Origin of the sequence: Bifidobacterium phasiani (assembly GCF_019331775.1) — a bacterium.
Classification (GTDB): Bacteria; Actinomycetota; Actinomycetes; order Actinomycetales; family Bifidobacteriaceae; genus Bifidobacterium; species Bifidobacterium phasiani.
The window spans coordinates 1-57,671 of the sequence record NZ_JAHBBD010000001.1; the positions used below are offsets into that span (position 1 = coordinate 1).

43 protein-coding genes and 2 pseudogenes are annotated in these 57,671 nt (G+C 68.6%); 13 read left to right on the plus strand and 32 right to left on the minus strand.

The annotated features are described in order from the left end of the window. Positions 1–96: 96 nt before the first annotated feature. On the minus strand, positions 97–606 hold the full coding sequence (locus KIH73_RS00005) for a GNAT family N-acetyltransferase (RefSeq protein ID WP_219079471.1): 510 nt from the start codon (positions 604–606) through the stop codon (positions 97–99). 555 nt (positions 607–1,161) lie between these two features. On the opposite strand from KIH73_RS00005, the gene KIH73_RS00010 reads away from it, so the two are divergent. Both KIH73_RS00010 and glgC read left to right on the plus strand, forming a co-directional pair. Continuing rightward, positions 1,162–2,028 carry a TrmH family RNA methyltransferase gene (locus KIH73_RS00010; RefSeq protein ID WP_219079472.1) on the plus strand — a complete coding sequence of 289 codons (867 nt, stop codon included), beginning with the start codon at positions 1,162–1,164 and terminating at the stop codon, positions 2,026–2,028. Between the two features lie 139 nt (positions 2,029–2,167). Next, on the plus strand, positions 2,168–3,415 hold the full coding sequence (gene glgC, locus KIH73_RS00015) for a glucose-1-phosphate adenylyltransferase (RefSeq protein WP_219079473.1): 1,248 nt from the start codon (positions 2,168–2,170) through the stop codon (positions 3,413–3,415). A gap of 206 nt (positions 3,416–3,621) precedes the next feature. Here the strand turns inward: glgC and KIH73_RS11140 are convergent. The 7 genes and pseudogenes from KIH73_RS11140 to sufB form a co-directional block, all read right to left on the minus strand. Continuing rightward, a pseudogene (locus KIH73_RS11140) lies at positions 3,622–3,981 on the minus strand (metal-sulfur cluster assembly factor); the annotation flags it as partial. Between the two features lie 140 nt (positions 3,982–4,121). Then, positions 4,122–4,242, minus strand: a pseudogene (locus tag KIH73_RS11145) (metal-sulfur cluster assembly factor); the annotation flags it as partial. A gap of 95 nt (positions 4,243–4,337) precedes the next feature. Then, on the minus strand, positions 4,338–4,892 hold the full coding sequence (gene sufU, locus KIH73_RS00025) for a Fe-S cluster assembly sulfur transfer protein SufU (protein WP_219079475.1): 555 nt from the start codon (positions 4,890–4,892) through the stop codon (positions 4,338–4,340). A gap of 87 nt (positions 4,893–4,979) precedes the next feature. Beyond that, positions 4,980–6,278 carry a SufS family cysteine desulfurase gene (locus KIH73_RS00030; RefSeq protein ID WP_219079476.1) on the minus strand — a complete coding sequence of 433 codons (1,299 nt, stop codon included), beginning with the start codon at positions 6,276–6,278 and terminating at the stop codon, positions 4,980–4,982. After that, on the minus strand, positions 6,275–7,054 hold the full coding sequence (gene sufC, locus KIH73_RS00035; protein ID WP_219079477.1) for a Fe-S cluster assembly ATPase SufC: 780 nt from the start codon (positions 7,052–7,054) through the stop codon (positions 6,275–6,277). The genes KIH73_RS00030 and sufC overlap by 4 nt, the downstream gene beginning before the upstream one ends. Before the next feature lies 1 nt (position 7,055). After that, the gene (gene sufD / locus KIH73_RS00040) at positions 7,056–8,282 is read right to left on the minus strand and encodes a Fe-S cluster assembly protein SufD (protein ID WP_219079478.1); all 1,227 of its coding nucleotides are present in this window, start codon (positions 8,280–8,282) and stop codon (positions 7,056–7,058) included. Positions 8,283–8,287: 5 nt separating this feature from the next. After that, complete coding sequence (gene sufB, locus KIH73_RS00045) at positions 8,288–9,793, minus strand: Fe-S cluster assembly protein SufB (RefSeq protein WP_274608132.1); 1,506 nt, start codon at positions 9,791–9,793, stop codon at positions 8,288–8,290. 274 nt (positions 9,794–10,067) lie between these two features. Here sufB and KIH73_RS00050 point away from each other — a divergent pair, with 274 nt between their 5' ends. The 4 genes from KIH73_RS00050 (at position 10,068) to KIH73_RS00065 (ending at position 13,962) form a co-directional block, all read left to right on the plus strand. Further along, a complete protein-coding gene (locus KIH73_RS00050) occupies positions 10,068–10,712 on the plus strand; it encodes a response regulator transcription factor (protein WP_219079479.1) in 645 nt (214 codons plus the stop codon). Continuing rightward, positions 10,685–11,890, plus strand: coding sequence for a sensor histidine kinase (locus KIH73_RS00055; RefSeq protein WP_219079480.1), 1,206 nt, complete (start codon positions 10,685–10,687; stop codon positions 11,888–11,890). Before KIH73_RS00050 ends, KIH73_RS00055 begins: the two co-directional genes overlap by 28 nt. A 246-nt stretch (positions 11,891–12,136) precedes the next feature. Continuing rightward, the gene (locus KIH73_RS00060; protein WP_219079481.1) at positions 12,137–13,147 is read left to right on the plus strand and encodes a TraX family protein; all 1,011 of its coding nucleotides are present in this window, start codon (positions 12,137–12,139) and stop codon (positions 13,145–13,147) included. Beyond that, entirely contained in the window at positions 13,144–13,962 is an 819-nt protein-coding gene (locus tag KIH73_RS00065; RefSeq protein WP_219079482.1) for a TraX family protein, read from the plus strand. Before KIH73_RS00060 ends, KIH73_RS00065 begins: the two co-directional genes overlap by 4 nt. A 264-nt stretch (positions 13,963–14,226) precedes the next feature. On the opposite strand, the gene KIH73_RS00070 is transcribed toward KIH73_RS00065, so the two are convergent. The 4 genes from KIH73_RS00070 to KIH73_RS00085 all read right to left on the minus strand — a co-directional run bounded on the left by KIH73_RS00070 (position 14,227) and on the right by KIH73_RS00085 (position 22,534). Further along, complete coding sequence (locus KIH73_RS00070; protein ID WP_219079483.1) at positions 14,227–15,888, minus strand: CTP synthase; 1,662 nt, start codon at positions 15,886–15,888, stop codon at positions 14,227–14,229. A gap of 491 nt (positions 15,889–16,379) precedes the next feature. Further along, the gene (locus KIH73_RS00075; RefSeq protein ID WP_219079484.1) at positions 16,380–17,813 is read right to left on the minus strand and encodes a DUF2142 domain-containing protein; all 1,434 of its coding nucleotides are present in this window, start codon (positions 17,811–17,813) and stop codon (positions 16,380–16,382) included. 328 nt (positions 17,814–18,141) lie between these two features. Next, positions 18,142–21,468 carry a type I pullulanase gene (pulA, locus tag KIH73_RS00080; RefSeq protein WP_219079485.1) on the minus strand — a complete coding sequence of 1,109 codons (3,327 nt, stop codon included), beginning with the start codon at positions 21,466–21,468 and terminating at the stop codon, positions 18,142–18,144. Between the two features lie 376 nt (positions 21,469–21,844). After that, the gene (locus KIH73_RS00085; RefSeq protein ID WP_219079709.1) at positions 21,845–22,534 is read right to left on the minus strand and encodes a DUF3800 domain-containing protein; all 690 of its coding nucleotides are present in this window, start codon (positions 22,532–22,534) and stop codon (positions 21,845–21,847) included. Between the two features lie 321 nt (positions 22,535–22,855). Here KIH73_RS00085 and KIH73_RS00090 point away from each other — a divergent pair, with 321 nt between their 5' ends. Beyond that, the gene (locus tag KIH73_RS00090; protein WP_219079486.1) at positions 22,856–23,842 is read left to right on the plus strand and encodes a hypothetical protein; all 987 of its coding nucleotides are present in this window, start codon (positions 22,856–22,858) and stop codon (positions 23,840–23,842) included. 1,083 nt (positions 23,843–24,925) lie between these two features. Here the strand turns inward: KIH73_RS00090 and KIH73_RS00095 are convergent. The 3 genes from KIH73_RS00095 to aroC all read right to left on the minus strand — a co-directional run bounded on the left by KIH73_RS00095 (position 24,926) and on the right by aroC (position 28,326). Then, a complete protein-coding gene (locus KIH73_RS00095) occupies positions 24,926–25,372 on the minus strand; it encodes a type II 3-dehydroquinate dehydratase (protein ID WP_219079487.1) in 447 nt (148 codons plus the stop codon). Positions 25,373–25,461: 89 nt separating this feature from the next. Then, a complete protein-coding gene (locus KIH73_RS00100) occupies positions 25,462–27,087 on the minus strand; it encodes a bifunctional shikimate kinase/3-dehydroquinate synthase (protein ID WP_219079488.1) in 1,626 nt (541 codons plus the stop codon). Between the two features lie 45 nt (positions 27,088–27,132). Then, positions 27,133–28,326 (minus strand): chorismate synthase, encoded by a 1,194-nt coding sequence (aroC, locus tag KIH73_RS00105; protein ID WP_219079489.1) that lies wholly within the window; start codon positions 28,324–28,326, stop codon positions 27,133–27,135. A 52-nt stretch (positions 28,327–28,378) separates the two neighbouring features. Here aroC and KIH73_RS00110 point away from each other — a divergent pair, with 52 nt between their 5' ends. Next, positions 28,379–28,834 carry a prepilin peptidase gene (locus KIH73_RS00110; RefSeq protein WP_219079490.1) on the plus strand — a complete coding sequence of 152 codons (456 nt, stop codon included), beginning with the start codon at positions 28,379–28,381 and terminating at the stop codon, positions 28,832–28,834. A gap of 43 nt (positions 28,835–28,877) precedes the next feature. On the opposite strand, the gene mltG is transcribed toward KIH73_RS00110, so the two are convergent. From mltG to KIH73_RS00140, 6 genes are all read right to left on the minus strand, one after another. After that, a complete protein-coding gene (gene mltG / locus KIH73_RS00115; RefSeq protein WP_219079491.1) occupies positions 28,878–30,050 on the minus strand; it encodes an endolytic transglycosylase MltG in 1,173 nt (390 codons plus the stop codon). Between the two features lie 13 nt (positions 30,051–30,063). Then, entirely contained in the window at positions 30,064–30,528 is a 465-nt protein-coding gene (gene ruvX / locus KIH73_RS00120; RefSeq protein WP_219079492.1) for a Holliday junction resolvase RuvX, read from the minus strand. A 9-nt stretch (positions 30,529–30,537) separates the two neighbouring features. Further along, entirely contained in the window at positions 30,538–33,216 is a 2,679-nt protein-coding gene (gene alaS / locus KIH73_RS00125) for an alanine--tRNA ligase (RefSeq protein ID WP_219079493.1), read from the minus strand. Between the two features lie 105 nt (positions 33,217–33,321). Then, entirely contained in the window at positions 33,322–33,561 is a 240-nt protein-coding gene (locus KIH73_RS00130) for a hypothetical protein (protein ID WP_219079494.1), read from the minus strand. Then, entirely contained in the window at positions 33,561–33,950 is a 390-nt protein-coding gene (locus KIH73_RS00135; RefSeq protein WP_219079711.1) for a DUF948 domain-containing protein, read from the minus strand. The genes KIH73_RS00130 and KIH73_RS00135 overlap by 1 nt, the downstream gene beginning before the upstream one ends. A gap of 120 nt (positions 33,951–34,070) precedes the next feature. Next, positions 34,071–34,745 (minus strand): histidine phosphatase family protein, encoded by a 675-nt coding sequence (locus KIH73_RS00140; RefSeq protein ID WP_219079495.1) that lies wholly within the window; start codon positions 34,743–34,745, stop codon positions 34,071–34,073. A 763-nt stretch (positions 34,746–35,508) separates the two neighbouring features. On the opposite strand from KIH73_RS00140, the gene KIH73_RS00145 reads away from it, so the two are divergent. Next, positions 35,509–35,874, plus strand: a complete 366-nt coding sequence (locus tag KIH73_RS00145; protein ID WP_219079496.1) for a phage holin family protein — start codon at positions 35,509–35,511, stop codon at positions 35,872–35,874. Between the two features lie 180 nt (positions 35,875–36,054). Here the strand turns inward: KIH73_RS00145 and rpsD are convergent, their stop codons facing one another. The 3 genes from rpsD to KIH73_RS00160 form a co-directional block, all read right to left on the minus strand. Further along, the gene (gene rpsD, locus KIH73_RS00150; RefSeq protein WP_219079497.1) at positions 36,055–36,681 is read right to left on the minus strand and encodes a 30S ribosomal protein S4; all 627 of its coding nucleotides are present in this window, start codon (positions 36,679–36,681) and stop codon (positions 36,055–36,057) included. Between the two features lie 251 nt (positions 36,682–36,932). Then, positions 36,933–39,587: an ATP-dependent helicase gene (locus tag KIH73_RS00155; RefSeq protein WP_219079498.1), complete on the minus strand. Its 2,655-nt coding sequence runs from the start codon at positions 39,585–39,587 to the stop codon at positions 36,933–36,935. A gap of 175 nt (positions 39,588–39,762) precedes the next feature. Then, complete coding sequence (locus KIH73_RS00160; RefSeq protein ID WP_219079499.1) at positions 39,763–41,643, minus strand: acyltransferase family protein; 1,881 nt, start codon at positions 41,641–41,643, stop codon at positions 39,763–39,765. A gap of 246 nt (positions 41,644–41,889) precedes the next feature. On the opposite strand from KIH73_RS00160, the gene KIH73_RS00165 reads away from it, so the two are divergent. Continuing rightward, positions 41,890–42,471 carry a xanthine phosphoribosyltransferase gene (locus tag KIH73_RS00165; protein WP_219079500.1) on the plus strand — a complete coding sequence of 194 codons (582 nt, stop codon included), beginning with the start codon at positions 41,890–41,892 and terminating at the stop codon, positions 42,469–42,471. 27 nt (positions 42,472–42,498) lie between these two features. Continuing rightward, the gene (locus KIH73_RS00170) at positions 42,499–43,860 is read left to right on the plus strand and encodes a nucleobase:cation symporter-2 family protein (protein ID WP_219079501.1); all 1,362 of its coding nucleotides are present in this window, start codon (positions 42,499–42,501) and stop codon (positions 43,858–43,860) included. A 102-nt stretch (positions 43,861–43,962) separates the two neighbouring features. Here the strand turns inward: KIH73_RS00170 and KIH73_RS00175 are convergent, their stop codons facing one another. The 3 genes from KIH73_RS00175 to KIH73_RS00185 are packed head-to-tail and all read right to left on the minus strand — an operon-like array spanning position 43,963 to position 47,384. After that, positions 43,963–45,210: an ABC transporter permease gene (locus KIH73_RS00175; RefSeq protein WP_219079502.1), complete on the minus strand. Its 1,248-nt coding sequence runs from the start codon at positions 45,208–45,210 to the stop codon at positions 43,963–43,965. Next, positions 45,197–46,381 (minus strand): ABC transporter permease, encoded by a 1,185-nt coding sequence (locus KIH73_RS00180; RefSeq protein ID WP_219079503.1) that lies wholly within the window; start codon positions 46,379–46,381, stop codon positions 45,197–45,199. Before KIH73_RS00180 ends, KIH73_RS00175 begins: the two co-directional genes overlap by 14 nt. A gap of 28 nt (positions 46,382–46,409) precedes the next feature. Next, positions 46,410–47,384 carry an ABC transporter ATP-binding protein gene (locus tag KIH73_RS00185; protein ID WP_219079504.1) on the minus strand — a complete coding sequence of 325 codons (975 nt, stop codon included), beginning with the start codon at positions 47,382–47,384 and terminating at the stop codon, positions 46,410–46,412. Between the two features lie 172 nt (positions 47,385–47,556). Here KIH73_RS00185 and KIH73_RS00190 point away from each other — a divergent pair, with 172 nt between their 5' ends. Both KIH73_RS00190 and KIH73_RS00195 read left to right on the plus strand, forming a co-directional pair. Next, entirely contained in the window at positions 47,557–48,771 is a 1,215-nt protein-coding gene (locus tag KIH73_RS00190) for a sensor histidine kinase (protein WP_219079505.1), read from the plus strand. Next, a complete protein-coding gene (locus KIH73_RS00195) occupies positions 48,768–49,424 on the plus strand; it encodes a response regulator (protein WP_219079506.1) in 657 nt (218 codons plus the stop codon). Before KIH73_RS00190 ends, KIH73_RS00195 begins: the two co-directional genes overlap by 4 nt. Before the next feature lie 66 nt (positions 49,425–49,490). Here KIH73_RS00195 and KIH73_RS00200 read toward each other — a convergent pair whose 3' ends face one another. The 5 genes from KIH73_RS00200 to KIH73_RS00220 form a co-directional block, all read right to left on the minus strand. After that, entirely contained in the window at positions 49,491–50,114 is a 624-nt protein-coding gene (locus KIH73_RS00200) for a DUF47 domain-containing protein (RefSeq protein ID WP_219079507.1), read from the minus strand. Positions 50,115–50,131: 17 nt separating this feature from the next. Continuing rightward, positions 50,132–51,184 carry an inorganic phosphate transporter gene (locus KIH73_RS00205; protein WP_219079508.1) on the minus strand — a complete coding sequence of 351 codons (1,053 nt, stop codon included), beginning with the start codon at positions 51,182–51,184 and terminating at the stop codon, positions 50,132–50,134. Between the two features lie 229 nt (positions 51,185–51,413). Continuing rightward, positions 51,414–55,544 carry a M60 family metallopeptidase gene (locus KIH73_RS11065; RefSeq protein ID WP_219079509.1) on the minus strand — a complete coding sequence of 1,377 codons (4,131 nt, stop codon included), beginning with the start codon at positions 55,542–55,544 and terminating at the stop codon, positions 51,414–51,416. Positions 55,545–55,684: 140 nt separating this feature from the next. Next, positions 55,685–56,686 (minus strand): DUF362 domain-containing protein, encoded by a 1,002-nt coding sequence (locus KIH73_RS00215; RefSeq protein WP_219079510.1) that lies wholly within the window; start codon positions 56,684–56,686, stop codon positions 55,685–55,687. Positions 56,687–56,861: 175 nt separating this feature from the next. Next, entirely contained in the window at positions 56,862–57,500 is a 639-nt protein-coding gene (locus KIH73_RS00220) for an NAD(P)H-binding protein (RefSeq protein WP_219079511.1), read from the minus strand. Between the last annotated feature and the right edge of the window lie 171 nt (positions 57,501–57,671).

The following is a 57,671-nucleotide window of genomic DNA, read 5'->3' on the forward strand; positions in this document are numbered from 1 at the left end:
CGCATCCCCGTCGAACCTGTTAAACTCGCGTACAGGCCGTGAGACATCTTCGGTTATCTTCTTCACAACCAACCATGATGCCCCACGGCTCTCCCATCACACACACGAAAACCGGAAGAGCCCGTATCCCGGGTCCTCCGGGTCCTCGCCCTCGTCGGCGAACCCGAACCTGCGGAACAGCGCGGCGCTCGGCTTGTTGCGCGGGTCTATCTGCGTGACGACGAACGGGGTGCGACCGGTTCTGAACGCGTCGTCGCAAAGCCTGTCGAGGACCGCCGCGCGCAGAAGGTCGCCCATGTGCTTCCCTCTGGTCTCGAGTGCGGTGGCGATGTACGAAATCTGGTAGAAGCCCGGTTCGTCGTCGGTGGTCTCAGCCGCGACGCCGTATTCGCAGAAGCCGAGCACCCTGTCCGTGTATTCGCTGGCGCCGGCGACGACGAGCAGCATGATCTCGCTGTCGTCCGCATGCCTACGGATGTTGATGTCGCGGATGTACCGCTGCGCGTCCATGGCCCATTCGGGCCCGCCGTCGCAGCATACGAATCGTCTGAGCGCCGTCTGGTGCGCCTCAGAACAGAGACGTTCCCTTACGATGCTGAGTCCCATGCGCGAGAAGCTCCTTTGCGTGGCACGCCACGACGAAACGCGCGCCCCTGGTCATCCTCGCCCACTGTTCATCGTGGAGATCACGGGCGCCGTCGGCCGGCGGCGTGTATACGGGCACGGGCTTCACGTCGATGCGAGTCGAAGTCGCCATGTCTGCATCCCCTTTCTGCGTCGCCTCGTGTTCGCTCGATGCCTTAATCGTACAACAGCCCGGGCGGGCCGAATCCAATCCCAGAGCGTAATCGAGGGAGTACGGATGCCGATATCCATCTGCCGGATCGGCGACGGCGAGTTGCCCCGCCGTGTCGGCCACAGGCGGCCGGGCGGCGTGTTGCGGACGTATGGGATATTCGCGGGTACACGGAACACGGCCATGATCCCGGGCGCCCGCGCGGACCCGTCGACGACGACCTGAACGCGGTATCGAACGCACGGGCAGTGCGCTCTTTGGCGCGAATGTGGGCACGGGATGATACCCTGACCGCGTAGATTTCGGCTCCCAAGGGGTTTCTTTGTATCCGCCGCCGGACGGCGGCCGTGGCGAAAGGCGTATCCATGAGGTTCATCCATCTTGACTCCGTCGACGACGAGCGCGTGTCCGCCTACACGAACCTCACCGAGCTGCAGTTGCGCAACCGCCTCGAGCCCGAGCGCGGCATCTTCATCGCCGAATCGCCCAAGGTCATCGAGCGTGCGCTGGCCGCCGGCCGCGAGCCGCTGTCGCTGCTGGTCGAGGAGCCGTGGATCGAGGGCATGGCCGGCACCTTCGAGGCCATCGACCGGCGCTGGGGCGCCGAAGTGCCGGTGTACGTCGCCTCCCCCGAGCAGCTGAGGCGGCTGACCGGCTACCGGCTGCACCGCGGCGCGCTGGCGGCGATGCGACGCTGGCCGCTGCCCGGCGTCGAGGAGGTGTGCCGTGGCGCGCGCCGCGTCGCGGTGATGGAGAACATCGTCGACCACACCAACGTCGGCGCGCTGATGCGCTCGGCCGCCGCGCTCGGCGTGGACGCCGTGCTGGTCACGCCCTCGTGCGGCGACCCGCTGTACCGGCGCGCCGCGCGCGTGTCGATGGGCACGGTGTTCCAGGTGCCGTGGACCCGGATCGGCGGCGACGACACCCGCTACTGGCCGTTCGAGGGCATGGACGAGCTGCGTTCGCTCGGCTTCGTCACCGCGGCGATGGCGCTGGAGGACGACTCGATCCCGCTGGACGAGCTGGTGCGCCGGCTCGAGGCCGATCCCGGCGACCCGCAGTACATCGACAGGCTCGCGCTGATCTTCGGCACCGAGGGCGACGGCCTGTCGCCGCACACCATTGCGCGCGCCGACCTGACGGTGCGCATCCCGATGTGCAACGGCGTCGACAGCCTGAACGTCGCCGCGTCCAGCGCGGTGGCTTTCTATTCGACTCGAATTCACTGAAAAGTCAATGACATGCGGGGCGTCTTGCCTTGCGGTTTGAGATTTTTATGCAATTATTGTCAATGTAAGTGATTTGCAAGGAAGCGAATCAAAACAACGCAGTGCGGTGTCGAAAGACGCTCTAAGAGAGGAGTATCGGATGTCCAAAAAGAATCCGAAGATTCTATCCATCGTGCTGGCGGGAGGCGAAGGAACTCGTCTGATGCCGCTGACCCGGGACCGCGCGAAGCCGGCCGTCCCCTTCGGCGGCGTGTTCCGCCTCGTGGACTTCCCGCTGAGCAACCTCGTGAACTCCGGCTACCAGCAGATCATCGTGCTGACCCAGTACAAGTCGCACTCCCTCGACCGCCACATCTCGATGACGTGGCGCTTCTCCCAGCTGCTGGGCAACTACGTCTCCCCGGTGCCGGCGCAGCAGCGCCTCGGCAAGCACTGGTACCTCGGCTCCGCGGACGCCATCTACCAGACCATCAACATCATCGAGGACGTGCGCCCGGACATCGTCGTCATCGTCGGCGCCGACCACGTCTACCGCATGGACTTCAGCCAGATGGTGCAGCAGCACATCGAGTCGGGCGCCGAGTTCACCGTCGCCGGCATCCGCCAGCCGCTGAGCCAGTCCAACCAGTTCGGCGTCATCGAGGTCGACCCCGAGCACCCGAACATGATCAAGAGCTTCCAGGAGAAGCCGGAGACCACCACCGGCCTGCCGGACGACCCGAATTCCTTCCTCGCCTCGATGGGCAACTACGTGGCCAACACGGACGCCCTGTTCGACGCGCTGGCCAAGGACGAGAAGGCCGAGAACACCAAGCACGACATGGGCGGCGACATCGCCCCGTACTTCGCGGGCCGTAACGAGGCCGGCGTGTACGACTTCAACACCAACGACATCCCGGGCGCGACCCCGACCGACCACGCCTATTGGCGCGACGTGGGCACGCTCAAGCAGTTCTACGACGCGCACATGGACCTGATCTCCTACGTGCCGGAGTTCAACCTGTACAACTCGGAGTGGCCGATCTACACGATGTCGGGCAACCTGCCGCCGGCGAAGTTCGTGCACGCCGGCCGCGACCGCCTCGGCCACGCGACCGACTCGCTGGTCTCCCCCGGCGTCATCGTCTCGGGCGGCGAGGTCCACCACTCGGTGCTCTCCCCGAACGTGCGCATCCATTCGTGGTCGCAGGTCGTGGACTCGATCCTGTTCGACGGCGTCGTGATCAACCGCCGCGCCCGCGTGTACAAGGCGATCCTCGATAAGAACGTCGTGCTCACCGAGAACTCCACGGTCGGCATCGACACCGAGCACGATCTGGCCCGCGGCTTCACAGTGACCCCGGACGGCATCACCGTCGTGCCGAAGAACACCGTCGTCGACGACTGACCGTCACCGCACAGCAATGGCGAAGGGGCCGTGCATCCCGGAAGAATCGGGATGCACGGCCCCTTCGCCATGCATATCGTTCATGCGTGCGTTGCATGCCGGCATGCCGTGGCCCGTCCGTCGGAACGCACGCAACCGCCCGCCCGGCGGCGACCCGCGGCGCGGCGTACCCGCCCGGCCCGGCCCGACCGCATGCGTCGGCACGCTCAGTACTGCGGCATCGAATCGAAGTTGAAGCCGAGCGCCGCCAGCTGCTCGCGCCCCTCGGGGGTGATCTTGTCCATCGTCCAGCGCGGCTGCCACGTCCAGTCGATGCGGAACTCCTCGACCAGGCCGGCGAGCATGCTCGCGCATTCGTCCTCGATCAGGTCGGTCAGCGGGCAGGCCGGGGTCGTCAGCGTCATCGTGATGATGGCGCGGCCCAGCGCGTCGATCTCGATGCCGTACACCAACCCCAGATCGATGACGTCGATGCCGAGTTCGGGGTCGATGACCTGGTGCAGCGCCTCGCGCACGTCGGCCGCGGTGGCCCGTCCGATCTCGTCGACGGCCTTGAGCGGGATGCCGCCCTCCTCCCCGCAGGCGCAGGAGCCGCCGCACGAGCAGTCGTGCGCGCCGTCATGCGCCGCGCTGCCCGCCGCCTCATCGCCGCCGGCGGATCCGGCCGTGCCGTCCGCCCCGGTCCCGCCCTGCGCGGCGCCGCCGGACAGCCCCCGGGCCAGCGAGGGGTTGAGCATCACGCGACGCGCCGTCTCCTTGTCGCCAAGAGCCTTTTCGACGGAATCGAGCACGGTGCTCTGCGGCTCGGGAACCAGGTTATCGTTCATGATGCGCTCCAATACAACGTTCTTGCGGATAGTCCATTCTACGGTTCCGGCATCGTCCGCCGCAATGCCCGGAGACGATTCAGCCCTGGCCGAAATCACCCGGCCCGGTCGACGCGGGCCAGCGCCTGCGCGACCGAGGCCTTCATGCCCTCCCAACCCAGCAGCGCGCATTTGATGCGCATCGGGTACTTGGACACGCCCTGGAACACCACGGCGTCGCCCAGCTCCTCCTCGGCGGCGTCGTCCTGCAGGCCGGCGCCGCGCGAGTCCATGAGCCGGTGGAACTCGTTCGCCAGGTGCATGGCCTCGTCCACGGTCCGGCCGTCGACCAGGTCGACCATGATCGACAGGCTGGCCTGGGAGATCGAGCAGCCGTGGCCATCCCACACGATGCGCTCGATGCGGTGCGGGCCGCCGTCAGAGCCGTCGGAGACCTCGACGTGCACGGTCGCCTCGTCGCCGCAGGTCGGGTTGAACTGGTGCGACTCCCCCGCCGCGCAGTATTCGTGGCTGGCGCGGACCACGGCGTCGCCGGCCCGCGCCGACGACTCGTCCGCCAGGTCGGGCGCGAAGCGTTCGCGGCCGTGCGGGTCGCGGGACGCCTCCAGGATCACCTCCTGGTACATCTGCTCCAGATCGTCGCCGCTCATGCCGAAATCCATGCCTCTCGCTCCTCCGACGCCGTCATCGTGGCCGCGCTCGGCGCGGCCACGCCATTGCCGTTCAACAGGATAGCGTCACACCCTGAAGAACGGGCGCACCTTGGCGACCGCCTCGACCAGCGCCGCCGCGTCGTCCACGGTGTTGTAGACCCCGCTGGACGCGCGGTTGGACGCGTACAGCCCGAAGTGGCGGTGCACCGGCTGCGCGCAGTGGTGCCCGACGCGGATGGCGATGCCCTGCGCGTCGAGGAACTGGCCGACGTCGTGCGGGTGCACGCCCTGTACGTCGAAGGCGACCGTGCCGATCCGGCCGGCGTTGTCGCGCGGCCCGAGGACGCGCACGCCCTCGATGTCGCCCAGGCGCAGCAGCTCGGCCGCGATCAGGCGCTCATGCGCCTCGATGGCGGCCATGCCGATGTCCATCATCCATGCGGCGGCCCGGCCGGCGGCCACCACCTGGGCGACCGGCTGGGTGCCGGCCTCGAACCGCGCCGGCGGCGCCATGTAGCGCGCCTCGCGGTCCATCCAGGCCAGCTCGACCATCGACCCGCCGAACGAGGCCGGCGGCAGCGCCTCCAGCAGCTCGCGCCGGCCGTACAGGAAGCCGACGCCGGTCGGTCCGTACATCTTGTGCGCGCTCCACACCGCGAAGTCCACGTCCATCGCGTGGAAGTCGACGGCGAGGTGCGGCACCGACTGGCAGGCGTCGAGGACGACCAGCGCCCCCACCGCGTGGGCCCGGCGGATGATCGGCGCGATGTCGGTGATCGCGCCGGTGACGTTGGCCACGTGGGTGACGGCCACGATGCGCGTACGCTCGGTGATCACCTCGTCGGCCATGTCGGCGCGGATGCGGCCCTCGTCGTCCAGGTCGAACCATTTCAGCGTCGCGCCGGTGCGGGCAGCGAGCTCCTGGAACGGCAGGAGCACCGAGTGGTGCTCGGCCTTCGAGACGACGATCTCGTCGCCCGGGCGCAGCGCGAAGCGCGCGGCCGCGGCCCCGCCGCGGCCCAGCGAGGCGTTGCCGAACGCGGTGGCCAGCAGGTTCAGTCCGGCGGTCGCGCCCGAGGTCACGACGATCTCCTCGCCGCCCTCGTCCGCGCACGCGCCGACCAGCCGGGCCACCGCGGCGCGGGCGTGCTCGAACGCGACGGTGCTGCGCGCCGCCAGCTCGTGCGCGCCGCGGTGCACGGCCGCGTTGTCGCGTTCGTAGAACTCGGCCTCCGCGTCGATCACGCATTGGGGTTTCTGCGCGGTCGCCGCGGAGTCGAGGTAGATCAGCGGATGCCCGTGGACCCGCTGGTCCAGGATCGGGAACTGCCCGCGGATCGCGCCGAAGTCGATGCCGGCCACGCCGGCTCCCGGGCCCGTCATGCCAGCGCCGATTCCGAGCCGGCGCCCTCGGGCAGGAACTGGTCGTAGCCCTGCTCCTCGAGCTCGTCGGCCAGCTCGGGGCCGCCGGTCTTGACGAAGTGGCCGTCGGCGAACACGTGGACGATGTCCGGCTTGATGTACTTGAGGATGCGCGTGTAGTGCGTGACCATTAGGATGCCCAGGCCTGTGCTCTCCTTGGCGCGGTTCACGCCCTCGGAGACGATGCGCAGCGCGTCGACGTCCAGGCCGGAGTCGGTCTCGTCGAGCACGGCGAACTTCGGTCTGAGCAGCTCGAGCTGCAGCACCTCGGCGCGCTTCTTCTCGCCGCCGGAGAAGCCCTCGTTGACCGAGCGCGTGGCGAACTTCGGGTCCATCTTCAGGCGCTTCATCGCATCGGTGAGCTCCCTGGTCCACGTGCGGATCGCCGGGGCCTTGCCGTCGATCTCGGTCTTCGCGGTGCGCAGGAAGTTGGTCATCGACACGCCCGGCACCTCGACCGGGTACTGCATCGCCAGGAACAGGCCGGCCTTGGCGCGCTCGTCCGGGGTCATGGCCAGCAGGTCCTGGCCGTCGAGCAGCACCTGGCCCGACTCGACCTCGTACTTCGGGTGGCCGGCGAGCGTGTAGGCGAGCGTGGACTTGCCCGAGCCGTTGGGGCCCATGATCGCGTGCGTCTCGCCCGAGTTCACGGTCAGGTTGACGCCTTTGAGGATCCGCTTGCGGCCGTCCTTGGTCTCGACCGAGGCGACCAGGTCCTTGATTTGCAGTGTCGACATCTTACTTCTCCTCCAGAACGTTCGTCATGGCTTCGGACTCGCCGCGCGTCAGCCGGCGGTCGATGATGGTCATCAGGTGGTCGGCGATCTGGCCGATGCCGATCTCGTCCACGAGCTCGCCGAAGAAGCCGCGGACCACGAGCTTGCGCGCCTCGGCCTCCGGGATGCCGCGCGACTGCAGGTAGAACAGCTCCTCGTCGTCGAAGCGGCCCACCGAGCTGGCGTGGCCGGCGCCGACGATGTTGCCGTTCTCGATCTCCAGGTTCGGCTCGGAGTCGGCGATCGCGCCCGGCGTGAGCACCAGGTTGCGGTTGAGCTCGTAGGAGTCGGTGCCCGGCGCGGTCGGTTCGATCAGCGCGTTGCCGACCCACGTCGAATGCGCGCCCTCGCCGTCCAGCGCGCCCTTGTACACGACGCGGGAGCGGCACTCGGGATGGTTGTGCACCACCATCGTGCGGTGCTCGATGTGCTCGCCCGGGTCGGCGAAGTAGACGCCGAGCATGTTGAGGTCGCCCTGCGGGCCGCCGAAGTCCTGGTCCATGCGGATGCGCACGACGTCGCCGCCGAGCGTGACCATCGAGTGGCGCAGCGTGGCGCCCTCGCCCACGTGGATGCGGTGGCCGCCGACGTGCTTGGAGCCGCGGTCCCACTCCTGCACGAAGGTGGTGGAGACCTGGGAGCCGCGCCCGGTGGCGATCTCCACGCCCTCGGCGATGCGTGCCGCGCCGTGGTGCTCCACGACCACGTCGGCGTGCACGCCGTCGTCCGCGACGATCACCAGGTGCAGGGCGTCGGGGTCCATGCCGCCGCCGCGCACGTCGACCAGCACCGGCTGGTCGGTGTCGGCGTGCAACGCCACGACCACCGCCTCGCGCGCGGAGTTCCACGCCACGGCGGCGATGCGATCGGTCGGCTTGGAGACGGTGCCGCTGGGCGCCTGGCCCATCGGCACGCGCGCGACGCCGACCCGGCCGGCGTCCACGGGCGACCCGTCGATGTTGGCGACGGCCACCGTCGTCGTGCCGGCGGGCTCGAAGACCTCGAAGAACTCGGCGACCCGGTCGATCGGCGTATAGCGCCACTCCTCCTGGCGCGCGGTCGGCACGGCGAAGTCGTCGACGTCGAAGCTGCGCGGCGAGCGGTCGGCGCTCGACGGCATCGCGGCCGGCACCGCGTACGGGTCGTCCGGATCCGCGACGGGGATGTTGATTTCCGTATTCTGTGCCATCGGACTCAGCCCACCGATCCTTCCATCTGCAGTTCCACCAAGCGGTTCAGTTCCAGCGCGTACTCCATCGGCAGCTCGCGGCTGATCGGCTCGACGAAGCCGCGCACGATCATGCCCATCGCCTCGTCCTCGCTCAGGCCGCGGCTCATCAGGTAGAACAGCTGGTCCTCGGAGACCTTGGAGACGGTCGCCTCGTGCGCCATCGAGACGTCGTCCTCACGCACGTCCACATGCGGGTACGTGTCGGAGCGCGAGTAGTCGTCGACGAGCAGCGCGTCGCACACGGTCGAGTTCGACGAGCCCTCGGCGCCGTCGACGATCTTGACCAGGCCGCGGTAGGCGGAGCGCCCGCCGCCGCGCGAGATAGACTTGGCGACGATCGTCGAGCTGGTGTGCGGGGCGAGGTGGATCATCTTCGCGCCGGTGTCCTGGTACTGGCCCTTGCCCGCGAAGCCGAGCGACATCGTCTCCGCCTTGGCGTACGGCTCGGCCAGGATGCAGGCCGGGTACTTCATCGTGGCCTTGGAGCCGATGTTGCCGTCGACCCACTCCATCGTGCCGCCCTCGCGCACGTAGGCGCGCTGGGTGACCAGGTTGTACACGTTGTTCGACCAGTTCTGCACGGTCGTGTAGCGCACGCGGGCGTGCTTCTCTACGATGATCTCGACGATCGCCGCATGCAGCGAGTCGGTCGAGTAGATCGGCGCGGTGCAGCCCTCGACGTAGTGCACGTACGAGCCCTCGTCCGCGATGATCAGCGTGCGCTCGAACTGGCCCATGTTCGGGGTGTTGATGCGGAAGTACGCCTGCAGCGGGATGTCGACGTGGACGCCCTTGGGCACGTAGATGAACGAGCCGCCCGACCACGCGGCGGTGTTCAGCGCGCCGAACTTGTTGTCGTCCGGCGGCACGACCGTGCCGAAGTATTTGCGCACCAGGTCCGGGTACTCGCGCACCGCGGTGTCGGTGTCCACGAAGATCACACCCTGGTCCTTGAGCTCCTGCTGGATCGAGTTGTAGATGACCTCGGACTCGTACTGCGCGGCGACGCCGGAGACCAGGCGCTTCTTCTCGGCCTCGGGGATGCCGAGCCGGTCGTAGGTGGTGCGGATCTCGTCGGGCAGCTCCTCCCAGGTGGCCGCGGGCTTGTCGATCGGCTTGACGTAGTACTTGAAGTCGTCGGCGTTGAAGCCGCTCAGGTCCACGCCCCAGTCCGGCATCGGCTTGTCCAGGAACGCCTGGTAGCCCTTGAGGCGGATGTCGAGCATCCACTCCGGCTCGCCCTTGTCGGCGGAGATGGCGCGCACGACGCTTTCGTCGATGCCCTTCTTCGCCGCCTCGCCGGCCGTGTCCGAGTCGTGCCAGCCGTACTCGTACTCGCCGAACTGGCTGATGATCTCGTCATCCTGCCTGATCTTGTCCTCGTTGACGCGCGAGCGGCCGGCCACATACTGGCTCATCTCCACGTCAGCCGCGGCGCCGCCCGTCTCGTCGGGCGACTGTGGCGTCATCTCTTCCGTCACCGTGCGCTGCCTCCTTATCCGAATTGCTTCCTTGGCAAGACTAACGGAATCGGCGGGGAAACACTAGTACCTGATCGAAAATCAGCCCGCAGCCGATACCGCGCTCACGGGAGAAAACAGCTCAGTACGTTGGCGGGAACCGGCTCGTCCACCCGGTGCGCCGAAACCGCATTCGGGATAACATGGTGCCGATTCCATGTATCAAGGGTCGGGGGCAAGGGATAGGGAGGGGTCGCATATGGTTCGTTCTCATGGAACACGCATGCGCGTCGGCATCGTGGACAACGACCCGTTGACATTGCTCGCCCTGCGCGCGATGGTAGGTCGATTATCCGATTGCGTTGTCGTGATATGGGCGGTGCGCGACGGCGACGAGGCCGTCGAGCGATGCGTCGGCATCGACGACAGACCGAACGTGCTCCTGGTGGACATGAGCATGGACGGCGTCGACGGCGGCACGGTCTGCCAGCGAATTCGTCATCTCACGCACGACATCGTCATCTACGGCATGACCTCGCATTCGCCGCGGCAGTATACGGGCATTGCCCAAAGGTTCGGAGCGCAGGCGCTGTTGGACAAAGCCGATGTCGGGCAGCTGCGCCGTTGCCTGATCGCGTGTGCCGAGGGGACTGCGTATGTACAGAACGGCTTCGATTCGTCCGCCCAGGCACACCGACGGCTGTCCTCGGCGCGACGCCCCTCGGAGGCGAACGTTCCGCTGTCTCCCCGTGAGACTGAAATCCTGGATTGGACCATCGAGGGGTTGACGGCCCGAGAGGTCGCCCGGAAGATGGCGATCAGCGAATCCACGGTCAAAACGCATATCCGCCACGCCATCGCCAAGCTCGGCGTGCACAGCAAACTGCAGCTGATTCGGACATGGACACAGTACAGGCAAATGCCATGACCATACCTCCGGAAACCCTCGTCCGGCATATACCGATAGTGCGTGACTGCGCACGGCCGTACCAGGCGATATGCATCGCGTCTGCGGTGGCCCTGACCATGGCCGAATGTCTGGCGGGCTCCGCCCATACCCCGTTCCGCATATGCGAGGCGGTCGTATTGGCGGCGCTGACCGTCGGGATGTACCGGTGGACCGGATTCTGCGGGGCGTGCATCGTGCTGGCGTCCGACGTCGCGACGCTGCTGCCGGGAATGGCGTTCTCCCCGCAGCTTTGGGCTCACTGGCTGGCGTACGGCATGCTTGCGTTCCAGAGACGGCGTTCATTGGTCGTTGTGCTGCTGCTGTGCGATTGCCTTGTTTTCCCGGTGGCATGGCTGATGAACGTTCCGACGTGGGAACCCGGCGGAATCGTCACATTGCTGGCGTCATTCGCCGTGGCCTGCGCCGTTGGGTACGCATTGGCGGAACATCGTCGCATACGCATGGCGAATGAGGAACTGCACAATGTGCGTCGGCATAAGCTGGAGCGGGACCGGCTGCGACGCGACGTGACGCTGGCCAGCAGAATCCATGATTCCACGGCACGCGGGCTTACGCTCATCGCCCTCACCGCGGAAGAGGGGCACGACGACATGACGGCCGGCGAAGGCCATGCCGCCCGTCTGCGTGACATACGGACCATTGCATCAATGACTCTCGCTCAGGTCCGCGACGTCATCGACGTGCTGGAAGGCGCGGAACCGTCGTATCGGCTCGACGCCTACGGATATGCGGGCACATTGACCGAGGCATTGCGGCAGCAACTGCGTGACAACGACCGGGTTCTGGCGTCATTGGGATTTCATGGCATCAGCACGCTGGATGATGCGACCGAGGCCGCGAGCGCGCGGATGGACAAAGAACGCGCCGAAGCGATGCATGACTGCATCGATCACATGTACACCAACATCGCCATCCACGCGACCGCCGGCGATGACGCCTATGTCGTGCATGTGCGTATCAGCGAATCGGGAATCGGCATCGTCCAGTTCAACGCATGCGGGGCACACGCCGAGGCGAGTCATGGTTCCGGTCGCGGTCTGGCCCTGCACCAGCGACGCATGCGGTCATTCGGAGGAACACTGGATTGCAGCGTTCGCGACGGCATATGGATACTGCGCATGCACATGCCGTGGTGATCATCCGGCATCTAGCTGCAGAACCACTCCAGCCGTGCAGCGCAGGTGCCCTCGACGCGTATGCACGGATGGTCGGATGCACGACGATCCATGTCGTATGCAGGCGTCCGTCATCGTCTTTTCGATGATGCCGGGCAATACGGCGATATCGTCGACGATGCAGTCACCCGTCCCACGCATCGGGCGGCCTCACCGATACCGGCGTATCGAAGCCGCGCCGCTCCGATGCCTCGCATAAGGAGCCCGATGAACGCATTCACGCTCAAGATCATCGCCACCGCGCTGATGGTGGTCGACCACATCGCGGAGTTCGTTCCCGGCATGCCCATCTGGATGCATTGGATCGGACGCGCCTCGTCGCCGATATTCCTGTTTCTGTGCGGATGGAGCTGCGAGTTCACGCGCAGCCGCCCCCGCTACGCGCTCCGCCTCTACATCGGCGGCCTGCTGATGTCGCTGCTCCAGAGCGGGCTCGGCATCGGCAACAACATCTTCACGACGCTGCTGCAGGTCGTCGTCATCATCTCCCTGCTGCACGTCGGAACGCTGAAAGGCAAGCTGTGCGGCATCGCGCTGTACACGCTGTACCAGTGCCTGCTGATCGCCGCATTCGTACTGTTCGGCGATGCCCTCGGCCGTCTCCCGCACCTGACGCCGATACTCACGGCGGCCACGGGCAGCGTGGTCGGGCTTGAGGGCGGACTGTTCTACGTCGTCATCGGCGTGACGCTGTGGGCCACGCGCCAGGGGCGGATCCGGCTGACGGCCGGGTTCATCGGCCTCAACGCCCTGTTCTCGCTGGTGCTGTCGCCAATCGGGGCACGGCTGTTCTACGCCATCGACAACTGGATCCTGCTCACCACCGGCGAGGGTCCCTCGGGCCCCGTCATGGGAACGTTCCACAGCACGCTGGAGATGCTCGGAATCAGTTTCTTCAACATGGGCGCCTCGCCGTTGACGACGAACTACCAATGGATGATGGTGCTCGCCCTGCCGCTGATGCTGCTGTACGACAGGCGGCGCGGGCCGAACGTCACCTGGTTCTTCTACGCGTTCTATCCGCTGCACATCCTGCTGTTGTACGGCATCGGCATGATGCTGCCGGCGGCGCCCGGCATGCAGACCATCGGCGTTGCCCCGCACGTCCAGGTGGCCGCGTCACCGGCGTCGGCATCCGTTCCCGGTTCCGACGCGTTCCTCCGGACATTGCCCGCGCTGCCCGCGCCGACCATGCAGGATTCCGGGACACGACGGTGAACACCTTCACGCTCAAGGTCGCCGCCTGCCTGTTTATGCTCGCCGACCATGCGGCGGTGCTGTCCCCGCCCGCTGTCCAGCTGCCGATGCACTGGGTCGGCCGGCTGGCGTTCCCGCTGTTCGCGTTCCTGTGCGCTCAGGCCTGCGAGCACACCGGCGACCTCGTGCGCTACATCCTGCGACTGTACGCCGCCAGCGTGGCGATGTCCGGGGTCGAGATCCTGCTCAACCGTACCGGCAACGCCTTCACCACGCTGTTCCACATCGCGCTGATCGTCGCCCTGCTCTCGCTACGCAAGCCGGTGCACCGCGCCATCGGCATCGTCGCCTACGTCGGTTGGCAGGTCGTCTCCTACGTCGCACTGGCGTTGGTCGCTTCCGGACTGTCCGCGCTGGGGTCGGTGCCGAGCGCGATCATCGGTCGGATCCTGATTACCGTGCTCGGCAGCGCCGCCTCGATCGAGGGCGGATATCTCTACGTTCTGCTCGGCGTGGCGCTGTGGCTGTGCCGTTCATCGAAGCGGCGGCTGGCGGTCGTGTATGTCGCCTGCTGCGCGGCGTTCTTCGTGCTGTACAACTGCGTGGGGGCGTACACGGGCAATCCGCTCATGTACTTCGCTGGGCTGTTGTACACAGGATGGGCGCCGCTGACCGTCAACTACCAGTGGATGATGATCGCCGCGCTCCCGCTCATGCTGGCATACGACGGGAGCCGCGGCAGGCCGGTCAAATGGCTGTTCTACTGGTTCTACCCGGTGCACCTCGCCGTCATCGCCGTGGCGATGCACCTGCTCGGGCTGCAGTACGGCGTGTGACGGCGCCCCTCCCTACACCGCCGCCGCGGTCCGGTCCGCGTTCGAGGGCATAATCCGCGAATGCGACCACGGCCAGCCCCCGTCGGCAAGCTTGCGGCGAACCCGATCCTCCGGGCATGGCGGGCGCCATGCCGGACGCGCCGCGGACACGGCCATAGGGCGCATCGGCGCATACGGCATGTGGCGACGTCTATACGATGCGGCGGGCGCCGCACGGAGCAGTTCCGTGCGGCGCCCGCCGCATGCCTGGCGTCCCGGTCCGGGTCAGCGCTGAGCCTGATGGCGCAGCGAGGCGGCGACCAGGCCGGCGAACAGCGGATGCGGCTTGGTCGGGCGCGACTTGAACTCGGGGTGGGCCTGCGTGGCCACGTAGAACGGGTGCACGTCGCGTGGCAGCTCGACGAACTCGGTGAGCTCGCCGTCCGGGCTCTGGCCGGAGATGACCAGGCCGGCCTCGCGCAGGCGGTCCTTGTAGGCGACGTTGACCTCGTAGCGGTGGCGGTGGCGCTCGTTGACGTGCGTGGTGCCGTACAGCTCGGCGACCAGCGAGCCCTCGAGCAGCTCGGCCGGGTAGGAGCCCAGGCGCATGGTGTGGCCCATGTCGCCCTTGCCGGCGACGATGTCCTTCTGCTCCTCCATCGTGGCGATGACCGGGTTCGCGCACTCGGGGTCGAACTCGGAGGAGTTCGCGTCGGCGATGCCGAGCACGTCGCGCGCATACTCGATGACCATCGACTGCAGGCCCAGGCACAGGCCCAGCGCGGGCAGGCCGGTCTCGCGGGCGAAGCGCAGCGCGCCGATCTTGCCGTCGATGCCGCGGATGCCGAAGCCGCCGGGGATCACGATGCCGTCGACCTGGTCGAGCGCCGCCGCGGCGCCTTCCGGGGTCTCGCACTTGTCGGCCGCGACCCACTTGACGTTGACCTTCGCCCAGTTGGCGAAGCCGCCGGCCTTGATCGCCTCGGTGACGGACAGGTAGGCGTCCGGCAGGTCGATGTACTTGCCGACGATCGCGATGTTGACCTCGTGCTTGGGGTGGTGCACGCGCTCCAGCAGGTCGGCCCACTCGTCCCAGTCGACGTCGTGGAACGGCAGCCCCAGCTCGCGCACGACGTAGGCGTCCAGGCCCTCGTCGAACAGGATCTTCGGCACGTCGTAGATGCTCGGCGCGTCCACGCAGTTGACCACGCCCTCCGGATCGACGTCGCACATCAGCGAGATCTTGTCCTTGATGGACTGGTTGAGCGGGCGGTCGGAGCGCAGCACCAGCGCGTCCGGCGAGATGCCGAGCTGGCGCAGCATCATCACCGAATGCTGGGTCGGCTTGGTCTTGAGCTCGTGGGCGGCGGAGATGTACGGCACCAGCGAGACGTGCACGAACATGCAGTTGTCGCCGCCGAGGTCGCGGCGCACCTCGCGCGCCGCCTCGAGGAACGGCTGGGACTCGATGTCGCCGACCGTACCGCCGATCTCGGTGATGATGACGTCCACGTCGTCGGACGCCTGGGCGCGCATGCGCTCCTTGATCTCGTTGGTGATGTGCGGGATGACCTGCACGCACTGGCCGAGGTACTCGCCGGCGCGCTCCTTGCGCAGCACGGACTGGTAGATCTGGCCGGTGGTCACGTTCGCCTTCTGGCTGAGGAAGACATCGAGGAAGCGCTCGTAGTGGCCGATGTCGAGATCGGTCTCGGCGCCGTCCTCGGTCACATACACCTCGCCGTGCTGGAACGGGTTCATCGTGCCCGGATCGACGTTGATGTACGGATCGAGCTTCTGCTGCAGCACGCGGATGCCACGGCTGCGCAGCAGACGGCCCAGCGAGGATGCGGTCAGGCCTTTTCCAAGAGATGAGACGACGCCACCGGTGACGAAAATATGCTTGGTAACGTGTTCCTGCGAGTTGCCATGTTGTCTTCTAACCATGGAATTCCACATTATCATCCGTATATGACCCGGCGTGTTTTCGGTGCGGCGCCCGTGCGGGGCGGACCGGCGGACCCGCGGAAGGCACCGGGCCGCCGCTGTTCCGGCGGGGAGTCATCGGTTCTTTCACGATGGCCGAGGCAAAGCGCTCCACGGTTCCATGATTCCGCCATGAGTCCGGCCGTCGGCGCCGGGTGCGCACGCAAATGTTCGGACCGCGAATCGGACAGAACGTCCTCTTTGCATGGGTCACGGGGTCCATCGTGATTAGCTGCAGCAGATATGAGGGTCTGCAGACATCTATCCGTATTACGTGAGGCGCCTTTCCCGGAAGACCCCGAGTATGGATGGCGGTATTCCGCCGTTCATACTCGGGGCATGACGCTTTGGATGCCTCACGTAGTGAATTTGGATGTCCGCAAAACCTCAAATCCACTACACCTAAGCCATATGGGTTCCCATTCGTCCCAATGCCGACGGTTCAAACGGATTCAATGCGTCTCCACCGCCGCTGCGGGCACCGCCACGCTCTGGATCGTCGAGCGCAGTCCGGCGACGCATTCGGCGGCGCAAAGCGTCAGCAACGGCACCAAGGGGAAGAAATACCGGTGCTGCATGCCGTCGACCACGTCCGCGCCGATCGGGGTGTACTGCAACCACAATGCCAGATACGTCAGCAGTATGATGCCCACGGCCACACACCACGCGCACCACCAGAACACCAGCATGCGCCCCGGCATGGCCCGACGAACCGTGGCAATCGCCAGCACGACCGCCACGGCGACCGTCATCATCCAGAATCCCATGATGGCGATGCTGTCCGGGACATTATCCAGATTGGCCTTGCCATGCGCGATCGCCGTGCCGATCGCGCCGAGGGCCTCGATCATGCCGTCTGCCCCGCCGAGCAGCGCCTGCTTCTTCGCGTTCATGTCGTCGTACGACACGATCATCGGGGTCGTGACGAACCACGAGGTCAGACGCATCCACACCGCCAGCCATATCAATGACGCCGCGACCCCAACCGCGCATATCCACAGCCGCGGCTCCTTCCACGGCGATCCCGACCGTGCGGCGGCAACGTCTCCCGCATCGGCCATTCTCCACTGCATATATGGCACGAACAGGATGAGCAACACCAATGGCGCGTAGATGAACTTGCACATGGCCATGCAGACGGACAAGGCCGACAGGGCGAGGCAATAGCGCACGGAGACACGGCGAAGCATCGCTCCGAACACCAGGCACGTCAGCAGGAACGCCGTCGCCTGGGTGAACGAATCCGCCGAGATCGCGAACGCATAGCGGCGAATCAGCAGCGGACACAGCATGACCAGGCCGACGAGAATTCGCCATCGGGGCAACGCCGCCACCGCCAGCCCCATGAACGACGCATACACCGCCAACATGAGGCATTCCGCCAGATAGTAAGTGACCTGCGCCGGCAGGCCGAACGCCTTGCCCAAAGCGAACGCCGCCAGTTGCGGGAGGTAGGCGACCGGGGAGTTGGTGGCCGTGTTGTTGTACGGGACGTCGGCCCCGGTAGCGTCCTGCACCGTGATGGTGTCCTTCCGCACGACCGCGGGATCGTATCCGTCGTACTCCTGCACGGAGAAGTCGATCCAGGTCCAGTCGACGCGACCGCCGACGTTGCCGTCCGTACCGTGCAGCAGGCTTTTCGAATCCACGGGTCTGGCGAGCACATCGCCGTTCACGATGCCATCGACGCGATACACGTGGGCCCAGATATCCGGGATATGGCCGGGAGGCGTCGACACGATGCAGAGCATGCCGAACAGCACCGTGGCCGCGGCCACGATCGCCGGCATGAACCTGCGGACAACGCCGACGAACCGCCCTATCGACGCATCTGGACAGCCATTACCCCCCCCCCCACTCAATGTTTCAGCATCACGCACACCCATACAACCCCCTGGCATCGTCGTGTCCATCGAAGACAGAAGACCGGACTCACCGGCCTCGTCAACAGCAACGATACCCCATATTGGGTGGAATGCATACCCCCATGCCGCAACGATGCCTCGCCGCATATGGGGGCATCACCGCTCCGCCGCATTCCCGCATACGAAAAGAGCCGGGTCACCCCGGCTCTTCGGTTTCGGCGCGCCCGCCCCGACGGGCCGGCGGATGCCATGCGCGGACAACGGACCCGCGGCGTGGCATCATGCACCGCAAGGCCCGCCGTGCCCTGTCGGTCCGGCACACCGAAGCCGACGGGACACGGCGGTCATGTCACTGCCGGCGCCCGCCTCGGGAGCGACGGCGGACCGCCCAGGCCGCGCCGGCGACGGCGATCAGCAGCACGGCCGCGACCGCCGCGATGGCGATGGCGCTGCCCGTGGAGGCGATGGGCCTCGTAGGCTTGCCCTCGCCCGACGCCTCGGGCGTCGCGTCATCGGAACCGGAACCGGGGCCATGCTCGCCGTCCCCGTCGCCCGGCTGTCCGGGATCCGTGCCGGGCTGCTGCCCGTCGTCGGCGGGGCGGTACAGCACCGTCGTCGACAGAGCCCCGGCCTCGTAGCCGTCGGCGGACACCGGCGTCGTCGCTGGAGCGTCGAGGTCGACCGTGCCGCCCTGGACGAGCGTCGCGTAGTCGCCGTCCTCGATGCCCTGCACGGTGGCCGGCTCCTCGTTGGCGTTGTGGATGACCACGTAGGTCCCGTCCTCGCCGGACGCCTGGTAGGCGACCACGCCGTCGGCCGCCGCGATCGCCTTGGTGTTCGCGGCGATCTGCCCGTAGTCGGCCATGCGGAACGTCTCGCTGCCGGCGCGCAGGTCGATCAGCCCCTTGACGTACGCGACGGAGTCCGCGTACTGCGTCGTGCGGTCCCAGTCGATGGCGTTCACCGCGTCGCCGGCGTTGTAGCTGTCGGCCACGCCGTTCTTGGTGCGCAGGAACTCCTGCCCGAGCTGGATGGCGGGGATGCCGTAGGACAGGTAGACGACGGAGTCGGCCAGTTCGGCGCGCGCCGCGGTGGTCGCGTCGTCATCGTCGGGCACGCTCGCCCTGAGCTTGTCGTACAGCGTCATGTTGTCGTGGATCTCGGCGTAGTGCACGATCTGGCCGGCGTCGCCGTAGCGCACGTCGGCGGTGCCGTTCGTGCACATCGCGTCCCCGGCCGTGCCCTCCGGGTTCTGGCAGGCGAGGATGTTGTTCAGGATCAGCCCCTCCTTGCCGGTCTTGCCGGAGACGAAGCCGGTGTCGGCGGTGTCGAACACGCTGCCCTTCAGGGCGTCGCGGATCGAGTCGTTGAAGAACGCCACGCCGTTGTCGCCGTCCTTGGACGCCAGCTCGAAGGCGTTCGGCTGGGTGGTCATCTCGCTCTTGTCCATCGTCGTGTTCATGTCCCAGCCCTCGCCGAGCACGATGATCGACGGGTCGATCTCGTCCAGCGCGGCGCGGACCTCCTTCATGGTCTGCAGGTCGATCAGGCCCATGAGGTCGAAGCGAAAGCCGTCGACGTTGTAGTTCCTGGCCCAGTAGGTCACCGAGTCGACGATGTAGTTGCGCATCATCGCGCGCTCGGAGGCCGTGTCGTTGCCGCAGCCGGAGTTGTTGGTCAGGTTGCCGTTCCCGTCGTAGCGGAAGTAGTACCCCGGCACGACCAGGTTGAACGGGTGCGACGAGACGTCCTGCACGTGGTTGTACACCACGTCCATGATGACGCGGATGCCGTTGTCGTGCAGGCCCTCCACCATCTGCTTGAGCTCGGTCACGCGGGCCGACGGATTGTACGGGTCCGAGGAGTACGAGCCCTCCGGGACGTTGTAGTTCAGCGGGTCGTAGCCCCAGTTCTGCTGGCCGTGCTGCTCCTCGTCGTACGACAGGTCGCCGGTCTCGTCCACGCTGCCGTAGTCGTACATCGGCATGATCTGCACATGGGAGACGCCGAGGTCCTTGAGGTAGTCCAACCCGGACGTGGCACCGGCGTCGGTGGTGGTGCCCGGCTCGACCATGCCCAGGTACTTGCCCTTGTTCTCCTGCGAGATGCCGGAGTTCGGCGCGATCGAGAAGTCGCGGATGTTCGTCTCGGCGATCGTCGCGTCGGTGGCCTTGCCGAACGCCGGCATGCGCTCGCCCGTGCCCTCGGGGTTCATCTGCACGTCGGAGAGCACCACGGAGCGGCGGCCGTTGACCACCGCCGCCGTGGCGTACGGGTCGGCGGACCGGTTCGACGTGCCGTCCGCGAACGTCACCGTGTAGTCGTAGGCCAGGTCGGCGCAGTCGCCATCCACGGTGACGCTGTACACGCCGCGCTCGCCGCGGGTCATCGGGTGGGTCGCGGCCAGCGGCGCGTCGGCGCTGCGGTCGGACTCGTAGGTGTTCAGCGTCACCGCGCTCGCCGTCGGCGCCCACAGCTTGAACGTCGTCGACTCCGCGCTCCAGGTGGCGCCCAGGTCGTCGCCGTCGTAGGCGTAGGCCTCGTCGAACTCGTCGGTGCGCACCACCGCGCCGGCGATGGCGACGGTCTCGCCCCAGTCGGGCGCGGACACCGTGTATCCGGCGGCGGGGTCGAGGGCCTGCTCGGTGGTGATGACCAGCCTGCCGTCCTCGACGGCGACGCCGGCGACCGTGGCGCCGTCGACCGTCACGTTGTCCGTGGTGAACGTCGTATCGTCGAACGAGCCCCTGAGCTTGACGGTGATCTCGTCGGTCGCGCTGATCTCGGCGCCGGTGAAGCTGTTGGTCAGCAGGATGACGGACTCGTTGGTATAGGTCGTCCATTCGCCGCTGCGCAGCCAGATCTCCGCCCTGCCCGAGCCGCTCGCCGCGTCGGTGATCTCGATGGCCGACTGCGGGATGACGCGGTCGCCCTCGCCCGGGTCCTTGGCCGCCCACTCGTTGCCGTCCACGCTCTGCCTGACGATGAACATCGGCCGTGTCATGCCTTCCACACTGTCCATCGTATACGTCGCCGTCATGCCGTAGTCGTCCGGGTCCGCGAACCCGGCGGTCCGCGCCTCGACGCCGTCCGCCCACGCGTACATGTTCCAGCCGGTGTAGTCGCCGTCGTCGCGCCGGTAGTGCACGGTCACGTCGAGATGGTTGACCTTCTTGAGGTACTCCTCCGGCACCGTCGTCTCGTCGTAGGTCTCGTCGGGCGCGGCCGCGTCGACCCAGACCTCCGCCGTGCCGTTCGAGGCGTCGACGAACCGGTCGCCGCCGACCTTGTTCCACTGCGGCGTGGTGACGATCAGGCCGATCTTGTCGGCGTCGTAGGCTCCGGGGACCTCGATGTCGAGCACCTTGCCGAACGCGTCCTCGCCGGTGAACTCATGGAACGCCCCTTCGAGGGTGGCGCCGTCGCGGTCGGTGCCCCACACCCAGACGACGCGGCCGTCGTCGACGGCGGGGTCCTGGGGCCGGTAGTGCACGATGAGCCTGGTCGTCGGCTGCTGCTCGGCCGGCTCCGTCGCGTCAGAGACGACCGCCGACCGGGGCGTCGCCTGCGGGGTCTCGGCGTGGGCCGCCGGTTGCGCGGCGACCAGCGCGGTCACGCCCATCGCGATCGCGGCGGCCATCGCGACGAGCCTGCGCCGCCATGCATGCTGCTGCATGTCCATAACTGTTGTTCCTGTTCTCTCCCAGATGGGACGCGCGGCGCCGCTCCATCCCTTCCTGCCCGCCATCGGGCCGCGACGCCGTTGCCGTCCCGAACGCATGCGCGCCCGCCCGCTTCGGCGGAGCGATCTGGAACCATCTGGACACTGCTTTTGCATACGTTCGCATTCCAAGATGGAACGAGCCTATCATTGCGTCAGTGCAAATACAATGAAACAAACGGGTTCGATATAGTGCAAATGTTTGCATTCTAGCGGCATCAACGTCACGCTCGTGGCATATGTTGCGCAAGCCGTCGACGAATCCGCGGACCGAATCAGGGGACGGCTGAACATGGCTTCGGCCGTACCTAATTCCTTACGGCTGGCGCCACTATGGCCCATGCCGCCGTTCCAGCGACAGCCGGCGGACCTTCTTCAAATAGTTGCGCCGGAACGATCCCTTGGTTCCGAAGAACCGCTCATCCGTCGCCGTCTGCTCGCCGTTCTCGTATTTGCAGGCCGTCAATTCGATGGCGCAGATGAAATCGGCAGCTTGCGCCAGCCGGTATTCGGCGGGACCGCCGTGTCGGTACACGATGGCGTTCTTCGACAGCGCATATCCGATGGCCTCTCGCAATGCGTTGGCCACCATCGGCTGCCCGCCATCGTAATAGACCTTCACCTTGTCGAATGATTGGAAATACTTCAGGTGTTCGAACAGCAGGTTCACGATATCGCGTCTGATGCGCGATTCCAACTGTGCCATTGCCGGGAATGCTTTCTTGCGGTAGACAAACGTCCGGTATCGGATCGGCAGGTGTTGACATAGCGTCATGAACATATACAGATATCGTTTCCTCGTTTCCACCGTCATCAACCGGTAGTTATCATGCCGGTTCAACAACGGTGACGCGTGGAACGGGACATCGACGAGACCTGCGTCGAACAACGATTGCCGATACGGCGCGAGACTCGGCTCCAACTCATGGTCCTGTTCATGGAACACCAACGTAAGCAGGTAGTAGTCCGACAGGAACCCCTGCTCGCCGGATTCGTCGACGAAGACACCTATGTCCCCCATCACGCGCCCCCACACGTAACAAATTGCCGGGGGACACCCCCCGGCTCTTCGGAAGCCTTGCCCCTGCGGACCGGCCGCTCTCAGCGTACCATGAATCGGTCAGCGACATCCCGGCGTCATTCCGGCCGCCAACGCAACCAGGGTCGCAGCATGTATAACCCGTCACCATTCGCTTTTGCCGTTCGATGGCGCAGCCCAACATCGGGTCATGACCTTGCGACATGGACCGGTTATCCACAGACACGCCGAGACCGGGAATCCTTCGACCACAATCGCCTCCCGCCGTTGCGCCTCGGAGGACCCGCCTCCTATGCTCGCCGCATGAGACGGCACGACATCATCGACCCGATGCTCGACGAGGCGCAGGAGAACGCACGGTGCGCCTACGGCACGACCCCGGCCCAGCGCAGGGCGTTCCGCAGAAGACTGTCGGAGGGGACGCTGGTCAGCCCCTATCTCAACGTCTACGCAAGGACCGACTACTGGGCGACGCTGAATCCCATCGAACGCGTCCGGCACACCGTCGGGGCGCTGGGCAGGGAGCACCCCGGTTGGGTGTTCGCCGGCCCGTCGGCGGCGTGCATCCACGATCTCGATCATCCATACGCCGTCCACGACTCCGGCATCGTGCATATCGCCTCCACGCACGCCTCCCACGCCAAGGACCACGGACGGCTCAAACGTATCCGCATGCGGGTCGTCCCCGCCGTCACCGTCTCCGGCATCCGCGTCACGCCGGTCGAACACACGATACTGGACTGCGGAATGCTACTGCCGTTCAACGACGCCCTGCCGTTGTTCGATTCGGCCGCGCGTGCCGGCGTTGCCATGTCCGACGTGGCGGCGTTATGCGGCGAACGACGGCTGGACGGCGCACGGATCCTTCCGCTGTGCGCCTACGCCGACCCGCTCAGCGACAACGGCGGGGAGTCGCGGGCCCGCGCTGCCATCATCGCCAAGGGGTTCGTCGTGCCGGAACTGCAGCACCGGTTCGAGAATCCGGCGAATCCCGCGTCCTTCTATCGCACCGATTTCACATGGACCTTTCCCGACGGCCGGATCGTCGTCGCGGAGTACGACGGTATGGGGAAATACGTGATGGAGTCGAACATGAACCGGAGCTCCATCCAGCAGAAGGTCCATGACGAACGCGCGCGGGAGGAGCATCTGCGGATGCAGGGCGTGCAGTCCATCATCCGTTTCGAATACGAGGATGTGATGCATCCCGGACGGTTGGAGCGCAAACTGCTCGATGCCGGCATCCCGAAACGTCGCCAAGGAGCCGGGGCGATCCCGTTGCTGCCGTGATTGATGGGCGGAGTATCATCGCGAAGGTCAGGTAAGGCGGGACGGCGTCGGGCTGCGCGGACGGGAGTGCCTGCACAAAGACTAGGGGTAAAGGACGCCATCATCACAGACTGGACGAAGGCGCCATCGTCACACGCCGGGCGGGGCGTCATCGTCACGGACCGAGTGGGATGCCATCGTCAACAAAACCGGATGGGTGTCGTCGTTACAGGCCGGGCAGGCGCGTTGTCGCCCGAAATGGTGGGGCGCCATCCCAAAGACACATTGTGCCCGTCGTCTCAACACGAGACCGCACATGGTCGGGTGTCATCCCCAAAAGCACAATGTGCCTATCGTCCCGGCACGAGACCGCACGCGGCTGAGCATCATCCCCAAAGACACATTGTGCTCGTCGTACCAACGCAAGACCACACGCGGTTGGGTGTTATTCCAAAGACACATTGTGCAGCAGCGAAAACGAATCGACCAATCAGCGTCCGGTATCACACACAGGCATGAAACGACCGACGCGGATGAGATGCACCGCGTTCGCTATTGCACACGGACATGAAATAACCGACGCAAACCGTATGTTTGGCGTCCGCTACTGGACACGGGTGTGTAATACCAGACGCAGACCGGGTATTCAGCGTCCGGCATTACACATGGACACGAAACAACCGACGCAAACTGGATATTCGGTGCCCGGTATTACATGCGTAAATCGAAACCGGTCACGGTTGCCATATGTTGCGTCGGTCTTTACACGCACGTATGGGAGAACGGACACAGACCAGATATTCGGCGTCCTGTATTACACGGGAAGGTCGGAAACCAGTCACGGTCGGTATACGCTACGGCAGGTTTTACGCACGGGAGTAGAACAACGGTCACGGACCAGGTATCCGGCATCAGATATTACACACGCGCACGAAACAACGGTCACAGATCGGGGTCCGGCGTCCGGTATCACACAGGGAGACCGAGAACCGGCCGCGGATGGTACACGCCGCGGCCGGTTTTACGCACATGCGTGTAATAAGGGCCATGGAAACCGTCATCCGCGGCAGGTTTTACACAATCCCGTGAAACACCCGCCCCGGTTCACCCCTCCAGCAGATGGGCGACGGCCTCCAGCGCGAGCCGGTAGCCGTAGAACCCCATGCCGGTGATCGTGCCGGTCGCCACCGGCGAGATCACGCTGTGCTTGCGGAACTCGTCGCGCGCCGACGGGTTGGAGATGTGCACCTCCATCAGCGGCAGGCCGGCGTCGGTCACCATGTGCGCCGCGTCGGACAGCCCGTACGAGTAGTGGGTGAACGCGGCCGGGTTCATCACCACCGGCGTGGACTCGTCGACGGCGCGGTGCATCCAGCCGATCATCTCGGCCTCGTCGTCGGTCTGCCGCACCTCGACGTCCAGGCCCAGCTGCCGGCCCCACTCGGCGCAGTCGCGGCGCAGCGTCTCCAGGTCCTGGTGGCCGTACACGTCGGGTTCGCGCACACCCAGCCGTCCGAGGTTCGGTCCGTTGACGACGATGACTTTCTGCATTGCTGTTCCTTTCCGGTTGTTGTCGGGTGGCGAAACCCGTATGCCCGTCGGCGATCGGCGGAGCTCGGCGGCCCCGCCGCAGACCCGAATCACCCGCGGATGCGTTCGAACGCCTCGCGCACCGCGTCCTGCGGCGGGTTCTCGACGTGGATGACGTGCCCGACGCGGTCGAGCAGCACGAAGCGCAGCGTGTTGCCGCGCGCCTTCTTGTCGCGGTGCATCAGCGCCAGCACCTGGTCGAACGTGCCGCCGCGCCACGAGGTCGGCAGTCCCAGCGACGACAGCAGCGTGCGGTGGTAGTCCACCAGGTCGTCGTCGATGTGCCCGAGCAGTCGCGACAGTTCGGCCGCGTACACCATGCCGACGGCCACCGCGTTGCCGTGGCGCCAGCGGAAGTGCTCGATCTGCTCGATGGCGTGGCCGAGCGTGTGCCCGTAGTTGAGGAACTCGCGCATGCCCTTCTCGCGCAGGTCGGCGGACACGTGGCGCACCTTGACGCGCACGGTGCGTTCGATCAGCTCGGCGACCACCGGCTTGAGCGGCGAGTCGAGGAAGGCCGCGCCGTCGAAGCCGCGCAGCCCGTCGGCGTGCTCCTCCAGGATGCGCAGGATCGCGTCGTCCATGATGAAGCCGGACTTGGCGACCTCGCCGAGCCCCTCGACGAAGATGTCGTTCGGCAGCGACGACAGCGTGCGCACGTCGGCGAGCACGCCGGCCGGCGTGTAGAACGAGCCGACCAGGTTCTTGCCCTGCGGCGTGTTGATGCCGGTCTTGCCGCCGGTCGAGGCGTCGACCATCGCCAGAAGCGAGGTCGGGCAGTTCACGTAGCGCACGCCGCGCATCCACGTCGCCGCGATGAACCCGGCCAGGTCGGTGGCCGCTCCCCCGCCGACGCCGACGATCGCGTCGGAGCGCGTGAAGCCGTCCTCGCCCAGGCGCTGCCAGATCCGGTTCGCCACGTCGACGGTCTTGCCGGCCTCGGCGTCCGGGATCATGATGTCGGTGACCTCGTACCCACCCTGGCGCAGCAGCGCGCGGGCGTGGTCCGAATGCCGCTGCACCGGCTGCGTGTGGATCAGCGCCACGCGCACCGGCCCGTCTCCGAGCACCTCGGGCAGATGGCCCATCGCCCCCTCGCCGATGCGCACCTCGTACGGCTCGATGGCCGCACCGGTCACCGGCACGACACGTTCCTCGATCATGTCCCTCATCTTCCTCGCCGCCTGCAGCGGCGTCAGTCCGTAGGTGCGCACGTGCACGTTGGCGACGCGCCGGAACACCGGGTCGCGCTGGGCGTACAGCGCCTTCCACCGCGCGTTGGCGTCGCCGTCGAGCATCGGGCGTCCGCCGCCGCGGCTGGCGCGCTCCATCGCCTCGCGCGGATCGGCCATCAGGTAGACGACCCGCCCGCCGTCCGCCACGTACCCGGCCAGCGTCTCCTGCACGGCCGGGGTCATCGGCGCGCCGCCGCCGAGCGAGAAGATGCCGTCGAACGAACCGACGACGCGGGCGATCAGCTCGCTTTCCACCCGTCGGAACGCCGGCTCGCCGTACCGCGAGAAGTACTCGGGGATCGGCATGCCGACCTCGCGCTCGATGTCGAGGTCGGCGTCGGCGAACGGCAGCCCCATGAGCTGCGCGGTCTCCCGGCCGACGCGCGTCTTGCCCGCGCCCATCATGCCGATGATGACGGCGCGGGGCCGTGTTGCACCCATTGATTCAGTCTCCTTATGTCGCGTGGGATCCGCCGCGCGCCGTCGTCAGCGCATGTGCTCGGGCCAGGACGCCAGGTACGCCTCGGCGTTGCGGCGGGTCTCCCCGACGCTGTCGCCGCCGAACTTCTCCAGCACGAAGCGGGCCAGCGTCAGCCGCACCATCGCCTCGGCCACGACGGCGGCGGCCGGCACGGCGGTCGAGTCGGAGCGCTGGTTGATGGCCTGCGCGGCCTCGCCGGTCAGCACGTCGACGGTGCGCAGCGCCTTGGGGATCGAGGGGATCGGCTTCATGGCGGCGCGCACGCGGATCGGCTGGCCGTTGGACATGCCGCCCTCGATGCCGCCGGCGCGGTTGCTCAGCCGGTCGATCCGGCCGTCCTCGCCGACCACGATCTCGTCGTGCGCCTGCGAGCCGGGGCGCATCGCCTCGAGGAAGCCGTCGCCGATCTCCACGCCCTTGATGGCCTGGATGCCCATCAGCGCGCCGGCCAGCGCCGCATCCAGGCGGCGGTCGGACTCGGTGTACGTGCCCAGCCCGGCGGGCACGCCGTAGGCGACGACCTCGACCACGCCGCCCAGCGTGTCGGCGTTGGCCTTCGCCTCGTCGATGCGCGCGACCATGCGGGACTCGGCGGCCTTGTCGAGGGTGCGCACCGGCGAGGCGTCCAGCGCCGCCACGTCGTCCGGGGTCGGCAGCGCGGCCGAGGCCGGGTCCTCGACGCCGGCGCCGCCGATCGACAGCACATGGGCGACGGTGCGGATGCCCAGCGTCTGCTCCAGGAACAGGGCCGCGACCGCGCCGAGGGCGACGCGCGACGCGGTCTCGCGCGCGCTCGAACGCTCCAGCACGGGGCGGGCGTCGTCGAAGCCGTACTTGCGCATGCCCGTCAGGTCGGCGTGCCCGGGGCGCGGGCGGCTCAGCGGGGCGTTGCGGCCCTCGCGCGGCAGCTCGTGGTCCAGCGGGTCGGCGCTCATCACCTCGGTCCACTTCGGCCATTCGGTGTTGCCGATCTCGATGGCCACCGGGGATCCGAGCGTCTCGCCGTGCCGCACGCCGGTGAGCAGACGCACCTGGTCCTGCTCGAACTTCATGCGCGCGCCGCGGCCGTAGCCCAGCCGGCGGCGCGCCAGCGCGGTGCGGATGTCGTCGGTCGTCACCCTCACGCCCGAGGGCAGCCCCTCGATCATAGCGACCAGCGCCTCGCCGTGGGACTCTCCTGCCGTCTGCCAGCGCAACATACGTTCTGCTCCTTTAATGGTTTTCCAAGCGACTGCGGTCTATCCTACCGGGATGACCTACCTGATCGCACTGCCGAGTCTCCTATGTGGACTCGCCGTAAGCGCCGAGGACCTGCGGCGCCGCCGCGTGCCGCGCCTGTGGATCGCCGTCGGGTGCATCGCGCAATGTGCGTTCGCCGCCGTGTACGGCGTGGCGACCGGACGGCCCGCGCTGTTCGCGGCGCCACTGGCGATGGCGGTCGCGGCCGGTGCGCTGCAGCTCGCGCTGGCGCTGGTCCGGCCCGGCGCGCTCGGGTTCGGCGACGTGACCGCGACGCTGATGGTCGGCCAGGCGGTCGGACTGTTCGGCCCGGTGCGGTTCGCGCTCTGGTGGCTGGCGATGGGCGTGCTCGGCCTGCTGTGGATGTGGGCCTGGCGGCGGTTCGACCCGCAGCGCGGCACGCGGTACGCCGGCCGGGTCCCGTTCGTCCCGGCGATCGTCGCCGCCGGCGTGCTGGCCGTGCTGTGACGGTCCGGCCCGTGCACGCGCCGCACCCGCCGGGACGCGGCCGTCAGCCGCCGTTGTTGGCCATGTACCGCTCGTAGATCTCCCAGAACTGGTCCTCGGTCGTGGCGAACTCGGTGTACCCGGTCTCCAGGTCCGTGGTGATGAAGTACCGCCAGTCGCCCGCGGGCGGGTTGACGGCCGCCTGGATGGCGTCGTCGCCGGGGTTGCTGATCGGCGTGGGCGGCAGTCCGGTGTGGATGCGCGTGTTGTAGGGGTTCGACGCGTCCGCGAGCTGGTCGTTGGTCAGGTCGCTGGCCGAGATGCCCAGCCCGTAGGCGACCGTCGTGTCCATGCCCAGCGGCATGCCGTCCGCCAGGCGGTTGAGGATCACGCGCACGACCATGCCGTAGTATTCGTCGGAGTTGACCTCGGCCTCGGCGATCGAGGCCATGATCAGGATGTTCTGGCGCTCCTGGCCCGTGGGCACGCCCAGGTCGTCGAGCTTGGCGATGCGCGCGTCGACCATGGCCTTCAGGATCTCGCCGGCCGACCCCATGCCCTTGGCGTCGTAGGAGCCGGGCTCCAGCCAGCCCTCGAAGCTGCCGCCGGCCTCGGCGGGCAGGATGCCGTCGCCGCCGCCGTCGACGATGGACTGGAACTCGCCGGCGTCGATGCCGCTGGCCTGCGCGGCCGCCGCGATCACGTCGGTCAGCCGCTCCCCGGGGCGCACCTCGAGGAAGCCGCCGGCCTTGCTCTGGTCGGACAGGATGGCCAGCACGTCGGAGGCCTTCATCTGGTACTGCAGCGAGAACGTGCCCGGGTACAGCGTGGCCCGGCTGGCGATGCTGGTCAGCGCCGCGGCGGACTTGATGATGTCCTGGTCGGCGAGGTTCCGGGCCACGGTGGCCCAGTCCGAGCCGCTGTCCACGGTGAACTGCACGCTGCCGGTCCCCGGGCCGGCGTAGTCCTGGATGGCCGACTGCGACTGCTCGGCCTCGCGCTGGATCCTCCACTGGCGCAGCGCGCGGTACCCGAAGAACACGCCGACGCCGATCAGGGCGACGACGATGACGACCACGACCGCGGTGACGGCGCGCCTGCGCTTCTTCGCCGCGCGCCTGCGCCGCATGTCCTTGCGGGAACGCGGCGGGCGCGGCGGTTCCGCGGCGGGCTCGCCGACGCCGGTGTCGGTCCACTCGCTGTGCTCGTCGAAAAAGTCGTTCAAGGTATCGGCCACAGGTCGCTCCTCTTCAGTTCTCTCTGCTCTCTCTGCGATCCAGCGCCGTCTGCAGTATGACCACCGCGGACTGCTGGTCGACCATCGGTCGATGATCTCTGGTGCCCACCCGCGCCTCGCGCAGGAGCCGGTGCGCGCTGACGGTCGTCAGCCGTTCATCCAACAATGTTACCGTCGCGATGGCCTGCGGGTCGAATTGGCCGTCCTCGGCGTACGCGCGCATGCGCCGCTCCAGGTTGGCCGCCCACCGCCGGGCCTTCTTGGCGCTTCTGCCCTCGGTGCCGTCCATCTGCACCGGCAGTCCGACGACGACGACGTCGACCGCCTCGTCCTCGATGACGTCGATCACCCCGTCCAGAGCAAGGAACGAGTCGCCGTTGACCGCGATGTTGCCTGCCGGGTGCGCGAGGGTCAGCTCCGGGTCGGACAGCGCGAGTCCGACCCGGGCGTTCCCCAGATCAATGCCGAGCCACACCATAGGGCGGGTTCAGCCCTTCATCGCCTCGTGGACGAGGGCCTCGACCGCCTGGTCGATCCTGGAGGCGTCGGAGCCGCCGCCCTGGGCGAAGTCCGGCTTGCCGCCGCCACCGCCGCCGAGGATCTTCGAGGCGCCGCGCACCAGGTCGCCGGCCTTGATGCCGGCCTTGCGCGCGGCCTCGTTCGTGGCCACGGCCACCATCGGCTTGTCGTCGGCGTTCACGCCGGCCAGCGCCACGACGACCGGCGCGTCCTCGCCGAGCTGGCCGCGCACGTCGAGCACGGTCTTGCGCAGCGCGTCGAAGGAGCCGAAGTGGCCGACGTTCCTCGCCGCCACGCGGACCGGGGCCTGCGAGTCCTTCGCGTCGGCGACCAGGCCGGGCACCATGGCGGCCAGCTGGCCCTCGTACATCGCGGACAGGCGGCGGTCGGACTCCTTGAGCTTGGCGAGCAGCGCGTTCACGCGCTCGGCCAGCTCGTCGGGGCGGGCGTTGAGCGTGTCGGACAACTGCGAGACCAGCGCGTGCTCGCGGGCGTGGTACTCGTAGGCGCCCTGGCCGACCAGCGCGTCGACGCGGCGCACGCCGGAACCGATCGAGGCCTCCGACATGATGGTGACCGCGCCGATCTTGCCGACGTGGTCGACGTGCGTGCCGCCGCACAGCTCGCGGCTCCAGCCGTCCTCGCCGATCGACACGACGCGCACGACGTCGCCGTACTTCTCGCCGAACAGGTGCATCGCGCCCAGGGCGATCGCGTCGTCGAACTTCATCTCCTGCGTGGTCACGGCCAGGTTGTCGCGCAGCTTGTCGTTGACGCGCGCCTCGACCGCGCTCATGATGCCCTTGGTCGGTGCCTTGGGCCACTGGAAGTCGAAGCGCAGGCGGTTCGGGGCGTCCTCGGAACCGCGCTGGGTGGCCTGCGGGCCGAGCTCCTCGCGCAGCGCCTTGTGCACCATGTGGGTGGCGGTGTGCGAGCGGGCGATCGCGCCGCGGCGGTCCGGGTCGATGGTCGCGTTGACCTCGGCGCCGACGACCAGCGTGCCCTCGGTCAGGCGGCACTGGTGCACGATGAGGTCCTTGATCGGCTTCTGCACGTCGTCGACCTCGAGCACCGCGCCGTCGTCGGAGAGGATCTCGCCCTGGTCGGCGAGCTGGCCGCCGGCCTCCGCGTAGAACGGGGTGCGGTCCAGGATGACCTCGACGTTCGCCGGTCCGGTCACCGCCGGGACCGAGCCCTTGCCCTCCTGCATGATGCCGAGCACCTTGGAGCGGCTGGAGTACTCGGTGTAGCCCAGGAAGTCGATCGGACGCAGCAGCGTCTTCTTGAAGTCGTCGTACACCGACAGGTCCACGTTGTGGCGCTTCTTGAGCGCGTCGGCGCGGGCGCGCGACTTCTGCTCGCTCATCAGCTCGCGGAACTTCGCCTCGTCGACCTTCACGCCCTGCTCGGCGGCCATCTCCAGCGTCAGCTCGATCGGGAAGCCGTAGGTGTCGTGCAGCGTGAACGCGTCCTCGCCGGAGACGGTCGGCTCCGCGGTCGTCTTCGCCTTCCTCACGGCCACGTCGAGGATCGTCGTGCCGTTCTCCAGCGTGCGGCGGAACGCGTCCTCCTCGCCGTACGCGGCCTCGGAGACGTCGTGGAACGTGGTCTCGAGCTCCGGGTAGCTCGCCTTCATGGCGTCCTTCGAGACCGGCAGGAGCTCCGGCAGCACCGGATCGGTCACGCCGAGCATGCGCATCGAGCGCACGGTGCGGCGGATCAGGCGGCGCAGCACGTAGCCACGGCCGACGTTGCTGGCGCGCACGCCGTCGCTCATGATCATCAGCGCGGAGCGCACGTGGTCGGCCACGACGCGGAAGCGCACGTCGGCGTCCGGGTCCTCGCCGTACCGGCGGCCGGTCAGGCGCTCGGCGGCCTCGATGACCGGGTAGACCTCGTCGGTCTCGTAGATGTTGTTCTTGCCCTGCAGCAGGTAGGCCATGCGCTCCAGGCCGGCGCCGGTGTCGATGTTCTTGTGCTCCAGCTCGCCGACGATGTGCAGGTCGGTCTTCGACTTGACGTTGTCGACCTCGTAGTTCTCGAACACCAGGTCCCAGATCTCGATGAAGCGGGTCTCGTCGGCCGCGGGGCCGCCGTCGCGACCGTACTCGGGGCCGCGGTCCACGTAGATCTCCGAGCACGGGCCGCCGGGGCCGGGGCCGCCGGTCGTCCAGAAGTTGTCCTCCATGCCGAAGACCTGCATGTGCTCGGGGTCGAAGCCCTCGTTGCGCCAGATCGAGCGGGCCTCCTCGTCGTCGGTGAAGGTGGTCACCCACAGCTTCTCGGGGTCGAAGCCGTAGCCGCCCTGGTCCTGCGGCGTGGTGAGCAGCTCCCAGGCGTAGTGGATGGCCTCCTCCTTGAAGTAGTCGCCGAAGGAGAAGTTGCCGATCATCTGGAAGAACGTGCCGTGGCGGGTCGTCATGCCGACCTCGTCGATGTCGAGCGTGCGCACGCACTTCTGGTTGCTGGCCATGCGCGGGTGCGGGGCGGTCTGCTCGCCCAGCAGGTACGGGATGAACGGCACCATGCCGGCGATGGTGAACAGCGTGGTGGGGTTCGGGGAAATCAGTGAGGCGGACGGGACGACCATGTGGTCGTGGCGTTCGAAGTAGTCGAGGAATCGCTTCGCGATCTCAGAGGTGCGCATTGCGGGATAACTCCTTGCTGGTTCAGGGCGCGCTGGGCCCTGTGACGTCGATGGTGACAGATATGGCGGATTGGGATGCGTCGGAATGGCGGCGCCGCGCTGCCGTCAGTTGCCGCGGCCCTTGAGGTAGCGTTCGTTGAGCTCGGCCTCGCGGGCTCGGCGGGTGGCGTTGAACTCGGTGACCAGCCCCTCCAGCGTGCGCATCGGCACGTGGTCCTGATCCGGTCCGAGCAGGAACTGCCGCGCCGCGTCCGGCGTGTTGGCCTTCACATAGGCCTGCGCCTTGCTGACGGCGACGATGCCGATGGCGATGCCGACGCCGATCCAGAACACACGCTTGAGCATCAGACCCCCTTGTTTTCATCGGCCGGACCTGCGCCGCGCTTCGCCAGGAACGACGTCGCGGTCGCCTTCAGCGCGTACGCCGCGGAGGCCACCTTGATGACGGGCTTGCCCAGGAACGAGCCGTACAGGTCCGTCAGCGCGCCGACGTTGTTGGCCGTCGTGGACGCCGCGGCGGAGATCCTGTTCACGTCCTCGAGGGACTTGTTGACCTGCTTGACCGTGGTCACGCCCTCGTCGAGGGCAGGGATGGCGTGGTCGCCGGTCTGCCTGACGGTCTCGGCGATCTGGTCGAACAGCCGGCCGAGCCGGATCAGCGGGTAGATCAGGAACCCGGCGAGAATGGCGAACGCTATCGCCGCGATCAGACCGGCGATCTCTCCAACACCCATCATGAACCTCTTTCCTGTACCGCGGCCCGGAACCGCGTACACAATATCGGCACAAGACTAGCTAACGGCCGCGACTCAGGCAAACCCGGACATCGCCGTGGGCCCAACGGCGCGGACGGGTCAGCCGTTGTACGACACCACGCGGATCGACTCGGCGAAGGGCGCGTCGGCGTCGAAGTCCAGCACGGTGACGCTGCCGTTGGCGGGACGCTCGCTCAGGTCGAACCCCTCGGGCGCGAAGCGATGCATCAGGCTCAGCAGCGTGTTGCCGTGCGCGATCACCAGCACGTCGTCGCCGTCCTTCAGGGCCGGATCGTCGGCGATCAGCGCGTACGCGCCCTCGACGCGGCGCCAGTACTCGGCGTCGGATTCGGCGTCGTGGAACGGGTCGGCCTGCTTGAGGAAATCGCGCGTGGCGGCGGCGCCGAACCGCTCGACGATCGCGTTGTACGTGGGCGCGCCGTGCGGCGCCCCGGCCATGTACCACGCCATGGCCATGTCCATGCCCTCGAAGTATCCGTAGAACTGCTCGCGGAAGTGCATGTCGCTGACCAGCGGCGGGCGGGTGTGCCCGGCGCGCTCGTTGATCTCGAGGATCGTCCGCGCGGTCTGCTGCGCGCGCGTGGTGTCGGAGCAGTACGCCGCGGCGAACTCGACGTTGCTGAGCTTGTCCCCCGCCCTGGCCGCGTCGGCGACGCCGTCCTCGGTCAGCGGCGCGTTCGTCCAGCCCTGGAGCCTGTTGTACCGGTTGAAATAGGTCTGTCCGTGTCGGACCAGATGCAGATGCAGAATCATGGTTTCGATTATCGCACCCGACGGCCGGGCCATTGCACGGCCCGTCGAAGACCGGATCAGTGCCCAACTCGCCAAAGGCACAATGTGCATGAAGATTCCCGCCGCATCCCTCCGGGCAGACAGGGTGTTGCTCGACCCGACAAAGACACAATATGCATGAAGGTTCCGGCCGCATCCTTTCATCCGAACAAGGCATTTCTTGGTCCGGTAAAGACACAATGTGCATGAAGATTCCCGCCACATCCCTCCGCACAAGCAGGATGTCGCCTGGTCCGCCAAAGGCACAATGTGCACGGAGATTCCGAGCGCATCATTCCGGGTAGACAGGATGTTGCCCAGTCCGGTAAAGGCACAATGTGCGCGGGGCCGACCACTTCCCTGTTCGGATGGGCGGAATGGTGCCCGGGCCGGCGGAGAATGACGATCCAGGCCGTTGAGAATGACAACCCGCCGATGATGGAGATGATGACCTGGGCGACGCAGGACGACAACAGTGGGGTCAGTTTCTTCCGGTGGGGCACGACACGCCGAAAGGGGCCCGCAAGGTTCAATGGATGGTCTGCGGGGAATGGCGGGATGCCGGGATTCTCCGCGGACCATCCACCAACCCCTGCGACCGCCTCGGCGTGTCGTACCGCGTACTCGGGCACGACGGCGGGGTCGCAGGCCAACAACCCCGCCACCCCGGTCCGGAATGCCGAGACATTGTGCGCATCGGGACAATCCGCGCCCGGATGTCGGGTTTCGTGCTTAACTGGTCCCCATGGGACGATTCATTTCACGTTGGCTCGTGCTCACCATCGCCGCCGCGGTGATGGTCGCACTGCTGCCCGGACTCACCGCGATCGGCGATCCGCCCGTGCTGGGCATCGCCGCATTCGCCCTGTTCATGGCGTTGATCAACGCCTCCATCAAGCCGATCGTGCAGCTGCTGGCGCTGCCGTTGTCGGTGCTCACGCTCGGCCTGTTCGCGCTGGTCGTCAACTGGCTGTTCATGGAGCTGGCCTCGTGGCTGGCATTCTCCCTGTTCGGCGTCGGCGTGGTGATCGACGGCTTCTGGTGGTCGGTGCTCGGCTCGCTGATCATGTCGATCGTCTCGGCGCTGGTCGGCGCCGTCGTCGGCGACTGAACGCCGGCGGTCCACACGATCGATACGCCACCTACCACGAACGCAACGACGGCCGTGCATGCGGGCCTCCCCCATGCGCGGCCGTCGCCGTATCGGCGCCCGGAACGCATCGACCCCGCAGGGCCGAAGCCTTGCGGGGTCGATGCGGTATGTCCTTGAATAATGAAAAGAGAATCCAGATCAGCGCGAATAGAATTCGACGACGTACTGGATGTTGACCTGCACCGGGATCTCGGAGACCTCCGGCTTGCGGGTCAGGGTCGCCTTGAGCGACGGCAGGTTCACATCGAGGTAGCCCGGGACCGGCGGCAGCACGTCACGGTGCACGCCCTCGGCCGCGATCTGGAACGGGACCATGGTCTGGCTCTTGGCCTTGACCTGGATGGTCTGGCCCGGCTTGACGCGGTAGGACGGGCGGTCGACGACGTTGCCGTCGACGAGGATGTGACGGTGCACCACGAACTGACGGGCCTGGGCGGTCGTGCGGGCGAAGCCGGCGCGCAGCACCAGGGCGTCGAGACGGGTCTCCAGATCCGAGAGCATGGCGTCGCCGGTCTGGCCGGCGGTGCGGGTGCCCTTCTCGTAGGCGGCACGCAGCTGCTTCTCGGAGATGCCGTACTGGGCGCGCAGACGCTGCTTCTCGCGCAGACGCACCGCGTAGTCGGACTCGGTGCGGCGGCGGGTGCGGCCATGCTCACCCGGGGCGTACGGACGCTTTTCGAAGATGCGCTGAGCCTTCGGGGTCAGTGCGATGCCGAGGGCGCGGGAAAGACGCACCTGACGGCGGGAACGCTGAACGTTCGTCATGATATTCCTTGTTCTTTCTGTCGTTGTTTGAACGGAACACCGGGAGGCCTTGCGGCCACCCCGTGCTGAGCCGGCCTCTCCAACGCTTCATCGTGCCAAGCACGAGCGGTCAGGAACGAGTTCCTCGCCGCCGACCCGTTGATGGGCTAAGGCTCCAGACGGCGCCCGCCTGGCGGCAGACACCAAACGACCACTATACACACAGGGGCCGGACGTATGTCGGATCCGCGTGCGGTCCGCGCGCCGCAAGGCTACAGCTTCTCGATCGGCGCGACCGCGAGCATGAGCCGCTTGACGCCGTCGGAGCCGAAGTCGACGGTGATCACCGACTTGGGGCCCTTGTCCTGCAGGTCGACCACGGTGCCCAGGCCGAACTTGTCGTGCGTGATCCGGTCGCCGACGCTGAAGTCGGCGATGGACAGCCCGTTGCCCTTGAGCAGCGGGGAGGCCGAGGCCCCGGCCAGCTTCTTCGTGCCGGACGAGGGGGCGATGCGCCGCGTCGTCACCTTGCCGCTGCGCGAGGAGCCGCCGGAGGACGTGCCGTAGGCGCGCCCGCCGGCCGAACCGGAGCGCGAGCCGTACCGCGAGGTGCGCGACGAGGACGACGAGCCGTGGGACGAGCCCGAGCGCGAGCCGAACGTCGAGGTCCCGGAGCCGTACGTGGAACGCGAGCCGTACGACGAGCCGTAGGACGGGCGCGAACCGTACGACGACCCGGAGCCGCGGGAGGACGACCCGCCGTAGGTCACGCCGTCGAAATCGTCGTCCCAGCCGCCGAAATCGTCGTCCAGCCCGCCGTCCGACCAGCCCGCGCGCATGCGTTCGACGCCGGCCTCGCGGCGCTTCCAGTCGATCAGCCCGTCGGGGATCTCGTCCAGGAACTGGCTGGGCAGCATCTCCGCGGCCTGGCCCCACTGGGCCCGCACGGCTGCGCGCGTGACGTACAGGCGGCGCTTCGCGCGCGTGATGCCCACGTAGGCCAGCCGCCGCTCCTCGGCCAGCTCGTTGGTGTCCTCCAGCGAGCGCGAGTGCGGAAACGTGCCCTGCTCCAGGCCGGTCAGGAACACGACCGGGTATTCCAGGCCCTTGGCGGTGTGCAGGGTCATCAGCGTCACCGCGCCGCTGTCCTCGCCCTGCATCGGCAGCTGGTCGGAGTCGGCCACCAGCGCCGTGGTCTCCAGGAAGCCGGCGAGCGTGGCGTCCGGCGTCTTCTGCTCGTATTCGGCGGCGACCGACTGCAGCTGGGAGAGGTTCTCGACGCGCGAGGCGTCCTGCGGGTCGTCGGAGCGCTGCAGCTCCTCCAGCAGGCCGGACCTGGCCAGCACCTCGGCCACGATTTGCGAGGGCTTGGCGTCGTGCTCGGCGGCGAACGCCGCCAGCGAGGTCATCAGGTCGCGGAACGCCCGCAGCTGCGTGGCCGTGCGGGTCGGCGCGCCGAGGTCGTCGACGTGCAGCACGCCGTCGTAGAACGTGGCGGCGTGGGCGTCGGCGTACCCGGTGACCAGCGCCTCGGCGCGCGCGCCCAGACCGCGCTTGGGCACGTTGAGGATCCGCCGCATGTTCACGTCGTCGGCGGGGTTGACGATGGCCTGCAGGTAGGCGATGGCGTCCTTGACCTCGCGGCGCTCGTAGAAGCGGGTGCCGCCGATGAGCTGGTAGGGCAGGCCGGCGTTGATCAGCGCCTCCTCCAGGGAGCGCGACTGCGCGTTGGCGCGGTACATCACCGCCATGTCCGCGTAGGAGATGCCCTCCTCGGCGTGCAGCCGGGCGATCTCGCGGGCGATCCACGCGGCCTCCTGCTGCGCGTTGTCGGCCGCGTAGCCCACGATCGGCTCGCCCTTGCCCAGCGCGGTCCACAGCTTCTTGGGCTTGCGCCCCTCGTTGTGGGCGATCACGGCGTTGGCGGCGTCGAGGATGGTCTGGGTCGAGCGGTAGTTCTGCTCGAGCATGATCGTCCTCGCGTTCGGGAAGTCCTGCTCGAAGTCCTGGATGTTGCGGATGTCCGCGCCGCGGAACGCGTAGATGGACTGGTCGGAGTCGCCCACGACCGTGATCCACGCCGGCCCCTGCCGCCCGGCCGCCACGGCGCCCGGCTGCGGGGCCTCCCCCGCGTCGACGCCCGCCAGCTCGCGCACCAGCACGTACTGCGCGTGGTTGGTGTCCTGGTACTCGTCGACGAGGATGTAGCGGAACTTGCGGCGGTAGTATTCGGCGACGTCCGGGCAGGTGCGCAGCAGCTCGACGGTGCGCACGATCAGGTCGTCGAAGTCCACGGCGTTCGCCATCGCCAGGCGGTGCTGGTATTCGGCGTACACCACCGCGTACAGCTCCTCGACGTTGCCGAAGCGGCCGAGCTGGTAGCCCTTCTGCCCCGGCTTGTAGTCGGCGGCGTACGTCCTGAGCTGCTGGCGCCAGTCCTGCAGGTTGTTCTTGTAGTCGGAGATGCGGGCCAGGATCGCGCGCGGCGTGTAGCGCTTGAGGTCGATGTTCAGGTCGGCGCCGATGAGCTTGACCAGGCGCTCGCAGTCGGCCGTGTCGTAGATCGAGAAGCCCGAACCCAAGCCGATCCGCGCGCCGTCGCGCCGCAGGATGCGCACGCACGCCGAATGGAAGGTGGACACCCACATGCGCTCGGCCACCGGGCCGATCAGCCCGGCCAGGCGCTCGCGCATCTCGGCCGCCGCCTTGTTGGTGAACGTGATGGCCAGGATCTGGCTCGGCCATGCGCCGAAGCGCGTGAGGATCCAGGCGATGCGCCGGGTGAGCACGCGGGTCTTGCCGGAGCCCGCGCCCGCGCCGATGAGCAGCGCCTGCCCGCGGTACTGCACGGCTTCGGCCTGCTGGGGGTTGAGGTCGCCGATCAGCTCGTCGGCTCCCCTGGCGATGAAATCCGGGTCCTGTTCCACGTTGCGTCCCTTCCGTCGGCGTCTGGCCGTCGTCGTTGCCTGGATGCGGCCCGGCTGGATCGCCAGCCGCGGGCCGTGCGTCCGCCGCCGCTGGCGACGGTCGCGCATTCATGTCTACCACATGGGCGCGCCCGGCGTGGAGGGCGCGGCCGCGCGGGCCGGCGTGTCCCGGCCGTCACCGCGCGGCGGCCTGGTAGGAGATCCACGTGGCGATGGCCTCCTTCACGGTCTGCGCGTACAGCTCGGCCCCCTGTTCAGTGGGGTGGATGCCGTCGCTGGCCAGCCATTCGGTGTGCGCCGCGATGGCCGCGCCCCAGTCGGCGAGCGCCGCCGTGGCCGGGTGTCCCCGCACGTAGTCCGCGGCCGCCTGGTTGGCCACGGGGATCCACGAGCGGTCGCCGTAGCCGTTGACGATGACCAGCACATGGCCGTCGCCGGCCGCGGCGGCGATGCGTTCGAAGGACGCCTGGTCGGCGGCCGAGTTCGTGTTCAGCGAGACCACCACGTAGCGCCGCAGCTGCCCCTGCCCGGCCAGCGCGGCGACGATGTCGGGCGCCTCGCGCATGAACCGCGAGGTCTGCGCGTCGACGACCACGCCGGGCAGCGCCTGCTGCAGCGCGGGGGTCGCGCCGACCGTCACCGAGTCGCCGATGACGGTGACGTCCTCGCCGGTCAGCGTCCTGAGCGCCTCCTGCTTGGCCTCGGCGCGGGCGGCGGCCTCCTGCTCGGCGCGCTCCCTGGCCTCGGCCTGGGCCCGGGCGTCCTGCTCGCGGCGGTCGGCCTCGGCCTCCAGGGCCGCCTGGTTGTTCTCCAGCATGATCTGCGTGCGCGAGCGCCCGGGGGCGGCGCGCACGGCGCCGACGAAGCCGACGGCCAGCGCGATCGCCGCCAGCGCCGCGGCGAACGCGCGCAGTCGCGAGACGGCGCGGCCGCGGGCCGTCATGGGGCGCGCCGCGTCCCGGGAGGCGCCGCCCCGGCCCGTCCGCCGGTCCGACCACCGTGCGACCGGCCGCTCGACGATGCGCCACGACAGCGCCGCGGCGAGCGCGCTGAACGCCAGCGTCAGCGTCCAGATCAGCCACATGCCGCGGCCGCGCCAGCCGGGCAGGGCCAGCTGCACCAGCAAAAAGACCGGCCAGTGCCACAGGTACAGGCCGTAGGAGTGCCGTCCGAGCAGCGCCAGCGGCCGCCATTCCAACAGGCCGCACATCCAGGAGTCCTTCGTGATCGTGCCGGCGATCAGCACCAGCGTCAGGACGGCGGTCAGCGCCAGCCCGCCGCGGAACGCCGATTCGTCCTGGCCGACGCGCACGGCCATCGCCATCAGCATGACCAGCGCCGCCGTCGCCGCCCACGGCAGCGTGCGGCGGGCCAGCGCCACGGGCAGCGGCGACGGGCCGCCGGCGGCGCGCAGCGTCCATGCCAGCGCCAGTCCGAGCAGCATGCCGAAGCAGTGGGTGTCGGTGCCGAAGTACACGCGCGTCGGATCGTCCTGCGGGTCGTACAGCACGGCCATGAGCACCACCGACAGCACGGCCAGCGCGGCGGGGACCACGGGCCGCAGCCGCGGGGCGGCCAGGCGCCGGGTCAGCGCCACGACGGCCGGCAGCAGCACGACGACCTGCGCCATCAGCGAGACGAACCACAGGTGGCGCAGCAGCTGCGGCGAGGTCGTCGCGAAGTAGCTGCCGCCCGTGGCGATCTCGTACCAGTTGGTCGAGAAGGTCAGCGCGGCCGCGCTCTGCCCGCCGATGCCGACCAGCGCGTCAGTGTCGACCAGCGCGGCGGCGGGGACCACGCACAGCGTCATGGCCGCGAGCGCCGGCCACAGCCGCGCCAGGCGGCGCACGTAGAACCTCGGCAGCCAGGCCCGGCCGCCATGCGCGCTCGATTCCAGCAGGCCGGTGCCCAGCAGGAAGCCCGACACGGTGTAGAACACCTCGACGCCGATGAAGCCGCCGGGCAGCGTGCGCTGCGACAGGTGGTACCAGATCACGCCGATCAGCGCCAGCCCCTTGATGCCGTCCATGCCGGCGTAGCGAATCGTCCCGTTCATCTTGCCCCGTCACGTCCCTGGGCGCGCCGAGGTCGGCGCGTCTCGTCAGGCCACCATAGCATGCGCGCCGGCGGCCGTCGGCGCGCGGCGCTCCGTGGGTGTCGGACATGGCCGCAGCCCGGCCGGCCCGGCGGTCCGGGCGCGGGCCCCGCGCGCGCCGTCAAGCGAGACTCGTAAGCTGGGCACTTATACGCGCGCGGGCCCGCCGCGCACGCCACCGGCAGTCACCATGAAGGGAAGAGACAGATGAAGGAACTCGAGGAACGCATCCGCAGGGAGGGCACCGTCAAGCAGGGCAACGTGCTGAAGGTCGACGCATTCCTGAACCACCAGTGCGACGTGGCGCTCTACGACCGCATGGGCGCCGAGTGGGCCGGGCACTTCGCCGGCCGCACGATCACCAAGATCCTCACCATCGAGGCCTCCGGCATCGGCATCGCCTGCGTCGCGGCGCGCCACTTCGGCGACGTGCCGGTCGTGTTCGCCAAGAAGGCGCAGTCGATCAACCTGGACGGCGACCAGTACGTGTCCACCGTGTACTCGTTCACCAAGCAGCGCGAGTTCCCGGTCATCGTCTCGCGCAAGTACCTGGGCCCCGAGGACCATGTGCTGCTGATCGACGACTTCCTGGCCAACGGCAAGGCGCTGCGCGGCCTGATCGACATCTGCGAGCACGCCGGCGCCACGGTCGAGGGCATCGGCATCGCGGTCGAGAAGGGCTTCCAGGGCGGCGGCGACAAGCTGCGCGCCGAGGGGTACGACGTGGATTCGCTGGCCATCGTCGAGTCGATGGATCCCGAGACCGGCGAGATCGTGTTCCGCGGCTGAGCGCCCGCGCCGCGAAGGAGAAGGGTCATGGCACAGCAAGAGAAGAGGAATCATCCGTCCGGGATCTCGTTCGAGGCGCTGAGCAGCCTCGACGCCCCGGTGTCGTTCTGGAAGGGCATCCCGTTCGGCCTGCAGCACGTGATGGCGATGTTCGTGGCGAACCTCGCCCCGATCTTCATCGTCGCCTCGGCGGCGGGGCTGACCCAGCAGGAGTCGGCCACCGTGATCCAGGCGGGCCTGCTGACGGCCGGCCTGGGCACGTGCCTGCAGCTGTACGGCGTGTGGCTGATCGGCTCGCGCCTGCCGATGGTCACCGGCATCTCGTTCACCTATGTGGCCGCGGCGGTGGCGATCTGCGCGGACAAGGGCTACGGCGCCGTCGTGGGCGCCGTGCTCGTCGGCGGCGTGCTCGAGCTGGCGCTGGGCCTGACCGCCCGGTACTGGCGCCGTTTCGTGCCGCCGATCGTCTCGGCCGTCGTCGTCACCGCGATCGGCTTCTCGCTGCTGACCGTGGGCGCGGAGAGCTTCGGCGGCGGCTCGGGCGCCGAGGACTTCGGCAGCTGGCAGAACCTCACGCTCGGCCTGGTCTCGCTGGTCGCCTGCCTGGCGTTCCAGCTGCTGATGAAGGGCACGGCCAAGCAGCTGTCGGTGCTGTTCGGCCTGGTGGTCGGCTATCTGGTCGCCATCGTCATGGGCAAGGTCGACTTCTCCGGGTTCGCGCACCTGCAGGTCGTCTCGGTGCCGCGGATCATGCCGTTCGCCCCCGAGTTCGACCCCGGCGCGATCATCTCGCTGGGCCTGCTGTACGTGGTCTCCTCGGTGGAGGTGCTGGGCGACACCGCCGCGCTGACCAAGGTGGGGCTCAACCGACTGCCCACCGAGCGCGAGACCGCGGGCGCGATCGCCGGCGACGGCCTGATCTCCTCGGTCTCCGGCCTGTTCGGCTGCCTGCCGCTGACCAGCTTCGCGCAGAACATCGGACTGGTGGCGATGACCAAGGTCGTCAACCGCAAGGTGATCCTCTCGGGCGGTCTGATTCTGATCCTGGCGAGCTTCGTGCCGGCCATCGCCGAGGTGTTCAACTCGATGCCGCAGTCGGTGCTCGGCGGGTGCACAATCATGATGTTCGGCAACATCATCCTCTCCGGGTTCCAGATGATCGCCGAGGCCGGCTTCACACAGCGCAACATCACGATCGCCGCGCTGAGCCTGACCATCGGCATCGGCTTCACCCAGGTCGGCGACATCTTCGTGCACTTCCCCGCGCTGTTCCGGCAGATCTTCGCGTCGAACTGCATCGCCGTCGCCTTCGTGGTCGCGCTGGTGCTCAGCCTGGTGCTGCCGAGCGAGGAGCACTTCCTCAGCACCCCGGCCGCCGAGGCGGAATAGGCGCCGGGCGTCCGCATGACGCATGACGGGAGCCGCACGTCCCCGGGGCGTGCGGCTCCCGTCGTATCCGGGCATGGCGCCCGGCACGCCGCATCCGGCCGGTCACACGGCGGCGCGGCGGGCGCGGACGGCGCCGACGGCCAGGCCGATGCACACGAACGCCGCGGCGTAGAACGCGACCAGCCCGGTGGACGACGCCCAGGCGCCCAGGTCCGCGCCCGTCTCGGTGTACCCGGAGACGCCCAGCGCGGCGGCCAGCGCGTCGTTGTACCACCATGCCGGCAGCATGCGGCCCAGCGCGATCACCGCCTCCGGCATCATCGACGGCGAGAACCACACGCCGCCGGTGAACGTCGTCAGCAGCGAGAACACGTTGGCGAACCCGTTCGCCGCCTCCTCGGACAGGCCGCACTGCGCCAGCACGAACCCCAGCGCCGCGGCCATCGCCGCATAGCACAGCACCGTCGCCAGGCACCGCGCCATCTGCCCCGCCGTGGGCATCGCCCCGTCGCAGCCGGTCAGCACCGGCATCGCGACGCTCAGCGCCAGGTAGTACGCGGCCGCCGCGCACGCCGGCACCGCGCAGGCGGCCAGCAGCGCCGCGCCGCGCGCGAAGGGGCGCTGCGGGGAGGCCAGCGTGCGCCGGCGCGTCGTGGGCAGGCCGAACACGCCCATGATCATCGCGATGGTCACGGTCAGCGACGCCAGGATCGGGTACCCGCCGAACTGCAGCGACACCCCGAACACGTTCATGGCCAGGGCCGTGTCGCCGGACGAGGTGCGCACCAGCGCGACGCCGCCCTCGGTGTCCTCCCGCACGGCGAGCACCTGCGCGACCGCGCCGGCCAGGCCCGGGTCGTGCCCGTCGAGCGCCGCGGCCCGGTAGGCGCTGCGCAGCAAGGACAGGTAGCCGTCGACCTGCAGCGCCGCCATCGCGCCGACGCCCGAGGTGTAGCTGGTGACGGTCCGCACGGCGGGCGTCCGCCCGTCGCCGCGCACCGCGTCGGCGAAGCGCCGAGCGAACCCGTCGTCGATGATGACGATCAGGTCGGTGTAGTTCGTCGCCACGGCGTCCTGCAGGTCGCGTTCCGTGTCGTCCAGCGCGACTAGGTCGCAGGTCGGGACCAGGTAGTCGCGCATGCCTGAGGCCACGGAGCCGTCGTCGCCGTCCCGGTCGACGATCGCCACGGTGGCGCGCGAGGAGGCGTACGTCGTCTCGTCGCCGGCCTCCCGGCCGATGATCGCGGAGCCGACCATCGCCACCATGGCCATGCTCAGGCCGATCAGATAGATGAGCAGATAGGTCTTGTGGCGCCACATGACGCGCAGCGCGGTCTTACAGGTGCTCATAGCGTTGCCTCCTCAACAGCAGCGTCGCGCCGGCCAGGCATGCCGCGCCCATCGCGCACAGCACGCCGAGCGTCCGGATGAACGGCTGCGGGTCGTCGTAGTACAGCATGTCGTAGAACAGCTGCGTGATCTGGCGCGCCGGGTTGGCCAGCGCGGCCGCCGGCAGCTCGCGCTGCACCCAGTCGCCCAGCGCCATCGCCGGTTCGCCGTACAGTCCGGCGAACAGCGAGAGCAGGCAGGTGATGCCGGTGGCGACGCCGTATTTCGTGCCGGCCGGGATCCGCGGGATCGCGCCGATCAGCATACCGAACGCCGAGGCCATGAAGGTCGCCGCGGCCACCGCGGCGATCGCCATCGGCTCGCGGCCGCCCACGCCGACGCCGAACACGTACCGGACCGCCAGGAACGCGACCGCCATGCACGCGAACGACATCAGCCACGAGGCCAGGAACACGGCCATCAGCATCCGGTGCCGCGGCAGCGGCGCGACGTTGCGGCGGGCGCCCAGCGCGGAGAGGTTGGGCTGCGCGTCGGTGATCGCGCCGATGGCGATCGTCATGCACATCAGACAGGCCATCGCCAGCAGCGCGTAGTAGTACCGGGCGGTCCCGTCGGGCGCGAACCGGGTCAGCCGGGTCTCCTCGGTCAGCCCGTCGGCGGCGCCCAGGTCGCGCACGAACGCCTCGTCGAGCAGGGCCTGCGGGTGCTCGAGCGCGACCAGGTCGCCCAGCGCGGCCGTCTCGTTGTACCGCTCGACCGTGTGGCCGATCACGCTGACGGTCAACGCCACGGCGTTGTCCGAGCTGCCGTACACGGCGTCCGAGACGGCGAAGCGCAGCAGATGGTCGTCGTCCGCGTACAGGTATCCGATCGCCGTGCCGTCGGTCAGGGCGGCCAGGGCGGCGTCCAGGTCGTCGGCCCGGACCTCCTCGATCAGCGGACGGTCGCCCGCGCCGAGCGCCCCGGCCAGCGCCTCGGCGCCCGGGGTGTCCTCCCAGCCGGCGTCGCGCACGACGCCGACCGGCTGGGCCTGCAGCGTGTACGCCTCGGATATCGAGCCGAACATGACGGAGAACATCGTGGCGAGGATGAGCGGGAACGCCAGCGCCCAGAACAGCGGCGCGGGCTGGCGCAGCGTGGCGCGTATCTGCGTGGCGAATGTGGTGAGCATGGCTCCTCCCTTGCTGTCGTGGCGGCGCTCAGTCGCGCAGCGCGGTGCCCGTCATCTCGAGGAACACGTCGTTGAGGGTGGGCGGCCGGGACGTGACGTGGCCGATGTTCGCGCCGGAGGCCTCGAGGATGGCGAACACGTCCGCGATGTTGCGTTCGCCGCGCCGGCAGCGCACCTGCAGCTCGCGGCCGTCGTACCGGGCCTCGTCGACGGCCGGCAGCCCGCGGACGGCCTCGACGGCCGACTCGGGCAGGTCGAGGCTTTCGACGCTGATGCGCTCGCCGACGTCGATCATGGCCTTGAGCTCGTCGGCGGTGCCGAGCGCCAGATGCCGGCCGTGGTCCATGATCAGGATGCGGTCGCAGACCTGCTCGACCTCCTCCATGTAATGGCTGGTGTACACGACGGTGCCGCCCTCGTCGCGCAGGCTGCGGATGCCCTCGAGGATCGCGTTGCGGCTCTGCGGGTCGACGGCCACGGTGGGCTCGTCGAAGAAGACCAGTTCGGGCCGGTGGGCGATGCCGCAGGCGATGTTGAGCCGGCGCCGCAGGCCGCCGGAGAGCTTGCCCGGCCTGACGCGCCGGTACTCCCCCAGCCCGACGAACGCGACCGCGTCGTCGACCAGTTTCCGGCGCCGCCGCCGGTCGGCGACGTACAGCGAGCAGAAGTAGTCGATGTTCTGTTCGACCGTCAGCTCGTCGAACACCGCCACCTCCTGGGGCACGACGCCCAGGCGCCGTTTCAGGGCGTAGCTGGTCGGCCCGATCGGCTCGCCGAACACGTCGATCCGTCCCTCGTCGTAGGTCAGCAGCGCCAGGATGCAGTTGATCGCCGTGGTCTTGCCCGAGCCGTTCGGTCCCAGCAGGCCGAAGATCTCGCCGCGCCGCACGTCCAGGTCGAAGTAGTCGAGCGCCAGGGTCTCGCCGTAGCGTTTGACCAGACCGCGCACGCGGATCGCCGGATCCTGCCCGCGCGCGGCCTGGGACTGAAGTGTCGTGTCCATCGTCGTGTCCTTCCTTCGGGCGACCGGTGCCCCGATCGCATCGGATGGTGTCTCCATCCTGCCCGAATCCGCGGCGCCCCGGATGCTGAGCGCGGTCACGACTCGCCGGTCGGGGGGTGACTTTTGTCATCGCCGTCCACTCCGTCCGGCCCATGCGGTTATCGTGGTCGGTATGCGACGACTCGTGGACAAGACCGTGCTGGCCGGGCTGTGCCTGACGCTGGCCGTCATGGACCTGCATGCCGTCGCCGTGCCGTTCGTCGCCGCGATGCTCGCCGCCGTGTGCGGGACGACGCTGTTCGAGTGGCTGCGCGATCCGCATCGGCGCGCCGCGCTTGCGGCCGGCGGCCTGCTCGCCGCGTGCGTGGTGCCGCATCTGTGCTGGTTCCTGCCGTTGGGCGCCTATGACTCGATGCGTCTGGACCGGGACGGGGCGGCGCGCGACGGGTCCGGCGACCCGGCGCCCGCGCGGACGGGGCGGTCCGCATGGGCGGCCGCGCGGTGGCTCTGGCTGGCGCCCACGGCCGTGACGGCGGCGTGCGCGGCCGCGCGCCGCTCGCCGCTCGCGCCGTCGTTCCTCGTCGCGCTGGTGCTGCTCACCGTCGTCGCCGCGCTGTTCGGCATGTCCGTGCGCCGCGAGGACCGGCTCGCGCACGCGCTGCCGAGGATCGAGGACGTCGCGCGCGACGTGATGCGCCGGCAGCGCTCGCGCATCGCCGACGGCGAGGAGGAGCGCGCCGCCGCGGTGCGGATGGCCACGATGGCCGAGCGCACCCGCATCGCCCGCGAGATCCACGACAACGTCGGCCATCTGCTGACGCGCGCGATCATGCAGACCGAGGCGGCGCGCGTGGTCGCCGACGCGTCCGGGGACGAGGCCGGCGCCGCGCGTCTCGCCGGGATCGGCGCCACCGTGGACGAGGCGATGACGATGGTGCGCCGCTCGGTGCACGACCTGGAGGACGCCGGCACCGACGTCCACGCGCAGATCCGCGCGGCCGCCTCGTCGTTCGACGCGGCGACGGCGGGGTTCTCCGTGCGGCTGGACGATGCGATCGGCCAGGCGCCGGCGCCGGTGGCGCGATGCCTGGCCACGGTGATCCGCGAGGCGCTGTCCAACGTGGCCCACCACAGCACGGCCGACGAGGTGTCCGTCGTGCTGCACGACTTCCCGGCGTTCTGGCAGCTGGTCGTCCAGGACAACGGCGGCCCCGCCGCCGGCGCGCGGACCGGGGCGCCGCGGGGCATGGGGCTGGCCGACATCGACGCCCGCGTCCGCCCGCTGGGCGGCACGGCCACCTACGGGCCGTACGGCGCGGGCTGGAGGGTGTTCGCCTCGATACCGAAGGCGCCGTGGGCCGACACGGCACGGAAGGAGCAGGGATGAAGACCGCCATCGTCGACGACGACCCGATCGTGTGCGAGTCGCTGCGCACGATACTGACCGCCACCGGCGCGGCCGAGGTGCTATGGACCGCACCCGACGGCGAGCGGGCCGTCGAACGCTACCGTTCGGGCCCGCACGACCGGCCGGACGTGCTGCTGATCGACATCCAGATGCCCGGCATCGGCGGTCTGGAGGCCGCGCGGCGGATCCTGGCGTTCGACCGGTCGGCGCGCGTGCTGTTCCTGACCACCTTCTCGGACCGCGCCTACATCGACGAGGCGATCGCGCTGGGCGCGCGAGGCTATCTGATCAAGCAGGACGTCGCCTCGGTGGGCCCGGCGCTGCAGGCGGTGATGGCCGGGCAGGTGGTGCTGGGCGCCGAGGTGCTCGGCAAGCTCGCCGCCCCGGCGGAGGACGCCGAGAGCCGGGATACGGACCCGTCCGAGGCCGCCGACGCGTTCCCGGAGCTCAGCGACCGCGAGCTCGAGATCGCGGCCCTGGTGGCCGAAGGGTTCGACAACCGCGACATCGCGGCGCGGCTGTACCTGTCGCCGGGCACGGTGCGCAACCGCATCAGCGGCATCCTGGACAAGCTGGGCATGGCCAACCGCACCCAGCTCGCGATCGCCTGGATCCGACGGGACCGGCGCTGAGCGCGCATACGGGGACGCCGCGCGTCCCGGCGGACCGGGCGCGCGGCGTCCGACGCGGCCGAAAGGTCAGCTGTTCTTCATGACGACGTTGTCGATGACGTCGGCGACCTTCTCGCAGGCGTCGGCGCATTCCTCCAGCTGCGTGTACACCTCGTGCCAGGCGAACACCGCCATCGGGTCCGAGCAGGTGGTGTGCAGGTCGCGCAGCGCGTTGACGAACAGCGAATCGGCCTCCTGCTCCACGTGGTTGATCGTGAACACCCGCTCGCGCAGCGTCTTCGAACGCTTGAACCGGCGCATCTCCGCCACCAGCCCGCGCATCTGCTCGACCTCGTCGACGACCTTGTCGAGCATGTCGAGCGCGTCCGGGCGGATCTCCTGCACGTTGTCGTAGTACAGGCGGTGCAGCACCCCTTCGATCTCGTCGACGACGCTGTCGAGGTAGTCGCTCAGCAGCGCCACGTCCTCGCGGTCGATGGGCGTGATGAACGCGGTGACCAGCTCGTCCACCAGCGCGTGCCGCACCTCGTCGGCGGCCTGCTCGATGGCGTGCATCTGCGCCATGCGCTCCTGCAGCCGGGACGGGTCGTAGTCGTGCATGACCTCCGACAGCAGCGCCACCGCCTGCCCCGCATACTCGGCGCTCCGGTCGAAGGAGTCGAAGTAGAATGCGTCGTTCTTTCTTGCCATCGATGCGGTTCCTTCCGTTAGAACACGAACATGAACAGTTTGGCCATGACGAAGCTGATGAGACCGCACCCCGGGAACGTGAACACCCAGGTGAGCATCATGTCCTTCACCACGCCGAAGTTGATGGCCGACAGCCGCTTGACCGCGCCGACGCCCATGATCGCGCTGGTCTTGGTGTGCGTCGTCGACACGGGGATGCCCAGCACGGTCATCAGCAGCAGGCACAGCGCGCTCGACAGGTCGGCGGAGAAGCCCTGGAACTTCTCGAGCCGGACCATGTCCTGGCCGACCGACTTGATGATGCGCTCGCCGCCGACCGAGGTGCCCAGGCCCATGATCGTGCTGCACAGCAGCATCAGCCACACCGGGATGATCACGCCGGCCACGCTGGACTGGCCGCTGCAGAACGCCATGCCGAGGAACAGCACGCCGATGAACTTCTGGCCGTCCTGCGCGCCGTGCATGAAGCTCATCGCCGCGGCGCCCACGATCTGCGCGTACTTGAAGAAGCCGTTGGTCCGGCGGCGGTCGAGCCCCGCGCACACGACGGTGACCAGCTTGCACACGACCCAGCCCATCGCGAAGCCGATGGCCAGGCTGGCCACCAGGCCGTAGAGCACCTTGACCCATTCGTCCATGTTGACGCCGCCGATGCCGTTCTGGATCGCGATCGCGGCGCCGGTCAGGCCGGCGATCAGGCTGTGGCTCTCCGAGGTGGGGATGCCGAACATCGAGGCGGCGACGCTGTAGACGACGATGGAGAACAGCGCCGCGCACAGCGCGATCAGCGCCTCGTGGGTGTTGCCGCCGAAGTCGACCATGTTGCTGATCGTGGAGGCGACCGAGGCGTTGAGCTGCGTCATGATGAACACGCCGAGGAAGTTGAATACGGCCGCCATGATGATCGCCGAGCGCACCCGCATGCAGCGCGTCGTCACGCAGGTGGCGATGGCGTTCGGCGCGTCGGTCCAGCCGTTGACGAAGATGACGCCCAGCGTCAGCAACGTAGTCACGAGCAATGCGGGGTTGGTGAGCATCTGTTGGATGAAGTACATGAATGAAACGTCCAACGTACTCGCCGCCTTTTTCTCAATCTTCAACAGTGAACACACTGAGTTTACCTGATGTTCACCCGGGAGTCATGCAGGGCTACGTAGTGTTTCGCGCCGCGGCGGCATGCCGGGCGGCGCCCGCCCCGGTTCGTCGGGACGGGCGCCGTCGTGCCGGCCCGTGTGTCGCCACGCCGTCACGGCCCGTTTCGGACGCGCCGCGACGCCGAATGCGCCGCCCGATGCGCGGTCATCGCCGCGTCCCGCGCATGGCGGCCGCCGCGACGCCGAGGGCGGCGGCGAGGACCGCGAGCGCCAGCGCCGAGGCCAGCACCGCGCCGGTCCGCGCCAGGCGCGTCGGGGTGGCCGCACCGGAGCCGTCCGCGGCCCCGAGCGGGAACCCGCCAGCGGGCGGCCGGCCGGTTCCGGCGCCGAGAGGTCCGCCGCCGTCCGCGCCGTCCGCGCCGTCGGCCGCGGAGCCGTCGGACGGCTCGCCCGACTCGTCGCCGGGCACGCCGCCGGGCGAATCGTCCGGCGCCGTACCGTCCTGGTCGCCGACCGCGCCGGCGCCCGCATCGCCGGACGCGCCGTCGGCGGGCGGGGCGGTCTCGCCGTCGCCCGGATCGGTGTCGTCGCCGTCCGCCTCGCCGGCGTGGCCGGGGTCGCCATCCTCCGTCCCGTCACCGGAACCGCCGTCATGGTCCGTTCCGGCGTTCCCGGCGTCGCCGTCGGCGTCCGTTCCACCGTCGACGTCGCCGCCAGCATCGCCGCCATCGCCGGCGACGTCACCGGCGTTCCCCGCTCCGCCTCCCTCGTCGGGATGGCCGTCGCCGGACCCGTCGCCGACGCCCGCATCGCCGGATCCGTCGTCATGCCCGCCGTCGCCGGGCTGCCCGTTCTCCGGACCGCCGTCGTCTCCGGCGTCGCCGTCGCCCGGGTCGCCGGCATCGCCGCCGCCATCCGGTTCGTTCGAGCCGGGGTCGCCCCCGGTCCCGGGCTCGGCGCCGTCCGAATCGCCGGCGCCGGCATCGCCGGGATCCTCATCCGCGGCGGCGACGTTCGGGTTGAGCCTCACGTCGTAGGCGACCACGCGGAATTCCTCGGGCTTCTCGTCGCCGGTCTTCGCATAGACGAATCGCGGCGTGCGGCTGAACCCGACCAGTTCGTCGTTGCGGTACAGCTCCCAGGCGGCCACGTAGGTCCCGGCGGCGTCGCCGGCCAGCGCGGCGTCGACCGTGATCGCGCCGTCGGCCTCGGACACCGTCGTCCCGACGTCCACCGGGCCGTCGAACGGTTTGGCGCCGTTGATCTCGGCGGCGTCCACGTCGACCGAATAGTACATGACCTTGCGCGGCATCTTCGGGTACCGGGCGCAATACTCGCGCACGGCCGGCGACAGGTCGTTCTGCCCCATCGCGGCGAGGTAGTCGGCGAAGTCGTATCCGATCGCCATCGTGGCGGCCACCGCGAGGCGGTTGTACTGCGCATGCGGCTGGCCGTCGTTCGAAATCCCCGCGGTCAGGCGGTCGATCTCGGCCACGGTCCCGGGCTCGCCGCGCAGCATGCGCGTCATCGCGCCGTATGCGCCCCAGGTGCGCACCTCGGCGGCGCGCTCGGCCGTGTACGGCCCGGACCCGTAGTCGTAGTCCGCGTAGTCCCAGCCGTCGAAGTAGTGCAGGCCGTTCCACCAGGCCACGAGATGGGCCCAGATGTACTCGCCCCACACGCCGTTCTCGTTCCAGTCGTACATGAACCCCGGGTCGGACGCGATGCGCGCGAGCCGCTCGTCCCACCGCCGCGTGGCCCGCAGCACGTTGCCGTGGTAGATGCCCGTGGAGAACGCGCCCTCGCCCATGGCCATGATGGCGCCGTGGCGCGCGCCAGCCAGCGAGAACAGGTTGTTGGTCTCCTCCGGGACCGAGAACACGGTGTTGTCGAGCATGTGCCCGTACTCGTGGGACATGCCCCACCCGTACATGCTGCTGCCGTTGAGGAAGCTGCGCATCACGCCCTCCGGCATGTGGAAGTAGCGATTGAACGCGTACATCGTCGACGGGCTGGACACGGTCGAGGTGAACGAGATGTGCACGCGCATCGGCGACGGAGCGTTCGGTCCGCCCGTCTCGGCCGGGTCGAACCCCTCGAACGACCAGTAGAAGTCCAGCCACTCCTGGACCGCCGCGTTCGCGCGTCCGACGTAGCCGGCTGCCGACTGCGACGAGGTCACCGACTCCTGGTCGAGCACGCCGGCGAGCAGCGAGGCCCGCATCGAGAACTGCGCGTTGCCGCCGTCGCCCAGCTGGATCATCGTCATGTCCTGCGCGGCGCCGTCCCGCACCTGCCGCACGTGGTCGCGCAGCTCCCGCACGTAGTCCCAGAACCGCTCGGGATGTTCGGCGTCATACACGTAGAACGGGTGGCGGCCCAGCTGCGTGCCGGTGACCGCCGGCGCGTCCGGCGCGTTGGCGTCCGCGCCCTCCAGGCGCGCCCGCACGGCGTTGTCGGCCGAGTCGTTGATCAGGAACAGCATGGAGCCGTACTTCCTGCCGCTCAGGTCGATGGAGATCCGGTTCTCGCCGTTGCGCAGGCCGCCCCGCTCCCCCATGTTCAGCGACTCGTACGAGTTGTTCTCGCTTCTGCCGACCTGCCGCCAGGCCAGGCGCACGGCCGACGGGTCGTCCGCGTCGAGGTAGAGGTTGAGCCGCCGCGCCCCGGGGCCGAGGTAGTACCCGGTGATGTCCAGGTTGTCGAAGCGGAACATGTGCTGGGTGCGCGTGCGGTCCGAGGCCGCGCTGCCGAGCTGCGACAGCGTCATCGTCGAGGCCTCGACGGCGTCGCGCTCCTGCTCGAGGTAGCGCTTCTGCCGTTCCAGGTACGCCAGCCGCTCGTACCGGTCCGCGGCGTCGGGCGCGGCGGCGCCGCCGTAGAACGCGTCCAGACGGGCGCGCAGGTCGTCGAACGCCCCGTCCACCAGCAGCTCGGGCCTGAGCGTGTAGCCGAGATTGTCGGCGTACGGCGAGTCGAGCAGGTCCATCAGTTCGGCGGCGTCGCCGGTGGGCAGCACCAGCCGGTTCGGCGCGGTCGGGTCCGCCATCAGCGGCAGCATGTCGGACGAGCCGTCGGCGCTCACGCGCAGCAGGGTGCGCAGCGTCGCCGCGTACCCGGCGTCCGGGGCGGTCGCCACGAGCCGGCCCGCGTCCGGGGCGCCCTGCAGCACCACCGGCACGGGCGAGTCGGCGTCATGGCCGGTCAGCGGCGAGTCGGCGACGAGCACGGTGCCCTGGTTCAGCCGGATGTGGTCGCGTTCGCCGACGATCCGCGCGCCGGAGCCCATGCGCAGCGTCGCGGCGCCCTCAAGGATGACGGCGCAGCGGTTGGACACGGTGCTCTCGCCGATCGTGCCGCCGGTGAAGACGAGGACGCCGTCGCCGAGCACCTGCACCATGCCGCCCGACGGGACGGTGTAGTTCGCGCCGTTCGCGGTGATCGACCCGCCGGACATCTCGAAGACGCCGCCGATCCAGACGGAGGCCTCGGAGTAGGTGGCGTGGTTGCCGGTGATCGCGCCGTCGGTCATGACCACCCGGCCGGAGCGCTCGACGGCGATGGCGGCGTTGCGTTGCGCGCGGCAGTTCCTGATGACGCCGCCGTCGAGCCGGAACTCGCCGTTGCGCACGTAGACGCCGGCCCACGGCTTGTACGAGGCACGGCCCTGCTGGACGGTCGCGCCGGTGCGCTGCGTGAACGCCGCGCCCGCGCCGTCGATGCGGACCAGCGCCTCGTTCGACTCGGCGTTCCCGCCGTCGAGGACCAGGGAGTCCGCCTCGCCGGAGGCGCTGTCCAGGGTGAGCGCGCCGCCGGCGCCCAGCCGCACCATCGCGTCGGGCAGGCCGCCGGACCGCGGGTATGCCGCGGCACGGGTGATGACGGTGGGCGCGACGGCGCGCAGGGTCACGGATTTGCCGGTCACGCCAAGCGGGCGGGTCAGCTCGATGGCGCCGGAGACCTCGATGACCGCGCCGTCGGCCGCCGCGTCCACGGCGTCCTCCAGCGGCGTCGCCGGCATGACGGCTTCGGCGGGTTCGATGGGTTCCGTCGTCTCGGCTGATTCCGCGGGCGCGGCGGCCGCGGAATCGGGGCCACCCGCCGCGGCCGGATCCCCGGCGGGGTCCGGCGCGATGTCGCCGGTCGCGTCGCCGGCGGCTTCCGCTCCGCCGTCGGGAGCGGTGTCGGACGGCGTCGTCGCCCCGGTGCCGGCGGACTCCCCCGTCAGCGGGGTCGTATCGGCGATCGCCGTGAACGCGGGGGCCGCGGCGGCGGACAGCCCCGCGGCGAGCAGCGCCGCGAGCGCCGCATGGACCAGTCTCTTGCTACTCGGCACGATGTTTCCTTTCGTCGTTCCCAAGTCGTGTCGGGTAGGTCGAGTGTAGCAAGGAGCAAAATGGCGGGCGGAGGAACGACCGTGCCCGGGCCGCGGAACGACGCGGCCCGGGCACGGGTGCGGGGGTGAGGGGGTCCGGCCTACTCGGCGGCGAACGGGCGCAGGTCGCGCACCGCGTCGGCCGCCTCGATCTCGGCGTCGTCGTGGTCGATGTCGACCAGCCGGTAGCGGTCGTTGCCCATGCCGAGCTCCTTCATGTAGGTCAGCTGGCGCAGGCCGTGGCGGCTTTCGATGCGCTCGACCAGGTCGTGGTGCTCGTCCTCGCGCATTGCGTACACCAGGTCGATGCACGCCTGGTCGACGGCCAGGATGTCCAGCGAGGCCAGGATGCCGACGTCCGGGGTGACGACCGGGCTGGCGGCCACGCCCTCGCAGTCGCAGGACACCGACATGTTGCGCATCACGTTGACGAAGCAGATGTGCTCGCCGAAATGGTCGACCGTCGCCTTGGTCGACTCGGTCATGCGCTCCATGAACTCCTCGGCCGAGATGCTCCACTGGTCCTTGCCGGGCACCGTGTGGATCATCGCCTTGCCGATGCGGCCGTCGGCGCAGCCGATGCCGATGTTCTTGTCGGAGCCGCCGAAGCCGCCCATCGCATGCCCCTTGAAGTGCGTGAGCACGAACAGCGAGTCGTAGTCGAGCAGGTCCTTGCCCACCGACATCTCGGTGAACCACTTGCCGCCCTTGACCGGCAGCATCGCGGTGCCCTCGGCGTCCATGATGTCGACCGGGCAGAACGTCCAGCCGTTGGTCTTCAGCGTCTCGCGGTGCTGTTCGGTGGTGTAGCGGTCGCCGGCGTAGTAAGCGTTCGTCTCCACGATCGTGGCGTCCGGGAGGTCGTGCTCGATCAGCGAGCGCACCCACGGGCGCGGCAGGATGTTCGGGCCGTGCGGCTCGCCGGTGTGCAGCTTGATCGCCACCTTGCCCTCCAGCACGCCGCTGACGCGCGCCGCGATCCGGCGCAGGCCCTCGGCGGACAGGTCGCGGGTGAAGAACACGGTCGATTCCCCGCCCGTGCGCTCCGCGTACGGAATGTAGTGGTCGCCGCCGGTGCCCGGCGTCGGCGTCGTTTCGCTCATATCGCGCTCCCTTCGTCTGACTCCCCGTACGACGCCCCTCTCCGGGGAGTCGCACGGCACGGTTGTCCGCGGGAAGGCGGCGTCCCGCCGCCCCCGTTCGTTGTCCATCCTATCGCCAGCCGCGCCGGCCGTCGCATGCCCGGCGGGCAGGGCCGCCATGCCCGCCGCGTGCGCCTCAGACCCGCGCGAGCGCCTCCCCGATCGGCTCGTCGCCGCCGCGCAGCCGAATCACCTTGCCGTAGGTGTTCCGCCGACCGATGACCTCCATCAGCACGCGGGCGACGTCCGGGATCGGGTTGGCGCCGTCGTGTTCGGGATCCAGCTCGATGCGCCCGATGCCCGGCTCCTCCTTGAGCACGCTGGGCTGCACGATGGTCAGGTCGAGCCCGGAGTGGTCGAGCAGCCACCGGTCGGCGAAGAACTTGGCGATGTTGTAGTCGGTGATCGACCTCAGCGACGGCTCCCCCGCCCAGCGTTCGGGCTCGAGCGCGTAGATGGAGCTCAGCTGCACGTAGCGGCGCACCCCGGCCTTCGCGGCGGCCGTGGCGAGCTTGACCGGGCCGAAGGCGTCGGTCTGCAGCAGGTCCCTGCTGCGCGAGCCGGCCGTGAACACGATGGCGTCGGCGCCATCCAGCTTGCCGGCGATCGTGTCGACGTCGTCATGGAAGTCGAACGGCATCGGCGTGACGTGCCCGGAGGCTTCCAGCGTCTCGGCGTGACGGCTCGCGGCCACCACGTCGTGCCCGGCCTCGACCAGCTGGCGGGTCAGCTCCCTGCCGACGCGCCCGGTGCCTCCCGCAACGAATACCTTCATGCTGGCCTCACTTCCTTGTGTGTGTCCGATTGCGTGACCGTTATCGTCGTATCCAGTGTACGGACCCCGCCTCCCACGATCTCGTTCGCCGTCAGCTGACGCCGCTGTCGACGGTGGCGGAGTCAGCGGTGCAGCTTAGGGCATTTGGCAGTCGACGTGGCGCGCATCGCC

What these genes read in the sequence shown, in the direction of transcription:
- KIH73_RS00005 (WP_219079471.1), bottom strand. Translation starts at nt 606, where the DNA reads ATGGGACTCAGCATCGTAAGGGAACGTCTCTGTTCTGAGGCGCACCAG.
- KIH73_RS00010 (WP_219079472.1), top strand. Translation starts at nt 1,162, where the DNA reads ATGAGGTTCATCCATCTTGACTCCGTCGACGACGAGCGCGTGTCCGCC.
- glgC (WP_219079473.1), top strand. Translation starts at nt 2,168, where the DNA reads ATGTCCAAAAAGAATCCGAAGATTCTATCCATCGTGCTGGCGGGAGGC.
- sufU (WP_219079475.1), bottom strand. Translation starts at nt 4,892, where the DNA reads ATGAGCGGCGACGATCTGGAGCAGATGTACCAGGAGGTGATCCTGGAG.
- KIH73_RS00030 (WP_219079476.1), bottom strand. Translation starts at nt 6,278, where the DNA reads ATGACGGGCCCGGGAGCCGGCGTGGCCGGCATCGACTTCGGCGCGATC.
- sufC (WP_219079477.1), bottom strand. Translation starts at nt 7,054, where the DNA reads ATGTCGACACTGCAAATCAAGGACCTGGTCGCCTCGGTCGAGACCAAG.
- sufD (WP_219079478.1), bottom strand. Translation starts at nt 8,282, where the DNA reads ATGGCACAGAATACGGAAATCAACATCCCCGTCGCGGATCCGGACGAC.
- sufB (WP_274608132.1), bottom strand. Translation starts at nt 9,793, where the DNA reads ATGACGCCACAGTCGCCCGACGAGACGGGCGGCGCCGCGGCTGACGTG.
- KIH73_RS00050 (WP_219079479.1), top strand. Translation starts at nt 10,068, where the DNA reads ATGCGCGTCGGCATCGTGGACAACGACCCGTTGACATTGCTCGCCCTG.
- KIH73_RS00055 (WP_219079480.1), top strand. Translation starts at nt 10,685, where the DNA reads ATGGACACAGTACAGGCAAATGCCATGACCATACCTCCGGAAACCCTC.
- KIH73_RS00060 (WP_219079481.1), top strand. Translation starts at nt 12,137, where the DNA reads ATGAACGCATTCACGCTCAAGATCATCGCCACCGCGCTGATGGTGGTC.
- KIH73_RS00070 (WP_219079483.1), bottom strand. Translation starts at nt 15,888, where the DNA reads ATGGTTAGAAGACAACATGGCAACTCGCAGGAACACGTTACCAAGCAT.
- KIH73_RS00075 (WP_219079484.1), bottom strand. Translation starts at nt 17,813, where the DNA reads ATGGGTGTGCGTGATGCTGAAACATTGAGTGGGGGGGGGGGTAATGGC.
- pulA (WP_219079485.1), bottom strand. Translation starts at nt 21,468, where the DNA reads ATGCAGCAGCATGCATGGCGGCGCAGGCTCGTCGCGATGGCCGCCGCG.
- KIH73_RS00085 (WP_219079709.1), bottom strand. Translation starts at nt 22,534, where the DNA reads ATGGGGGACATAGGTGTCTTCGTCGACGAATCCGGCGAGCAGGGGTTC.
- KIH73_RS00090 (WP_219079486.1), top strand. Translation starts at nt 22,856, where the DNA reads ATGAGACGGCACGACATCATCGACCCGATGCTCGACGAGGCGCAGGAG.
- KIH73_RS00095 (WP_219079487.1), bottom strand. Translation starts at nt 25,372, where the DNA reads ATGCAGAAAGTCATCGTCGTCAACGGACCGAACCTCGGACGGCTGGGT.
- KIH73_RS00100 (WP_219079488.1), bottom strand. Translation starts at nt 27,087, where the DNA reads ATGGGTGCAACACGGCCCCGCGCCGTCATCATCGGCATGATGGGCGCG.
- aroC (WP_219079489.1), bottom strand. Translation starts at nt 28,326, where the DNA reads ATGTTGCGCTGGCAGACGGCAGGAGAGTCCCACGGCGAGGCGCTGGTC.
- KIH73_RS00110 (WP_219079490.1), top strand. Translation starts at nt 28,379, where the DNA reads ATGACCTACCTGATCGCACTGCCGAGTCTCCTATGTGGACTCGCCGTA.
- ruvX (WP_219079492.1), bottom strand. Translation starts at nt 30,528, where the DNA reads ATGGTGTGGCTCGGCATTGATCTGGGGAACGCCCGGGTCGGACTCGCG.
- alaS (WP_219079493.1), bottom strand. Translation starts at nt 33,216, where the DNA reads ATGCGCACCTCTGAGATCGCGAAGCGATTCCTCGACTACTTCGAACGC.
- KIH73_RS00130 (WP_219079494.1), bottom strand. Translation starts at nt 33,561, where the DNA reads ATGCTCAAGCGTGTGTTCTGGATCGGCGTCGGCATCGCCATCGGCATC.
- KIH73_RS00135 (WP_219079711.1), bottom strand. Translation starts at nt 33,950, where the DNA reads ATGGGTGTTGGAGAGATCGCCGGTCTGATCGCGGCGATAGCGTTCGCC.
- KIH73_RS00140 (WP_219079495.1), bottom strand. Translation starts at nt 34,745, where the DNA reads ATGATTCTGCATCTGCATCTGGTCCGACACGGACAGACCTATTTCAAC.
- KIH73_RS00145 (WP_219079496.1), top strand. Translation starts at nt 35,509, where the DNA reads ATGGGACGATTCATTTCACGTTGGCTCGTGCTCACCATCGCCGCCGCG.
- rpsD (WP_219079497.1), bottom strand. Translation starts at nt 36,681, where the DNA reads ATGACGAACGTTCAGCGTTCCCGCCGTCAGGTGCGTCTTTCCCGCGCC.
- KIH73_RS00160 (WP_219079499.1), bottom strand. Translation starts at nt 41,643, where the DNA reads ATGAACGGGACGATTCGCTACGCCGGCATGGACGGCATCAAGGGGCTG.
- KIH73_RS00165 (WP_219079500.1), top strand. Translation starts at nt 41,890, where the DNA reads ATGAAGGAACTCGAGGAACGCATCCGCAGGGAGGGCACCGTCAAGCAG.
- KIH73_RS00170 (WP_219079501.1), top strand. Translation starts at nt 42,499, where the DNA reads ATGGCACAGCAAGAGAAGAGGAATCATCCGTCCGGGATCTCGTTCGAG.
- KIH73_RS00175 (WP_219079502.1), bottom strand. Translation starts at nt 45,210, where the DNA reads ATGAGCACCTGTAAGACCGCGCTGCGCGTCATGTGGCGCCACAAGACC.
- KIH73_RS00180 (WP_219079503.1), bottom strand. Translation starts at nt 46,381, where the DNA reads ATGCTCACCACATTCGCCACGCAGATACGCGCCACGCTGCGCCAGCCC.
- KIH73_RS00185 (WP_219079504.1), bottom strand. Translation starts at nt 47,384, where the DNA reads ATGGACACGACACTTCAGTCCCAGGCCGCGCGCGGGCAGGATCCGGCG.
- KIH73_RS00190 (WP_219079505.1), top strand. Translation starts at nt 47,557, where the DNA reads ATGCGACGACTCGTGGACAAGACCGTGCTGGCCGGGCTGTGCCTGACG.
- KIH73_RS00195 (WP_219079506.1), top strand. Translation starts at nt 48,768, where the DNA reads ATGAAGACCGCCATCGTCGACGACGACCCGATCGTGTGCGAGTCGCTG.
- KIH73_RS00200 (WP_219079507.1), bottom strand. Translation starts at nt 50,114, where the DNA reads ATGGCAAGAAAGAACGACGCATTCTACTTCGACTCCTTCGACCGGAGC.
- KIH73_RS00215 (WP_219079510.1), bottom strand. Translation starts at nt 56,686, where the DNA reads ATGAGCGAAACGACGCCGACGCCGGGCACCGGCGGCGACCACTACATT.
- KIH73_RS00220 (WP_219079511.1), bottom strand. Translation starts at nt 57,500, where the DNA reads ATGAAGGTATTCGTTGCGGGAGGCACCGGGCGCGTCGGCAGGGAGCTG.